This is a genomic window from Streptomyces sp. NPDC057694 (genome assembly GCF_042799415.1).
Lineage (GTDB): Bacteria > Actinomycetota > Actinomycetes > Streptomycetales > Streptomycetaceae > Streptomyces.
Genome location: NZ_JBHVIX010000013.1, coordinates 1 through 55,057, shown reverse-complemented (window position 1 = coordinate 55,057; position 55,057 = coordinate 1). Strand labels below are relative to the sequence as shown.

General features: G+C 70.6%; 55 protein-coding genes, 1 tRNA gene and 1 pseudogene (1 of these 57 cut by a window edge). 25 read left to right on the top strand and 32 right to left on the bottom strand.

What is annotated here, in order from left to right:
- On the bottom strand, nt 1-493 hold the 5' portion of the coding sequence (locus tag ACFVDP_RS25895) for a zinc-binding dehydrogenase (RefSeq protein WP_383494104.1). 512 nt of this gene lie to the left of the window's left edge; 493 of the gene's 1,005 nt are visible here — the first part of the coding sequence; it begins with the start codon at nt 491-493; its stop codon lies off the left edge, out of view.
- On the bottom strand, nt 490-1,650 hold the full coding sequence (locus tag ACFVDP_RS25890; protein ID WP_383494100.1) for a mandelate racemase/muconate lactonizing enzyme family protein: 1,161 nt from the start codon (nt 1,648-1,650) through the stop codon (nt 490-492). The genes ACFVDP_RS25895 and ACFVDP_RS25890 overlap by 4 nt, the downstream gene beginning before the upstream one ends.
- 201 nt (nt 1,651-1,851) lie before the next feature.
- Here ACFVDP_RS25890 and ACFVDP_RS25885 point away from each other — a divergent pair, with 201 nt between their 5' ends.
- Nucleotides 1,852-2,520, top strand: coding sequence for a hypothetical protein (locus ACFVDP_RS25885; RefSeq protein ID WP_383494097.1), 669 nt, complete (start codon nt 1,852-1,854; stop codon nt 2,518-2,520).
- Between the two features lie 22 nt (nt 2,521-2,542).
- On the opposite strand, the gene ACFVDP_RS25880 is transcribed toward ACFVDP_RS25885, so the two are convergent.
- A complete protein-coding gene (locus tag ACFVDP_RS25880; RefSeq protein ID WP_383494094.1) occupies nt 2,543-2,980 on the bottom strand; it encodes a MarR family winged helix-turn-helix transcriptional regulator in 438 nt (145 codons plus the stop codon).
- Between the two features lie 134 nt (nt 2,981-3,114).
- Here ACFVDP_RS25880 and ACFVDP_RS25875 point away from each other — a divergent pair, with 134 nt between their 5' ends.
- The 4 genes from ACFVDP_RS25875 (at nt 3,115) to ACFVDP_RS25860 (ending at nt 5,860) form a co-directional block, all read left to right on the top strand.
- A complete protein-coding gene (locus ACFVDP_RS25875) occupies nt 3,115-4,146 on the top strand; it encodes an NADP-dependent oxidoreductase (protein WP_383494091.1) in 1,032 nt (343 codons plus the stop codon).
- Between the two features lie 86 nt (nt 4,147-4,232).
- On the top strand, nt 4,233-4,655 hold the full coding sequence (locus ACFVDP_RS25870; protein WP_383494088.1) for an organic hydroperoxide resistance protein: 423 nt from the start codon (nt 4,233-4,235) through the stop codon (nt 4,653-4,655).
- Between the two features lie 39 nt (nt 4,656-4,694).
- The gene (locus ACFVDP_RS25865; RefSeq protein ID WP_383494085.1) at nt 4,695-5,534 is read left to right on the top strand and encodes an EI24 domain-containing protein; all 840 of its coding nucleotides are present in this window, start codon (nt 4,695-4,697) and stop codon (nt 5,532-5,534) included.
- On the top strand, nt 5,531-5,860 hold the full coding sequence (locus tag ACFVDP_RS25860; RefSeq protein ID WP_383494082.1) for a YrdB family protein: 330 nt from the start codon (nt 5,531-5,533) through the stop codon (nt 5,858-5,860). Before ACFVDP_RS25865 ends, ACFVDP_RS25860 begins: the two co-directional genes overlap by 4 nt.
- A 52-nt stretch (nt 5,861-5,912) precedes the next feature.
- Here the strand turns inward: ACFVDP_RS25860 and ACFVDP_RS25855 are convergent, their stop codons facing one another.
- Entirely contained in the window at nt 5,913-6,497 is a 585-nt protein-coding gene (locus ACFVDP_RS25855) for a TetR/AcrR family transcriptional regulator (RefSeq protein WP_383494079.1), read from the bottom strand.
- Between the two features lie 131 nt (nt 6,498-6,628).
- Here ACFVDP_RS25855 and ACFVDP_RS25850 point away from each other — a divergent pair, with 131 nt between their 5' ends.
- On the top strand, nt 6,629-9,109 hold the full coding sequence (locus ACFVDP_RS25850) for a beta-glucosidase (protein WP_383494076.1): 2,481 nt from the start codon (nt 6,629-6,631) through the stop codon (nt 9,107-9,109).
- A gap of 302 nt (nt 9,110-9,411) precedes the next feature.
- Here ACFVDP_RS25850 and ACFVDP_RS25845 read toward each other — a convergent pair whose 3' ends face one another.
- Both ACFVDP_RS25845 and ACFVDP_RS25840 read right to left on the bottom strand, forming a co-directional pair.
- Complete coding sequence (locus tag ACFVDP_RS25845; protein ID WP_383494073.1) at nt 9,412-10,422, bottom strand: aldose epimerase family protein; 1,011 nt, start codon at nt 10,420-10,422, stop codon at nt 9,412-9,414.
- Nucleotides 10,423-10,453: 31 nt separating this feature from the next.
- Nucleotides 10,454-11,374: an SGNH/GDSL hydrolase family protein gene (locus ACFVDP_RS25840; RefSeq protein WP_383494070.1), complete on the bottom strand. Its 921-nt coding sequence runs from the start codon at nt 11,372-11,374 to the stop codon at nt 10,454-10,456.
- A 289-nt stretch (nt 11,375-11,663) separates the two neighbouring features.
- Between ACFVDP_RS25840 and ACFVDP_RS25835 the strand changes: the two genes are divergently transcribed.
- Nucleotides 11,664-12,158 carry a DUF3145 domain-containing protein gene (locus ACFVDP_RS25835; RefSeq protein ID WP_383494068.1) on the top strand — a complete coding sequence of 165 codons (495 nt, stop codon included), beginning with the start codon at nt 11,664-11,666 and terminating at the stop codon, nt 12,156-12,158.
- A 197-nt stretch (nt 12,159-12,355) separates the two neighbouring features.
- Here ACFVDP_RS25835 and ACFVDP_RS25830 read toward each other — a convergent pair whose 3' ends face one another.
- The 5 genes from ACFVDP_RS25830 to ACFVDP_RS25810 form a co-directional block, all read right to left on the bottom strand.
- Complete coding sequence (locus ACFVDP_RS25830) at nt 12,356-13,627, bottom strand: beta-ketoacyl-[acyl-carrier-protein] synthase family protein (protein WP_383494065.1); 1,272 nt, start codon at nt 13,625-13,627, stop codon at nt 12,356-12,358.
- A gap of 88 nt (nt 13,628-13,715) precedes the next feature.
- Nucleotides 13,716-13,964, bottom strand: a complete 249-nt coding sequence (locus ACFVDP_RS25825) for an acyl carrier protein (protein ID WP_111662126.1) — start codon at nt 13,962-13,964, stop codon at nt 13,716-13,718.
- Nucleotides 13,965-14,037: 73 nt separating this feature from the next.
- On the bottom strand, nt 14,038-15,069 hold the full coding sequence (locus ACFVDP_RS25820; protein ID WP_383494061.1) for a ketoacyl-ACP synthase III: 1,032 nt from the start codon (nt 15,067-15,069) through the stop codon (nt 14,038-14,040).
- An 18-nt stretch (nt 15,070-15,087) separates the two neighbouring features.
- Nucleotides 15,088-16,011 (bottom strand): ACP S-malonyltransferase, encoded by a 924-nt coding sequence (locus ACFVDP_RS25815; RefSeq protein WP_383494058.1) that lies wholly within the window; start codon nt 16,009-16,011, stop codon nt 15,088-15,090.
- An 89-nt stretch (nt 16,012-16,100) separates the two neighbouring features.
- On the bottom strand, nt 16,101-17,333 hold the full coding sequence (locus tag ACFVDP_RS25810; RefSeq protein ID WP_383494055.1) for a PucR family transcriptional regulator: 1,233 nt from the start codon (nt 17,331-17,333) through the stop codon (nt 16,101-16,103).
- Between the two features lie 85 nt (nt 17,334-17,418).
- Here ACFVDP_RS25810 and ACFVDP_RS25805 point away from each other — a divergent pair, with 85 nt between their 5' ends.
- Nucleotides 17,419-18,081, top strand: a complete 663-nt coding sequence (locus tag ACFVDP_RS25805) for a pirin family protein (RefSeq protein WP_383494052.1) — start codon at nt 17,419-17,421, stop codon at nt 18,079-18,081.
- Between the two features lie 35 nt (nt 18,082-18,116).
- On the opposite strand, the gene ACFVDP_RS25800 is transcribed toward ACFVDP_RS25805, so the two are convergent.
- Both ACFVDP_RS25800 and ACFVDP_RS25795 read right to left on the bottom strand, forming a co-directional pair.
- Nucleotides 18,117-18,926 (bottom strand): serine hydrolase domain-containing protein, encoded by an 810-nt coding sequence (locus ACFVDP_RS25800; protein WP_383494049.1) that lies wholly within the window; start codon nt 18,924-18,926, stop codon nt 18,117-18,119.
- A 10-nt stretch (nt 18,927-18,936) separates the two neighbouring features.
- Nucleotides 18,937-19,413: a GNAT family N-acetyltransferase gene (locus tag ACFVDP_RS25795; protein ID WP_383494046.1), complete on the bottom strand. Its 477-nt coding sequence runs from the start codon at nt 19,411-19,413 to the stop codon at nt 18,937-18,939.
- A 96-nt stretch (nt 19,414-19,509) separates the two neighbouring features.
- On the opposite strand from ACFVDP_RS25795, the gene ACFVDP_RS25790 reads away from it, so the two are divergent.
- Complete coding sequence (locus ACFVDP_RS25790; RefSeq protein ID WP_383494043.1) at nt 19,510-19,971, top strand: MerR family transcriptional regulator; 462 nt, start codon at nt 19,510-19,512, stop codon at nt 19,969-19,971.
- Between the two features lie 176 nt (nt 19,972-20,147).
- On the opposite strand, the gene ACFVDP_RS25785 is transcribed toward ACFVDP_RS25790, so the two are convergent.
- From ACFVDP_RS25785 to ACFVDP_RS25755, 7 genes are all read right to left on the bottom strand, one after another.
- Complete coding sequence (locus ACFVDP_RS25785) at nt 20,148-21,380, bottom strand: acyltransferase (RefSeq protein WP_383494039.1); 1,233 nt, start codon at nt 21,378-21,380, stop codon at nt 20,148-20,150.
- Nucleotides 21,377-22,507: an alpha/beta hydrolase gene (locus ACFVDP_RS25780; RefSeq protein ID WP_383494036.1), complete on the bottom strand. Its 1,131-nt coding sequence runs from the start codon at nt 22,505-22,507 to the stop codon at nt 21,377-21,379. The genes ACFVDP_RS25785 and ACFVDP_RS25780 overlap by 4 nt, the downstream gene beginning before the upstream one ends.
- A 246-nt stretch (nt 22,508-22,753) precedes the next feature.
- Nucleotides 22,754-23,428, bottom strand: a complete 675-nt coding sequence (locus ACFVDP_RS25775) for a response regulator (RefSeq protein WP_383494033.1) — start codon at nt 23,426-23,428, stop codon at nt 22,754-22,756.
- 15 nt (nt 23,429-23,443) lie between these two features.
- Nucleotides 23,444-24,826 (bottom strand): sensor histidine kinase, encoded by a 1,383-nt coding sequence (locus ACFVDP_RS25770; RefSeq protein WP_383494030.1) that lies wholly within the window; start codon nt 24,824-24,826, stop codon nt 23,444-23,446.
- Nucleotides 24,827-24,927: 101 nt separating this feature from the next.
- Nucleotides 24,928-25,806 (bottom strand): DUF4429 domain-containing protein, encoded by an 879-nt coding sequence (locus tag ACFVDP_RS25765; RefSeq protein ID WP_383494027.1) that lies wholly within the window; start codon nt 25,804-25,806, stop codon nt 24,928-24,930.
- Nucleotides 25,807-25,882: 76 nt separating this feature from the next.
- Nucleotides 25,883-27,094, bottom strand: a complete 1,212-nt coding sequence (locus tag ACFVDP_RS25760) for an alpha/beta hydrolase (RefSeq protein ID WP_383494024.1) — start codon at nt 27,092-27,094, stop codon at nt 25,883-25,885.
- Nucleotides 27,095-27,279: 185 nt separating this feature from the next.
- Nucleotides 27,280-27,921, bottom strand: coding sequence for a TetR family transcriptional regulator (locus ACFVDP_RS25755; protein ID WP_383494021.1), 642 nt, complete (start codon nt 27,919-27,921; stop codon nt 27,280-27,282).
- Nucleotides 27,922-28,032: 111 nt separating this feature from the next.
- Between ACFVDP_RS25755 and ACFVDP_RS25750 the strand changes: the two genes are divergently transcribed.
- From ACFVDP_RS25750 to ACFVDP_RS25740, 3 genes are all read left to right on the top strand, one after another.
- Nucleotides 28,033-29,643, top strand: a complete 1,611-nt coding sequence (locus tag ACFVDP_RS25750; protein ID WP_383494018.1) for an MFS transporter — start codon at nt 28,033-28,035, stop codon at nt 29,641-29,643.
- Between the two features lie 193 nt (nt 29,644-29,836).
- The gene (locus ACFVDP_RS25745; protein ID WP_383494016.1) at nt 29,837-30,211 is read left to right on the top strand and encodes a peptidase inhibitor family I36 protein; all 375 of its coding nucleotides are present in this window, start codon (nt 29,837-29,839) and stop codon (nt 30,209-30,211) included.
- Nucleotides 30,212-30,286: 75 nt separating this feature from the next.
- Entirely contained in the window at nt 30,287-30,598 is a 312-nt protein-coding gene (locus ACFVDP_RS25740; protein WP_383494013.1) for a small hydrophobic protein, read from the top strand.
- A gap of 390 nt (nt 30,599-30,988) precedes the next feature.
- Here ACFVDP_RS25740 and ACFVDP_RS25735 read toward each other — a convergent pair.
- Nucleotides 30,989-31,708 (bottom strand): annotated as a pseudogene (locus ACFVDP_RS25735) (potassium channel family protein); the annotation flags it as partial.
- 93 nt (nt 31,709-31,801) lie between these two features.
- Nucleotides 31,802-34,534, bottom strand: a complete 2,733-nt coding sequence (gene aceE / locus ACFVDP_RS25730; protein ID WP_383494010.1) for a pyruvate dehydrogenase (acetyl-transferring), homodimeric type — start codon at nt 34,532-34,534, stop codon at nt 31,802-31,804.
- Nucleotides 34,535-34,965: 431 nt separating this feature from the next.
- On the opposite strand from aceE, the gene ACFVDP_RS25725 reads away from it, so the two are divergent.
- The 6 genes from ACFVDP_RS25725 to ACFVDP_RS25700 all read left to right on the top strand — a co-directional run bounded on the left by ACFVDP_RS25725 (nt 34,966) and on the right by ACFVDP_RS25700 (nt 39,603).
- On the top strand, nt 34,966-35,397 hold the full coding sequence (locus tag ACFVDP_RS25725) for a DUF3052 domain-containing protein (protein ID WP_383494007.1): 432 nt from the start codon (nt 34,966-34,968) through the stop codon (nt 35,395-35,397).
- A 211-nt stretch (nt 35,398-35,608) separates the two neighbouring features.
- Nucleotides 35,609-36,067 (top strand): peroxiredoxin, encoded by a 459-nt coding sequence (locus ACFVDP_RS25720; protein ID WP_383494004.1) that lies wholly within the window; start codon nt 35,609-35,611, stop codon nt 36,065-36,067.
- 144 nt (nt 36,068-36,211) lie between these two features.
- The gene (locus ACFVDP_RS25715) at nt 36,212-36,787 is read left to right on the top strand and encodes a TerD family protein (protein ID WP_383494001.1); all 576 of its coding nucleotides are present in this window, start codon (nt 36,212-36,214) and stop codon (nt 36,785-36,787) included.
- Nucleotides 36,788-36,902: 115 nt separating this feature from the next.
- On the top strand, nt 36,903-37,478 hold the full coding sequence (locus ACFVDP_RS25710; RefSeq protein ID WP_383493998.1) for a TerD family protein: 576 nt from the start codon (nt 36,903-36,905) through the stop codon (nt 37,476-37,478).
- 70 nt (nt 37,479-37,548) lie between these two features.
- Nucleotides 37,549-38,694 carry a DUF475 domain-containing protein gene (locus ACFVDP_RS25705; RefSeq protein WP_383493995.1) on the top strand — a complete coding sequence of 382 codons (1,146 nt, stop codon included), beginning with the start codon at nt 37,549-37,551 and terminating at the stop codon, nt 38,692-38,694.
- A 171-nt stretch (nt 38,695-38,865) separates the two neighbouring features.
- Nucleotides 38,866-39,603 carry a Tellurium resistance gene (locus tag ACFVDP_RS25700; protein WP_383493992.1) on the top strand — a complete coding sequence of 246 codons (738 nt, stop codon included), beginning with the start codon at nt 38,866-38,868 and terminating at the stop codon, nt 39,601-39,603.
- 54 nt (nt 39,604-39,657) lie between these two features.
- Here ACFVDP_RS25700 and ACFVDP_RS25695 read toward each other — a convergent pair whose 3' ends face one another.
- Nucleotides 39,658-40,482: a TerD family protein gene (locus ACFVDP_RS25695; protein ID WP_383493990.1), complete on the bottom strand. Its 825-nt coding sequence runs from the start codon at nt 40,480-40,482 to the stop codon at nt 39,658-39,660.
- Nucleotides 40,483-40,735: 253 nt separating this feature from the next.
- On the opposite strand from ACFVDP_RS25695, the gene ACFVDP_RS25690 reads away from it, so the two are divergent.
- From ACFVDP_RS25690 to ACFVDP_RS25680, 3 genes are all read left to right on the top strand, one after another.
- The gene (locus ACFVDP_RS25690) at nt 40,736-41,911 is read left to right on the top strand and encodes an HpcH/HpaI aldolase/citrate lyase family protein (protein ID WP_383493987.1); all 1,176 of its coding nucleotides are present in this window, start codon (nt 40,736-40,738) and stop codon (nt 41,909-41,911) included.
- 11 nt (nt 41,912-41,922) lie between these two features.
- Nucleotides 41,923-44,403, top strand: a complete 2,481-nt coding sequence (locus ACFVDP_RS25685) for a phosphoribosyltransferase (protein WP_383493984.1) — start codon at nt 41,923-41,925, stop codon at nt 44,401-44,403.
- Between the two features lie 80 nt (nt 44,404-44,483).
- Entirely contained in the window at nt 44,484-45,215 is a 732-nt protein-coding gene (locus ACFVDP_RS25680) for an HAD family hydrolase (RefSeq protein WP_383494560.1), read from the top strand.
- A gap of 324 nt (nt 45,216-45,539) precedes the next feature.
- Here ACFVDP_RS25680 and ACFVDP_RS25675 read toward each other — a convergent pair whose 3' ends face one another.
- The 4 genes from ACFVDP_RS25675 to ACFVDP_RS25660 form a co-directional block, all read right to left on the bottom strand.
- On the bottom strand, nt 45,540-45,761 hold the full coding sequence (locus ACFVDP_RS25675; RefSeq protein ID WP_383493981.1) for a zinc ribbon domain-containing protein: 222 nt from the start codon (nt 45,759-45,761) through the stop codon (nt 45,540-45,542).
- Nucleotides 45,762-45,783: 22 nt separating this feature from the next.
- On the bottom strand, nt 45,784-46,284 hold the full coding sequence (locus ACFVDP_RS25670) for a DUF4383 domain-containing protein (protein WP_383493978.1): 501 nt from the start codon (nt 46,282-46,284) through the stop codon (nt 45,784-45,786).
- A gap of 101 nt (nt 46,285-46,385) precedes the next feature.
- Nucleotides 46,386-47,801, bottom strand: a complete 1,416-nt coding sequence (locus tag ACFVDP_RS25665) for a hypothetical protein (protein ID WP_383493975.1) — start codon at nt 47,799-47,801, stop codon at nt 46,386-46,388.
- An 83-nt stretch (nt 47,802-47,884) separates the two neighbouring features.
- Nucleotides 47,885-48,664: a DUF4097 family beta strand repeat-containing protein gene (locus ACFVDP_RS25660; protein WP_383493972.1), complete on the bottom strand. Its 780-nt coding sequence runs from the start codon at nt 48,662-48,664 to the stop codon at nt 47,885-47,887.
- A gap of 180 nt (nt 48,665-48,844) precedes the next feature.
- Between ACFVDP_RS25660 and ACFVDP_RS25655 the strand changes: the two genes are divergently transcribed.
- Nucleotides 48,845-48,916, top strand: a tRNA-Val gene (locus ACFVDP_RS25655).
- Nucleotides 48,917-49,047: 131 nt separating this feature from the next.
- On the top strand, nt 49,048-49,296 hold the full coding sequence (locus tag ACFVDP_RS25650; protein WP_383493969.1) for a hypothetical protein: 249 nt from the start codon (nt 49,048-49,050) through the stop codon (nt 49,294-49,296).
- Nucleotides 49,297-49,304: 8 nt separating this feature from the next.
- Here ACFVDP_RS25650 and ACFVDP_RS25645 read toward each other — a convergent pair whose 3' ends face one another.
- Nucleotides 49,305-49,715 carry a hypothetical protein gene (locus tag ACFVDP_RS25645; RefSeq protein WP_383493966.1) on the bottom strand — a complete coding sequence of 137 codons (411 nt, stop codon included), beginning with the start codon at nt 49,713-49,715 and terminating at the stop codon, nt 49,305-49,307.
- A gap of 166 nt (nt 49,716-49,881) precedes the next feature.
- Nucleotides 49,882-50,265: a hypothetical protein gene (locus ACFVDP_RS25640; RefSeq protein ID WP_383493963.1), complete on the bottom strand. Its 384-nt coding sequence runs from the start codon at nt 50,263-50,265 to the stop codon at nt 49,882-49,884.
- Nucleotides 50,266-50,375: 110 nt separating this feature from the next.
- On the opposite strand from ACFVDP_RS25640, the gene ACFVDP_RS25635 reads away from it, so the two are divergent.
- On the top strand, nt 50,376-50,606 hold the full coding sequence (locus ACFVDP_RS25635) for a DUF2277 domain-containing protein (RefSeq protein ID WP_383493960.1): 231 nt from the start codon (nt 50,376-50,378) through the stop codon (nt 50,604-50,606).
- On the opposite strand, the gene ACFVDP_RS25630 is transcribed toward ACFVDP_RS25635, so the two are convergent.
- A complete protein-coding gene (locus tag ACFVDP_RS25630; protein WP_383493957.1) occupies nt 50,594-51,220 on the bottom strand; it encodes a DedA family protein in 627 nt (208 codons plus the stop codon). The genes ACFVDP_RS25635 and ACFVDP_RS25630 overlap by 13 nt on opposite strands.
- Before the next feature lie 291 nt (nt 51,221-51,511).
- Between ACFVDP_RS25630 and ACFVDP_RS25625 the strand changes: the two genes are divergently transcribed.
- Nucleotides 51,512-52,057, top strand: a complete 546-nt coding sequence (locus ACFVDP_RS25625) for a superoxide dismutase family protein (protein WP_383493954.1) — start codon at nt 51,512-51,514, stop codon at nt 52,055-52,057.
- 73 nt (nt 52,058-52,130) lie between these two features.
- Here the strand turns inward: ACFVDP_RS25625 and ACFVDP_RS25620 are convergent, their stop codons facing one another.
- Both ACFVDP_RS25620 and ACFVDP_RS25615 read right to left on the bottom strand, forming a co-directional pair.
- Nucleotides 52,131-52,580, bottom strand: coding sequence for a DoxX family protein (locus ACFVDP_RS25620; protein ID WP_383493951.1), 450 nt, complete (start codon nt 52,578-52,580; stop codon nt 52,131-52,133).
- A gap of 128 nt (nt 52,581-52,708) precedes the next feature.
- Nucleotides 52,709-54,697 (bottom strand): FAD/NAD(P)-binding protein, encoded by a 1,989-nt coding sequence (locus ACFVDP_RS25615; protein ID WP_383493948.1) that lies wholly within the window; start codon nt 54,695-54,697, stop codon nt 52,709-52,711.
- Nucleotides 54,698-55,057 lie beyond the last annotated feature (360 nt).

Below are 55,057 nucleotides of genomic sequence, written 5' to 3'. Positions count from 1 at the left end.
CGGGCCGCGCCCGTGCCTTGAGCGCGGCGGCGGCGATACAGGCGGCCGGCTCCAGCAGCGCGGCGGCCGTCAGGTCGGCCGCGTCCGGCAGGACGTGCAGCAGCCGCGCGGGCAGTACCAGCGTCGCGGCCATCGCCCCCGGCCGGGTGAAGCCCGTCTCCTCGTACCCGGCGGTGCACAGCGTCGTCTCACCGGCGTGGCAGCGCTCGCACACCTGGCAGTTGCGGAACCCCTCGCCGACGACCTTCCGCCCGACGAGCGCCTGCGGCACCCCGTCGCCGACGGCGGCCACGGTCCCGGACCACTCGTGGCCCGGGGTGAGCGGGTAACGCACGTAACCCTCGGGCCGGTTGCCCTGGTACAGCTCGCGGTCGGAGCCGCAGATCCCCACGGCGTGCACCCGGACCAGCGCCTCGCCGGGGCCGGGCACGCCGGGCTCGTGGGCGACGACGCGGTGCCGCCCCGGCGCCTCGACGACGACGGCGCTGCTCACTTCCCGCCGCCCTTCGGGTCGCGCTTCTCCCAGCCGTCGGCCCACAGGTCGAAACGGGCCTGCTGCTGCGGGAACTCGGCGGCCGCGTCCACGTCCAGCTCGACGCCGAGACCGGGCTCGTGGGACAGCTCGAAGTAGCCGTCCACGACCTTCGGGGCGCCCTTGACGACCTTCTTGATGTCGGCGTCCGCGAAGTCGTTGAAGTGCTCCAGGATCTTGAAGTTCGGCGTGGTGAAGCCGACCTGGAGGGAGGCCGCGGTGAGCACGGGACCGCCGACGTTGTGCGGCGCGACGAGCACGTAGTGCGTCTCGGCGGTCGCGGCCAGCTTGCGGGTCTCCCAGATGCCGCCGATGTGGCCGACGTCGGGCTGGATGATGTCCACGGCCTGACTCTCGAACAGCTCGCGGAACTCGATCCGGTCGTGGATCCGCTCACCGGTCGCGACCGGCATGTCCACCTTCGCGGCGACCTTCTCCAGCGCCTTGAGGTTCTCCGGCGGCACCGGCTCCTCCAGCCACGCGGGCTTGAACGGGGCGAGGTCGCGCGCGAGCCGGATCGCGGTCGCGGGGGAGAACCGCCCGTGCATCTCCAGCATCAGCTCGGCGTCCGGGCCGATCGCGTCGCGCACGGCCTCGATCAGCGAGACGGCGTACAGCGACTGCTCGTGGTCCAGCTCGAAGTGCCCGGTACCGAACGGGTCGATCTTCAGCGCCTTGTACCCGCGCTCCATCACCCCGCGCGCGGCCTTGTGGTACGCCTCCGGGGTCCGCTCGGTGGTGTACCAGCCGTTCGCGTACGCCTTGACCTTGTCGGTGACCTTGCCGCCGAGCAGCTGCCACACCGGCACGCCCAGCGCCTTGCCCTTGATGTCCCAGCAGGCCATCTCGACGACGGCGATGCCGGACATGACGATCTCGCCCGCCCGCCCGTAGTCGCCGTACTTCATCCGCTTGACCAGGTCCTCGACGGCGAACGGATCGGAGCCGAGAATGTGGTTGGCCTTCGCCTCGTTCAGGTACCCGATGAGCGCGTCGGTGTGGCCCAGCATCCGGGTCTCGCCGACGCCCGTGATCCCCTCGTCGGTGTGCACCTGGACGTAGGTGAGATTCCGCCACGGAGTACCGACTACGTGTGTGCTGATTCCCGTGATGCGCAAGGCAGTTGCCCCCTGTGCCGTTCGATATTTCGTCACTCGTTCGAAATGCTGGCGTGACAGTAAGGACGGCCCGGTGGGGGTGTCAATGGGTGTGCACCGAAACGGTTCCGGCGAGTGGTGAACGGGAACGCGCCGTTCCGCACGGAAGCTTCACAGCACCAGCATCTTCCGTCACGCTTGCGCCTCTAGCCTCACTGCATCATGGACTATTGCCACCCGTGCCACAGGCACCTCAACGGCGCCCTGGCCTGCCCCGGCTGCGGCACTCCCGCCGACGCCGTGCGCGCCTACGCCGAGACGGTCGCCGACCCGGAGTCGGCGGACGAGGACGGCACGGGGCACGAGGACGAGCCCAGCGAGCGCCGGCCCGGCCGGCGCCGTCGCGCCCGCAGGAAGTCGCCCCGCCGCAAGCTCCTGATCGCCGTGGCGGGTGTCGCGCTCGTGGCGGGCGGTGTCGGTGTGGTCGAACTCGGCACCGAGTCCCCGGCGGAGGGCCGCGCCCAGGCGGCGCCGGACATATCCGACGACGCTGCGGACACGGAGGCGGGCGGCGCGGCCTCGTCGGCGGCGGACGGCGCGTCCGCGCAGCAGACCCCGCCCGTGTCGCGCTCGTCGCCACGCGCGTCCGCCTCGTCGTCCGCGTCCCCGTCCCTGTCCGCGTCGCCGAGCGCGGCGGACGGCGCCGGAACGGCGGACGCCGGATCGGCCGACCCGGTCAACTCGACGTCCTCCACGGACAGTTCACCGGCCGACCCGCCGGCCACGTCGTCCCGCCCCACGACCTCGGCGCCGCACCCCACGGCCACCGAGACGACCGCCGAGCCGAGCCCGACGGAGACCTGTGACCGCTTCCTGTGGTGGTGCACCTGAGGGGCTGAGGACCGGGGTGGGGTCAGTCGACCCCGAGCATCCTGCGCAGCATGTCCCTGAACGCCGTACGCTCCGCGCGGGACAGGCCGGCCAGCGGCTCGCGCGCGAAGTCGAGGGAGTCCCGCAGGCCGCGCGCCACCTCGATCCCCTCCGCCGTCGGCGCGGCCACCTTCACCCGCCGGTCCCCGGGAGACGGCTGCCGCTCCACGAGACCGCGCGCCTCCAGCCGGTCCACGATCCCCGTGATGTTCGACGGCTCGCACTTCAGGCGCTGCGCGATCTGCCGCATCGGCAGCGGCTCCAGCGTCAGCAGACTCAGCACCCGCGCCTGCGCCCCGGTGAGCCGGTGCCGCGCGGCGGCCTCCTCGTACTCCTGGTGGTAGCGCGCGACGACGCCCCCGATCAGCTCGACCACTTCGATCGTGAGGGGGTCCATACGGCGGGAACGGGAGGCGGTCATGGGGTCCAGGGTACCCATTTACTTGACATAGTGAAATATTCAGCCGCATGGTTGTTTCAGGTACTGAAACAGTTGCCGACGCAGGTGCTGACACAGTTCTTGGTCGAGCCGCCCCCTAGCCGAAGGATCAGCGCATGTCCGCCGACACCCCCCAGATCCCCGCCACCGGTCGCGAATGGGTCCTGCTCAGCCGCCCGGTCGGCTGGCCGAAGCCCGAGGACTTCGAGCTGCGCGAGGTCCCGGTGACCGAGCCGGGCGCGGGCCAGGTCCTGGTCAAGAACCTCTATGTCTCCGTCGACCCGTACATGCGCGGCCGGATGTCCGCCGCGAAGTCGTACGTCGCCCCGTACGAGCTGGGCAAGGCCATGCAGGGCGGCGCGGTCGGCGTCGTCATCGCCTCGAACGACGAGGGCGTCGCGGTCGGCGACCACGTCCTGCACTTCTTCGGCTGGCGCGAGTACGCCACGTTCGACGCCAAGCAGGCCGTCAAGGTCGACCCCGAGGCCGCGCCCCTGTCCACCTACCTCGGTGTGCTCGGCATGACCGGCCTCACCGCGTACGCGGGCCTGCTGCGCACCCTCTCCTTCAAGGAGGGCGACAGCGTCTTCGTCTCCGGCGCCGCCGGTGCCGTCGGCGGCCAGGTCGGCCAGATCGCCAAGCTCAAGGGCGCCTCGCGGGTCATCGGCTCGGCGGGCTCCGACGAGAAGGTGAAGCTGCTCCTGGAGGAGTACGGCTTCGACGCGGCCTTCAACTACAAGTCGGGCGACGTCCACACACTCCTGAAGGAGGCCGCCCCCGACGGCGTCGACACCTACTTCGACAACGTGGGAGGCGACCACCTGGAGGCCGCCATCGCCCGGCTGAACCGCGACGGCCGCATCGCGATCTGCGGCGCGATCTCGGTCTACAACAACACCGAGCCGGCCCCCGGCCCGCGCAACCTCTCCCGCCTCATCCAGACCCGCGGCCGCATCGAGGGCTTCCTCGTCGGCGACCACTACGACCTCCAGCCGCAGTTCGTGCAGGAGGTCGGCGCGTGGGTCCGCTCCGGCGAGCTGAAGTACCGCGAGACGGTCGTCGAGGGCATCGAGAACAACCTGGAGGCCTTCCTCGGCCAGCTGCGCGGCGACAACACCGGAAAGATGGTCGTGAAGCTGGGCGAGTGACCCAGGTCACGCCCCAAGCTTCCATGATTCGGTAACCTCGTTCCGCCTAACGAAAAACAGTGAACGCGAGAACGAGGGAGCCGGTCATGGCCATCACGCAGTCCGACGTCGTCTACACCGCCGTAGCCACCGCCGAGAACGGTCGCGACGGCCGGGTCTCCACCGACGACGGCAAGCTCGACGTCGTCGTCAACCCGCCCAAGGAGCAGGGCGGTTCCGGCAACGGCACCAACCCCGAGCAGCTCTTCGCCGCCGGTTACAGCGCCTGCTTCCAGGGCGCCCTGGCTGTCGTCGCCCGCCAGGAGAACGCCGACATCACCGGCTCGACCGTCACCGCGAAGGTCGGCATCGGCAAGAACGACGACGGCTTCGGTCTGATCGTCGAGATCGCGGCCTCCATCCCGAACGTCGACAAGGCCGCCGCCCAGGCCCTCGTCGAGAAGGCCCACCAGGTCTGCCCGTACTCCAAGGCGACCCGCGGCAACATCACGGTCACGCTCTCGGCCTGACCGTCCACGGCCTGCGGCCCGTCCCGTACTGTTTGCGCCATGCGTGATCTCGGGGCGGGCTTCGGCTACTTGGTGAAGGGCCAGCGCTGGGTTGCCCAGCACGGCAAGCAGTACGGGTGGAGCCTGCTCCCCGGACTGATCACTCTCGTCCTGTACCTCGCGGCCCTGGTCTGTCTGGCCGTCTGGGGCGACGACTTCATCTCCTGGGCGACCCCGTTCGCCGACGACTGGTCGTCCCCGTGGCAGGGCCTGTTCCGCGGCCTCCTGACCGCGGTCCTCTTCGCCCTGGGCCTGCTGCTCGCGGTCCTCACCTTCACGGCCGTGACCCTGCTGATCGGCCAGCCGTTCTACGAGTCCCTCTCCGAAGAGGTCGACCGCACCGAGGGCGACGGCGAGGTGCCCGAGTCCGGTCTCCCGCTCTGGCGCGACCTGTGGATCTCCGCCCGCGACAGCCTCCGCATCCTGGTCCGCGCGGGCCTGTGGGGCATCCTCCTCTTCGCGCTCGGCTTCATCCCCTTCGTCGGCCAGAGCGTCATCCCGGTACTCGGCTTCTTCGTCACCGGCTTCTTCCTCACGGAGGAACTGACGGCGGTGGCACTCCAGCGCCGAGAGGTCCAACTCCGCGACCGCCTGACCCTGTTGAGGTCCCGCAAGGGCCTGGCATGGGGCTTCGGCGCCCCGCTGGCGGTCTCCTTCCTGGTCCCGTTCGTGGCGGTGTTCCTGATGCCGGGGGCGGTGGCGGGAGCGACGCTGATGGTGCGGGACCTGGAAGCTCCCTCGGGGGAAGCGCAGCCAGGGGCGCGCTCGGCCACGACGCCCCCGCAGACGGCTCCCGACGCCAACCAGGCAGACGGAACCCCGCAGGGGAGAACCTGGTGAAGACGGCCAACCTGGGCGCCCTCTTCGCCATGGAGCTGATCGCCTTGGGCGCGGTCGCCGCCTACGGCTTCACCCGCGACGTACCGACCGCCCTGTCCCTGCTGCTCGGCTTCATCGGCCTCGCCGTGATGATCACGACCTGGGCCTTCTTCGGCTCCCCGAAGGCCAAGTACAAGACGAGCGGGGCGTCCCGGGTCGTCTTCGAGGTGATCTGGTTCGGCGCGGGAGTCGCCGCCCTGGCGCTCATGGGCGCGTATGTCTGGGCGGCCGCCTTCGCGGCCCTCTGCGTGGCGAGCAAGACGCTCGCGGTGACCTGGAACCAGTAGAACCAGTAGAACCAGTAGAACCAATAATCACCGGAGCCGACGGAACCAGTGGCTACCCTTCGCCGCCCAGCAGTTCCAGGAAATCCCGGAACGCCCCCGGCATGTCCACCGACTCCGGGTCCAGCAGCCACTGGTACTGCAACCCGTCCATCACCGCGACCAGCAGCGGAGCGGCCCGCTCCGGTGTGAGCCCGCCCGGCAGCCGCTCCCCGTACTCGGCGCGCAGTACTTGCGCCATCGCCTCGCGCACCCCGGCATAGCGCTCGGTGAAGAAGTCCCGCGCCGGATGGCCGTCGGTCACGGACTCCCCGAGCAGCGCGGAGAAGGTCTGCACGATGCCGGGCCGCATCGCGTTGTACTCCACCAGCGAGCCCAGCAGATCGAGCCGCCACTGGCTGTCCGGCACCGCGTCCCACTGGTCCCGCTCCGCCAGGACGGCGACGAGCAGCGCCTCCTTCGTCGGGAAGTGGTGCAGCAGCCCCTGCTGGGTGAGCCCCACGCGCTCGGCGACGGCCGCGAGGCTCGCGCCCCGGTACCCGCGCTCGGCGATCACTTCCAGCGCGGCCCGCAGGATCTCCGCCCGCCGCTCCCCGCTCCGGGCGCTTCTGGTGCTGCTCATGCCGTCACCGTACGACATGGCCAGGGCACTCCAGGGCGACGAACAAGCCGTCAATATAACGGGGAGATAACAAAACCTACTGCTCTACAGGTAACGGGTGCAGGATGGAGGTGCCCAGACTTGATGAACCTCGACGAGGAGGTGCCGGCATGGCGCAGACGCACACGCCCACGCACAACACCGGCGGCGACGAGCAGGCCCACGCCCGCGAGGCGGCCGTAGAGGCGGCACTCGGCAAGCTCGACCTCGACAGCAAGACCCTGCTGCTCGGCGGCCGGGACATGTGGTCGCTGCCCCCCATCCCCGAGATCGGGCTGAAGTCCCTGGTGATGTCCGACGGCCCGATCGGCGTCCGCGGCACCCGATGGACCGCCGACGACCCGTCGATCGCCCTGCCGTCCCCGACCGCGCTCGCCGCCACCTGGGACCCCGCGCTCGCCCGCCGCGCCGGCGCCCTCCTCGCCCAGGAGGCCCGCCGCAAGGGCGTCCACGTCCTGCTCGCCCCGACCGTGAACCTGCACCGCTCACCGCTCGGCGGCCGCCACTTCGAGGCGTACAGCGAGGACCCGTACCTGACCGGCGCCATCGGCACCGGCTACGTACAGGGCGTGCAGTCCGGCGGCGTCGGCACCACCGTCAAGCACTTCGTCGCCAACGACGCGGAGACCGACCGCTTCACCGTGAACAACCTGGTCGGCGAGCGCGCCCTGCGCGAGCTGTACCTGGCCCCCTTCGAGGCCATCGTCGCCAATGCCCACCCGTGGGGCATCATGACCGCCTACAACCAGGTCGGCGGCACGACGATGACCGAGCACCGCTACCTCGTGAACGAGGTGCTGCGCGGCGAGTGGGGCTTCGACGGTTTCAACGTCTCCGACTGGCTCGCCGCCCGCTCCACCACCGGCGCCCTCAAGGGCGGCCTCGACGTCGCGATGCCGGGCCCGCAGACCGTCTACGGCCCGGCGCTCGCCGCGGCCGTCCGCGCGGGCGAGGTCGACGAGGCGGAGGTCGACGACGCCGTCCGCCGCGTCCTGCGCCTGGCCGCCCGCGTCGGCGTCCTCGAAGGAGCCGAGCCCGTCGTCGCGGAGCCCCCGGCCGGGATCGACGGGGAGGCCCTGGCCCGCGAGATCGCCCGCCGCGCCTTCGTCCTCGTCCGCAACACCGGTGTCCTGCCGCTGAGTTCGGACACCCGGATCGCCCTCATCGGCGCGGCGGCCCGCGACGCCCGCGTCCTCGGCGGCGGCTCCGCCACCGTCTTCCCCGCGCACATCACCTCGCCGCTCGACGGCCTGAGTGCCGCGTTCGCCTCGCTCACGTACGCCGTCGGCGCCGACCCGAGCGACGAACTCGCCCCCGCCGACAAGGGGTTCGAGCTGCGCGCGGTCTGCCGCGACGCCGACGGCACCGTCATCGGCGAGGGCTCGCTGCCCAGCGGACAGCTCCAGTGGCTCGGCGACGACCTGCCCGACGGCGTCACCCACGAAGCCCTGCACAGCATCGAGATCACCGGCACCTTCACCCCGCGCGAGAGCGGCGAGCACGCCTTCGGCACCCGGGGCCTGGGCGCGTTCACCCTCACCGTCGGCGGCACCGTCCTCTACGACGGCGTCCAGGCCGTGGGCTCCGAGTCCGACCCCTTCGAGGCGATATTCGGCGCCCCGCAGGAGCGCGGCAAGGTCACGCTCACCGAAGGCCGCCCCGTCGAGGTCTCCCTGCGCCACCCGCTCGACAAGTCCCTCGCGATGCCGCTGCCCGCCGTGCTGTTCAGCCTCGTCCACCTCGGCCCGCGCCGCGACGCGGACGCCCTGATCGCCGAGGCCGTCGAGGCGGCGCGCGACGCCGAGGCGGCCGTCGTCGTCGTGGCGACGACCGAGCGCGTCGAGTCGGAGGGCTTCGACCGCACCGACCTGCGGCTGCCCGGCCGCCAGGACGACCTCGTGCGCGCCGTCGCCGCCGTCAACCCGAACACGGTCGTGGTCGTCAACTCCGGCTCCCCGGTGGAACTCCCGTGGCGCGACGACGTGGCCGCCGTACTGCTCAGCTGGTTCCCCGGCCAGGAGGGCGGCGACGCCCTCGCCGACGTGCTCGGCGGCGCCGAGGAGCCCGGCGGCCGACTGCCCACCACCTGGGGCGCGCTCGCCGACGCCCCCGTCACCGATGTCACCCCGGCCGACGGTGAACTCGCGTACACCGAGGGCGTGTTCATCGGCTACCGCGCCTGGGACCGGTCCGGCGCCACCCCCGCCTACCCCTTCGGCCACGGCCTCGGCTACACCGACTGGAGTTACGAGTCGCTGGACGTAGAAGGCGCTGACGGCGCTGACGCCACCACCGTGACGGTCCGCGTCCGCAACACGGGGGAGCGGCCCGGCCGCGAGGTCGTCCAGCTCTACCTGGCCCCCGCGCCGTCGCATGCCGACACCGCGCGCCCGGCCCGCTGGCTGGCCGGCTTCGCGAGCGTGACCGCGGCGCCCGGCGAGACCGCGGAAGCGGTCATCGAGATCCCGCGGCGCGCCTTCGAGATCTGGGACGAGACCGCGGGCGCCTGGGCCCACCGTGCGGGCGCCTACGTCCTGACGGCCGGCCGCTCCCTCACCGACGGCCGCCTCCAGGAGACGATCGTCGCCTGACGATCCCCCCGACCAGGGGTGGCGGCACCTGACCCCGCCGCCCCTGTACACCTTCGTACGGCGGGCCGGCGCGTGTTCGTACGGTGGGCTAGGGCCTGTCTTCAAACTCCCCTCGTCGCCCGGAGGGCGGCCTCGCGGCGTCTGGTGCGTGCTCTCGGCGTGCCGGGTGCAAGGCCTCGTACTGGACGTACTTGGGCTTGTGCCCGGTGCGGCGAATGGGGTCTCCCCTGCTCGAGCGAGGTTCGAGAGCTTGGGGAAGCGTGCCAGGCGTCGCGAGGCAGAGGGGAGTTTGAAGACAGGCCCTAGCGCGTGCCGAACCCGTACACCGTCTCCGACCGGTACACCTCGCCCGGCCGCAGCACGGTGGACGGGAACTCCGGGCGGTTCGGCGAATCGGGGAAGTGCTGCGTCTCCAGCGCGATCCCGTCACCGGGCGCGAACGGCAGCGACGGGTCGAAGTGGTCGGCCGTGTAGAACTGCAGCCCCGGCTCGGTCGTCGCCACACTCAGCATCCGCCCGGACGCCGGGTCGTACACCTCGGCGACCTCCACGGCACTCTCGGAGACGCCCTTGTCGAGTACGAAGTTGTGGTCGAACCCGGGCCCGGCCTTCCGGCTCTCCCGCAGGTCGAACGGCGTACCGTCCACCGGCCGCAGCTCCCCGGTCGGGATCAGCGTGTCGTCGACGACGCTCACCCGCCCGGCGTCGATCCGCACCTCGTGCCCGCCCGCCGCGCTCCCCGCGCCGGCCCCGCCCAGATTCCAGTACGTGTGATTGGTCAGGTTCACCAGCGTCGGCGCGTCGGTGACCGCCTCGTAGGAGATCCGCAGCGAGCCGCCCGCTTCGAGCGCGTACGTCACCGAGACCTCCAGACGCCCCGGGTAGCCCTCCTCGCCGTCCGGCGACACCCGGCTGAGCCGCACCCCGTGCTCCCCGGCGGGCTCGGCAGCCCACACCCGCTTGTCGAAGCCGCGCTCGCCGCCGTGCAGCGCGTTCGGCGCGTTGTTCGGGGCCAAACGGTACTCCTGCCCGTCGAGGCTGAAGCGGCCGCCCGCGATCCGGTTCGCGTACCGCCCGACCGTCGCGCCCAAGTAGGGCGCCGGGTGGGCCAGATACCCGGCGAGGTCCGGAAAACCGAGCACGATGTCGGCGACACCGCCCTCCCGGCCGGGCACCTCCACCGACTGCAGAATGCCCCCGTACGTCAGGACGCGTACCCGCACCCCGTCCCGTTCCAGGACCCACCGGTGGACATCGATCGGGCCGCTGTCGTCGCTGCCGTCGGCCAGGGTGCCGAAGAGTTCACTGCGCATGATCGAGACCCTACGCCCGCGCCCCCGCAGCTCAGTCGACAGGTTCCTTCGCGGTCACTCCGCGATACGCGATCTCCGCGAGCCTGGCCTGCCCGGCCACGCTCGGATGGAACCAGTCCCAGTGACTCAACTGCCCCTGCCCGAACCGGTAGCCGAAGACGGCGCCGCCGTCGTACCGGCACCGCTTGTCGGCGGCGCACACGCTCTTGAGGACCTGGTTGTACTCCTCCACGCGGCTCTGCACCGCCGCACGCCGGGCGGTCGCCGCCGCGTCCACCGCGTCGGGATCGGCCAGCATCGACGAGCAGATGCCCAGCTTCCACACCTGCTTGCCCAGCGGGTTCTGCCGTCCCTCGGACCACAGCCGCTTCAGATCCGGAATGCTCATCACGTACACCTGCGACTTGGGCGCCGCACGCCGCAACTGCCGCAGGGCGTCCGTGAAGTCGGACCGGAACGCGGCCACGGAAGTCATGTCGTCCGCGCTGTTCCGGCACGCGTCATTGGCCCCGGCCATCACCGCCACCAGCTCCGGCCGCTGGGCCCCGGCCCGCGCCATCTGCCCCGGCAGATCGGCCATCCGCGCACCGGTGCGCGCGTAGTTCCAGCTGTTCTTCGCGGCGCCGCTCCTGCCGAGCAGCCGCACGGAGAGGCTGTCGACGCCCTTGTCCGTGCCCGTCGCCCACGACACCTCGGGGCAGTCGGACAGCACGCTGCACGCGTCGAAGCCCCGGGTGATCGAATCGCCCACGGCGGCAACCGAACGCGGGCTGGTGTCCCACGTCGGAGTGGGCTTCGGCGACGGCTTCGTCGCGGAGACCGAACCCTCGGAACCCGGGGAGTTGGCCCCCGATCCGTCGCAGGCGGTGAGCCCCGCGGCGCCGAGCACGACGGCGGTCACGGTGGTGAGCGCCGCCCGAACGGCGGTTGACCGGCGACTTGGCTTTCGCATCCCGTGGCCCCTCCATGACTGACCGGTGCGTCCCGCCGGGTGAAAGGTCGGCGTTTGCGTGCCCCCGGACCGACAGTACGTCACACTCCTTGCACCGCTGCGCGATAGCCTCGCCACGGGGTCCCCGGTCGACCCGGTGGGACTCCGCTGTACCGGTTCCGCTAAATTACAACACGTCAGATGTGTCCCTTTTTGTCTGGACCTACTGTCCGGGCGGAGAGGGAAGAAGGCTCGGCACGGGCGCGAGGCCGCTGGGGAAGGCGAACCTCGACCCACACTGGAGGTCCCGGTGACGACACGTGGAGTTCTGTACGTGCACTCCGCACCGCGCGCGCTGTGCCCGCACGTCGAATGGGCGGTCGCGGGCGTTCTCGGCGCGCGCGTCAGCCTCGACTGGATCCGGCAGCCCGCGGCGCCGGGCACCTGGAGATCGGAATTCTCCTGGCGGGGCGAGGCCGGCACGGCCGCCAAGCTGGCGTCCGCGCTGCGCGGCTGGCAGCTGCTGCGCTTCGAGGTGACGGCCGAGCCCTGCGCCGCCGCCGAGGGCGAGCGCTACAGCGCCACCCCCGACCTCGGCATCTTCCACGCCGTCACCGGCATCCACGGCGACATCCTCGTCCCGGAGGACCGCCTGCGGGCAGCCCTGGCCCGCTCACAGGCCGGCGAGGCCCACCTGGAATCAGAACTCGCCAAACTCCTCGGCAAGCCCTGGGACGACGAACTCGAGCCTTTCCGCTACGCAGGCGAGGGCGCTCCGGTCCGCTGGCTGCACCAGGTGGTCTAGCCCCGTAAGGGGCGCGGGGCTGTGTCGATCTGCGGCTCCGCCGCGTGGGCGCGCCCCGTCAGGGGCGCGGGGAACTGCGCGACCAGCCACGACGCACCCGCACACGCGACACAACAGCACACGCCACCCCCCTGAGGCGCAAAAAGTGGGCCCGCCCGGAAATCCCCGGGCGGGCCCACTTCCAGCTCAGCGGAGCGTCAGACGGTGCGGAACGCCAGCACCACGTTGTGCCCACCGAACCCGAACGAGTCGTTCAGCGCGGCGATGCGCCCGTCGACGGGCAGCTTCCGAGCCTCACCGCGCACGATGTCGGCGGCAGCCTCGGCCTCGGGGTCGAGGTTCTCCACGTTGATGGTCGGCGGCGCGAGCCGGTTGTACAGCGCCAGCACCGACGCCACGGTCTCGACACCACCGGCACCACCGAGCAGATGCCCGGTCATGGACTTGGTGGCGGACACCGCGAAGTGGTCGGCGTCGTCGCCGAACACCTTGCGCAGCGCCTTCAGCTCGGCCACGTCACCGGCGGGAGTCGACGTCGCGTGCGCGTTGACGTGCACGATCTCGGCCGGGTCCAGGTCGGTGTTCGCCATCAGGTTCTGCAGGGCGTGCGCGATGCCGCGGCCCTCCGGCTCCGGCTGCACGATGTCGTGGCTGTCGGCGGAGATGCCCTGGCCGACCGCCTCCGCGTAGACGCGGGCGCCGCGCGCGGCGGCGTGCTCGGCGGACTCCAGGACGATGACTCCGGCGCCCTCACCGAGGACGAAGCCGTCACGGGCGACGTCGTAGGGGCGCGAGGCACCCTGCGGGTCGTCGTTGTTCTTGGACATCGCCATCATGTTGCCGAACGCGGCGATGGGCAGCGGGTGGATGGCCGCCTCGGTGCCACCGCAGACGACGACGTCGGCGCGGCCGGTGCGGATCATCTCGATGCCGTAGCCGATGGCCTCGGCGCCCGACGCGCAGGCGGAGACCGGGGTGTGCACACCGGCACGGGCGCCCACGAGCAGGCCCACGTTGGCCGAGGGGCCGTTGGGCATCAGCATCGGGACGGTGTGCGGGGAGACGCGGCGGACGCCCTTCTCCTTCAGCACGTCGTACTGGTCGAGCAGCGTGGTCACACCGCCGATGCCGGACGCGATGACGGTGCCCAGCCGGTCGGGGTCGACGCTCTCGTCCTCGCCGGCCTTGGCGGTGAAGCCGGCGTCGGCCCACGCTTCCTTGGCGGCGATCAGCGCGAACTGCGCGGAGCGGTCGAGCTTGCGGGCCTGCGGGCGAGGAATGACCTCGCTCGGGTCCACGGCGGCCGGGGCCGCGATACGGACCGCCTGCTCGGCGGCCCACTCCTGGTCGAGGGACTTGACGCCGGAACGTCCGGCGATCAGGCCCTCCCAGGTGGATGTCGCGTCGCCACCCAGCGGTGTGGTTGCGCCGATACCGGTGACGACCACGGTGCGATTGGTCGGGCTCACAGGGATTCTTTCTCCAACGGATGCGAGGGATTCAGCGGCGCCACCGCCGGGTGGCGGAGCGACTGACCTGTCAGGTCGAGCTGGTGGCTCAGGCCTGGTGGTCGAGGATGTACTTCGTGGCGTCGCCGACGGTCTTCAGGTTCTTGACGTCGTCGTCGGGGATCTTGACGTCGAAGCGCTCTTCGGCGGCGACGACGACCTCGACCATGGACAGCGAGTCGACGTCCAGGTCGTCGGTGAAGGACTTGTCCAGCTGGACGTCCTCGGTGGGGATGCCGGCGATCTCGTTCACGATCTCCGCGAGACCGTCGACGATCTCCTTCTCGGTGGCGGCCATTGTGGCGCTCCTTCGGTGTGTTTCCAGAGGGTGTGGCGGCAGCTGTGCGGATCGGGTGAACCGCACAGGATGCCTAGGGGAGGGTAACGACCGTGGCGGCGTAAACGAGACCCGCCCCGAAGCCGATGACGAGCGCGGTGTCGCCGCTCTTCGCTTCGCCGGTCGCCAGAAGCCGCTCCATCGCGAGCGGGATCGAGGCGGCCGAGGTGTTGCCGGTGGTGCGTACGTCACGGGCGACCGTGACGTGCTCCGGCAGTTTGAGAGTCTTCACCATCGAGTCGATGATCCGCTCGTTGGCCTGGTGGGGAATGAAGACATCCAGGTCGTCCGGGCTGATTCCGGCCGCGTCCAGCGCCTGCTGGGCGACCTTCGCCATCTCGAACACGGCCCAGCGGAACACCGCTTGGCCCTCCTGCGTGATCGCAGGGAACTTGACGTTGCCCTCGGAGTCGAGAGGCAGCTGCGAGACGTCGCCGATGGCGAACTTGTCCCACGACACGGTCTGCTTGATGGTGCCGGCCTTGTCGCCCTCGGAACCCCACACGGTCGGGCCGATCGCGGGCTCCTGGGACGGGCCGACGATCACGGCACCGGCGCCGTCACCGAACAGGAAGGCCGTCGCGCGGTCCTCCAGGTCGGTCAGGTCGGAGAGCCGCTCCACGCCGATGACGAGCACGTACTCGGCGCTGCCCTCGACGATCATGCCCTTGGCGAGGGTGAGGCCGTAGCCGAAGCCCGCGCAGCCGGCGGAGATGTCGAACGCGGCGGCCTTCTGCGTGCCCAGCTTGTCCGCGATCTCGGTGGCGATGGCCGGGGTCTGCGCGAAGTGCGAGACGGTCGACACGACGACGGCGCCGATCTGCTCCGGGCCGATGCCCGCGTCGGCGATGGCCTTGCCGGACGCCTCGATGGACATCATCGCGACGGTCTCGTCGTCGCCGGCCCAGTGGCGGGTGGAGATGCCGGAGCGCGAGCGGATCCACTCGTCGGAGGAGTCGATCTTCTCGAGGATCACCTCGTTCGGCACGACCCGCGTCGGCCGGTAGCCGCCGACGCCGAGGATGCGCGCGTACGGGGCGCCCTTACTGGGCTTGATCTTCGACATGCTGCTCGGATCTCCTTCTCAGGCCGTTGCTTCGATTGCTTCGGCGATCAGGGCGCGGGCTGCGTCGAGGTCGTCGGGGGTCTTCAGGGCGAGGGTCTTGACGCCGGGCAGCGCGCGCTTGGCGATACCGGTGAGGGTGCCGCCCGGGCACACCTCGATCAGCGCGGTGGCGCCGAGCGCCTGGAACGTCTCCATGCACAGGTCCCAGCGGACCGGGTTCGCGACCTGTCCGACCAGGCGGGAGACCACCTCGGCGCCGGTGGCGACGGTCTGGCCGTCCTTGTTCGAGACGTAACGGACCGTGGGGTCGGCCGGGGAGAGTGCCTGGGCGGCCTCCTCCAGCTTCGCCACGGCCGGGGCCATGTGCCGGGTGTGGAACGCGCCAGCCACCTTCAGCGGCACCACGCGGCGCACACCCTCGGGCTTGTCGGCCTCCAGCGCGGCCAGCTCCTCAAGGGTGCCGGCGGCCACGATCTGGCCCGCGCCGTTCACGTTCGCCGGGGTCAGGCCCAGCTTCTCCAGGTGCGGGACCGTGACCTCGGGGTCGCCGCCGAGCAGCGCCGACATGCCGGTCTCGGTGATCGCGGCGGCCTCGGCCATGGCCAGACCACGCGTGCGTACGAGGCGCAGCGCGGCGGCGTCGTCGAGCACACCGGCGAACGCGGCCGCGGTGATCTCACCGACGCTGTGCCCCGCGACGGCGCCCGGCGCGACGTCGCCGAGCGCGGCGGCGGACAGCAGTCCGGCCGCGACCAGCAGCGGCTGCGCCACGGCGGTGTCGCGGATCGCGTCGGCGTCGGCCTTGGTGCCGTAGTGGGCAAGGTCGAGTCCGATGGCGTCGGACCACGCGGCGACGCGGTCTGCGGCGCCGGGGAGGTCGAGCCAGGGAGTCAGGAAGCCGGGCGTCTGGGCGCCTTGGCCGGGAGCGACGAGTACGAGCACTCTCACACTCTCTCTTGTGGACGGTGCGGGCCGCCCGTGGGGACAGGGACGAAGAACCGAAGTCGGAATTGTAGGCCCCCGACAAAAGCCTACGACTGGGGATCTCCGTCGGCCAGACGCCCCAGGATGAGCGCGATGCGCAGGGTGAACGCCGAGCGGACGTCCGACGGCGACCATCCGGTGACGTCGGTCACACGTCGGAGCCGGTAGCGGACGGTGTTCGGGTGGACGAAGAGCATCCGGGCGGCGCCCTCCAGGCTGCTCGCCTGCTCCAGATAGACACTGAGTGTCTCAAGGAGAGCCGAGCCCGCTTCCTCCAGCGGTCTGTAGATCTCCTCCACCAACTGCTCGCGGGCGGACGGGTCGCCCGCGATCGCGCGCTCCGGAAGCAGATCGTCCGCGAGGACCGGGCGCGGCGCGTCCTGCCAGGCCCCGCCCGCCTTGAGCCCGGCGGCCGCGGCCTGCGCGGACCGGGTGGCGGCGAGCAGGTCGGGGACGACGGGCCCGGCGACCACGGGCCCGGCCGCGAACGGCCCGATCAGCGACTTCGCCACGGCCAGCGGATTGTCGCTGCCGCCCGCGATGACCACGAGCCGGTCGCCGAGGACTCCGGTGAGCACCTGGAGCTTTGCGTGCCGGGAGGCCCGCCGGATCGCCTCGACGGTCAGCTCGCTGTCCCCGTCGGGGGCGGTGCCGAGCACGACACAGACATGCTCCGGCGAGTTCCAGCCGAGGGCCGCGGCGCGGCTGACGGCGCCCTCGTCGGCCTCCCCGGACAGCACGGCGTTCACGACGAGCGATTCGAGGCGCGCGTCCCAGGCGCCCCGGGCCTCCGCCGCCTGTGCGTACACCTGGGCGGTCGCGAACGCGATCTCCCGCGCGTACACGAGCAGCGCCTCCCGCAGCACGCTCTCGTCGCCGGGCGCGGCCACCTCGTCGATGGCCGACTCCATGACCTCGATCGTGGTGCGCACCATCTCCACGGTCTGGCGCAGCGTGATGGCCCGCGTCAGCTCCCGCGGCGCGGTGCCGAACACATCCGTCGAGATCGCCTGCGGCGCGTCGGGGTGCCGGAACCACTCGGTGAACGCGGCGATACCGGCCTGCGCCACCAGTCCGATCCACGACCGGTTCTCCGGTGGCATGGCCCGGTACCAGGACAGCGTCTCGTCCATGCGCGTGATCGCCTGCGCGGCCAGTGCCCCGGAGGACTTCTCCAGACGCTTCAGGGTCGCCGAGTGCGGGTGAGGGACCGCGTGGACGTCCGGGCGGCGGTCCGCGGGGTCGTTCGCTGAGGGCTGCGCTGATTCCGATTGGGGCACGGGGACAAGACTGCCTTATCGGAACGGCTCAGCGGAGTGGAGGGTCCGACCTGAGCGGGGCCGAGGCCCGGAAAGGAGGGCTACCGTGGCTCACGTGATTGATGTACGTCGCTCCGGCGACCGTTACGCAGGGGGCGAACCCGGGGCCGGGATCACCTCCCGCCACGCGTTCTCCTTCGGCCCGCACTACGACCCGGACAATCTGCGCTTCGGCGCGATCCTCGCCTGCAACGAGGAACGTCTGGCCCCCGGCGCCGGCTTCGACGAACACCCCCACAGCCACACCGAGATCGTCACCTGGGTCGTCACCGGCGAGCTCACCCACCAGGACTCCACCGGCCAGGTGTCGATCGTGCGCCCCGGCGACGTCCAGCGGCTCAGCTCCGGCGGCGGCGTCCGTCACGTCGAGCGCAACGACGGCACCGAGCCCCTCGCCTTCCTCCAGATGTGGCTGGCCCCCCGCGATCCCGGCGGCGAGCCCGCCTACGAGGTGGTGCACGGCATCGCCGACTCCACCCCGTACGACGTTCCCGAGGCGGGCGCCATGCTCCACGTGCGGCGCCTGGGCGAGGGCGAACGGGCCGAACTGCCGGCCGCGCCGCACGTCTACCTGCACGTGGTGCAGGGCGAACTGCGCCTCGGCGAGGCCGAACTGGCCCCGGGCGACGCGGCCCGCATCACCGACGAGACCGGCCTGGAGGTCCTGGCCGCCTCCGACACCCAACTGCTGATCTGGGAGATGAGCTGAGCTGAAACAGGCCGGGCCGGGCCGGACCGCCTCCGTCAGAGCTCCGCGCGCACCGCGTCGGTGAACTGCGGCCACACCTCGGCCGCCCACGGCCCGAACGCCCGGTCCGTCAGCGCCACACAGGCCGCCCCGGCATCCGGGTCCACCCACAGGAACGTCCCCGACTGCCCGAAGTGGCCGAACGTCCGCGGCGACGACGAACTCCCCGTCCAGTGCGGCGACTTGTGGTCCCGGATCTCGAAGCCGAGCCCCCAGTCGTTCGGATTCTGATGCCCGTACCCCGGCAGTACCCCCTTCGTCCCCGGATACTGCACCGTCATCGCCTCGGCCACGGTGCGCGGGTCGAGCAGCCGCGGCGCCTGCACCTCCGCGGCGAACCGCACCAGGTCGTCCACCGTCGACACCCCGTCCCTGGCGGGCGAGCCGTCCAGCGTCGTCGCCGTCATCCCCAGCGGTTCCAGCACGGCCTGCCGCGCGTACTCCGCGAACGGGATGTCCGTCGCCTTCGCGATGTGATCCCCGAGCACCTCGAAACCCGCGTTCGAGTACAGCCGGCGCGTCCCCGGCTCCGAGGTCACCTTGTGCTCGTCGAAGGCCAGCCCACTGGTGTGCGCCAGCAGGTGCCGCACCGTCGAGCCCTCCGGCCCGGCCGGCTCGTCGAGCTCGACCGCCCCCTCCTCGTACGCGACGAGCGCCGCGTAGGCCGCCAACGGCTTGGTGACCGAGGCCAGCGGGAAACGGTGGGCCGTGGGCCCGTGCGTCCCCAGCAGGGCGCCGTCCGCACGGACGACGGCTGCGGCGGCGGTCGGGACCGGCCAGTTCTCGATCAACGCGAGGCTCTGCATGCCTCCGAGCCTAATTCCTCCCCAGCGTCACTCTCATCGAGGGCGCCGCGGTGCGGGCGAAGCCGAGGGAGGCGTAGAGCGGCTCGCCGTCCGCCGTCGCCAGCAGATCGACCCTGCGCACATCACGCTCCTCGTACCAGGCCAGCAGCGCTTCCATGCACGCGCGCGAGTAGCCCTGCCGACGGTGGCCCGGGTCGGTGCACACGTTGAAGATGTGCGCGGAGACACCGGACGGGTTGCCCGGACCGCCCAAACCGCGCTGGGTCATCCCGGCCGCACACGCCGCGAGCCGCCCCGAGCCGCCCGGATCGTCGACGACGAACGCCGTCAACTCGCTGCCTTCATAGCCCAGTTGGGATCGCAACGTCTCCAGCGCCGGCTGCTGCCAGTCCACGTCGTCGCTCGGTCGCATCGAGTCGAGCATGATCTTGCGGAGGCGGACCAGTTCCTCGGCGTCCTCGGGGACCGCACGGCGGGCAGGCGTCATGATCGAAAAGGTAGCGAGGGCGCCGTCCCGCTGTCCTCCGGATTTCTCCCCGATCTGCTTGCCTGGAGTGCACTCCAAGGTTCTAGCGTGGGGCCCATGACGGTGATGGAGACCACGCCCGCACCCACCCAAGCCGGGGTCGACGCCTGCCGGGCGGCCCCTGTAGCCCATCCACGTCCGAACGGTCAGGACCGCTACACCATCAGCGAGGTCTCGGCCATCACCGGACTGACCGCGCACACCCTGCGCTGGTACGAGCGGATCGGCCTGCTGCCCGACGTCGACCGCTCGCACACCGGTCAGCGTCGCTACACCAACCCCGATCTGGACTGGCTCGCCTTCGTCAACAAGCTCCGGCTCACCGGAATGCCGGTCGCCGACATGGTCCGCTACGCCGAGCTCGTGCGCCTGGGGGACCACACCTTCGACGAGCGCAGAGAACTCCTCGAATCGACCCGCCGCGACGTCCTGCACCGCATGGCCGAACTCCAGGACACCATGGCCGTGCTGGACCACAAGATCAATTTCTATGCGGGTGCCGGAGCGGCCCAGAAGTAGTACGGCTGGGGCCAGTGGCGGTATGGCTGGGTCCTGAAGCCGTGAGCCTCGGTCGAGAAGCTGTGAGGCCCGATCGAGAAGCAGTGAGCCTGGGTCGAGAACCAGTGAGCCTGGGTCGAGAAGCAGTGCGGGCGGGGAAGGGCGGGACGGCCTGGGCTCGGTGAACGCCGGGCTCGTCATGCCAGCCCCAGAGCGAACACCGCGAAGCCCGCGGCCAGCAGCCCGGCCAGCGCCCGTCGCCCTCGGCGCGCCGGCTTCCACGGCGATTCGAAGCCCCGCGCGTAGCGACCTGTCAGAGCGAGGAGTGCCGCGAACAGCGGCAGCCACGCGAGGCGGGCCGCTATCCAGCCGAGCGTGTCGGGCGGCGCGGTGAGCCCCGGTACCGCGCCGCCGAGAGACGCCGTCGGGATCGCCGCCATGAGCATCGCCGTCTGGTGCCAGCACAGGATCGTCATCGCCGACAGGTTGATCACCACGACCGGCGCCCACAGCGCGGGCCTCCGAAGCAGTCGGCCGATGCGGTCCCGCAGCAGGATGGCGGCGCCGCTCTGCGCGGCCCCCAGAGCGAGCACGAGAAGCGACGGCGGATGCGAGTTCGTCCGTGCCTCGCCCGGGACACCGACCATCGACGTCGGATAGTGGAAGGCCAGAAGCAACAGCGCGAACAGGGCCGTCCCACCGATCAACAGGAACCAGGCGCCGCGCCGCGCAAGCTTCTTCTCGCCCCAGCTGACGCCCAGTTGATAGGCGAACAACCAGCCCGGGAGCAGATTCAGCAGGCTCAGCCAGGACGGCATGGCGGACGCCGAGGGCCCGTACCGCAGGAAGTCGACGAGGGCGACCGAGCCGAGCAGAGGCGCCGCCGACCACGCCCCGAACCGCCGCGCGGCCCGGATGCACCAGGGAGTGAGCGCGGTGATCACCGCATAGACCCCGACGAACCACAGCGGCTGTATCACCAGGGTGGAACCGGTCCGCAGGGTCTGCCAGGGCACCCCGAGGGCATGGAGCACCGGAATCAACGCGGCCCAGATCGCAGTCACCCCCAGCACCGGGCGGCCCAGCCGGGCGAGTCTGCCGCGCAGCCACTCGGCCTTCGCCGTGCCGCGCTCCCGCGCACGGCGATAGGAGAGCGCCGACGCATAGCCGCCCACGAGGAAGAAGATGCCGAGCATCTGAAGCACCCAGCTCAGAGGAGCGAAGAAGCCGAAGGCGGACAGCGGGCTGGCGTTGTGCAGTGCGCCCCCGGAGCCGAGGGTGAAGCCGCCGAGAAGCCAGTGGCCGGTCGGGACGGCGAGCAGTGCCATGGCCCGCAGCCCGTCCACTGCCCGGTCACGATGGGCCGGGGTCTTGGCGTCGATCGCTGCGACGGTCCGGGACGCGTAGGTCCGCAACGAGGTGAGTGTCATGACGAATCTCCTGTGGCGATGTCGGTGAAGGCACGCAGCGAGTCGGTGCCGGGCGCGAAATAGCCGGTGTGGCCCTCGGCCTTCTCGGCGGCTATGCGTCGGGCGCCGAACGAGGAAGATGTCGGGTCCGTGCCGTGCCCGAGGCCGAACAGCTCGACGTTCGGCACCTTCGCGATCCAGTCGCTGTCGTCGCGCGCGGCCCACACCCGGGCCCGGGCGCGCAGCTCGGCCACGCTGTCCGCGCGCACTCCCGGGGAGGCGAACACCACCAGGTCCGACGCGGGAAGCCGGTGTGCGGCGAGCCCGCACACCACCGAGCCGTAGCTGTGGCAGAAGACGGCCGGCTCCGGTGCGCCGACGGCGGTGAGACCCTGCACGAAGCGGGCCAGCCGTGGGGCCCCGGCCTCGGCGAGCCGCCCCGTGGCGGCGTCGGGACCCAGCCCCACGGGTGTGGTGTAGCCGACCCACGCCACCACCGCGGTCCGTGCGTCCGTCGCCCGGTACAGGGCGCGGGCCATTCCGGCGGGAGTCCCGTACGGGTCCGTGGCCCGGTCGAACGAGCCCAGATCGATGTCCGAACCGGGAACGATCACCGACACGTGCCGGGCCCCGCGCAGGTCGCCGAACACCTCGGCGATCTGTCCCCGGCCGCGGGGGTCGAAGGCGAGGATGTGGCGCTCCGGCGCGAGCAGTTCGCCGCAGCGCTCGGCGCGGGCACGGGCGCTCGACCGCTCCTGCTCGGTGCGCGTCGCGTCCTTCGCGACGCCGAGGGCTCGTGCGCGCTCGGCCCGCAGTGCGCGTGCGTTGGCCTCGTACCGCAGGCCGATCGGCGCGCCGTCAAGATTGCCGACGACCGAGGGATGCCGGACGACCAGCTCATGCTGCTCGGAGACACTCAACCCGGCGAAGAAGGAAGCGACTTGAGCGGGCCTTGCTGTCGCCGGATCGGGCAGCGCGTCGTGCAGCGAGTGGTCGGCGCGCCAGGACGCGGTGCCCGGCGGCGGACCGGTGAGCGGACGCTGCTCGTGCGCCGATGCCCACCCCGCGGTACCGGTGATCACCGTCGTCGTGAGCGCGGCGGCGACCAGAGTGCGCCTGCCGCGTCGCTTCCAAGAGCTGAGGACCATCGTCCGTCTCCCCCTCGTTCGTTGGCCTGACGAGGGGAAGGTATGGATTCGGCCGAGCGCGACACGTCACACCACGGAGCCAACTTGCGGGTGATACCTGGGTATCCATGAGGGATACCGCAGTAGGGGGTGGCAGGTGCGCACGTCGCTCAACAGGCAAGACACAGTGATACCGGTTGAGTTGGTGAGCGCGGACCGGGCTCCGGCCGGGCGCTTGTCCCGGGCGAGGTGCTACCCGGGTAGGGGTTACTGCTCCCCGGGCGTGACGAGCCCCGACTCGTAAGCGAAGATCACGGCTTGGGCCCGGTCGCGCAGCCCCAACTTGGCCAGCACGCGCCCGATGTGGGTCTTCACGGTCTGCTCCGCAAGGACCAGCTTCTGGGCGATCTCCTGGTTGGACAGGCCGCGCGCGATCAGCTCCAGGACCTCGAGCTCGCGCGGAGTCAGCGACTTGAGCTGCGGCGAACGATCCCTGCGTACGGGCCTGGTCCTCGTGAAGTCCTCGATGAGCCGCTTGGTGACGGTCGGCGCGAGCAGTGCCTCGCCCGCCGCCACCACACGCACCGCGGCGATCAGATCGGTGGGCGGTGCGTCCTTCAGCAGAAAGCCGGAGGCGCCCGCCTGCAGCGCCGCGTAGACGTAGTCGTCCACGTCGAACGTCGTGAGCATCAGAACCTTGGGCCGGTGCACCACACCGCGCGGCGGGTCCAGCAACTCCTGGGTGGCGGCGAGCCCGTCCATCTCCGGCATCCGGACGTCCATGAGGACCACGTCGGGGTGGGTGGAGCGGCTGACCTCGACACCCTTCCGGCCGTCGGGGGCCTCACCGACGACGTCGATGTCGCTCTGCGCCGACAGCAGGGCGGCGAAGCCCGCTCGCACCATGGACTGGTCGTCGACGATGATCACGCGGATGGTCATGCGGGCCGAATTCCTTTACACCGTCGGTGAGCCGGGCGCGGTCAGCGGGAGCCGGGCCGCGACGCGAAAGCCTCCGTCGGGCAGCGGGCCCACGTCCAACGTGCCGCCGACCAACCGTACGCGCTCGCTCATCCCCACGAGCCCGTGTCCCGTACCGCTCGATTCGAGCGGGGCCACCGGCTCCCGTGCAGGTCCATTGACCACGAGCACCAGCAGGGCGTCGGCATCGAGCCCGATCGAGATCTGCGCCCGCGCACCGGGCGCGTGCCGCACCACGTTCGCCAACGCCTCCTGGACGATGCGGTAGGCGGAAAGGTCCACCGCCGGTGACACGTCGGCCAGTTCACGGACCAGGGCCAGCTCGGGATACGACAGCTCGGTCGGCACACCGCCGCGTATCGTCGCCTCCACCAGCTGCCGCAGATGCGCGAGGCCCGGCTGAGGCGTCAGATCTCCTTGCGACTCCTCGCTGCGCAACACCGCCAGCAGGCGCCGCATCTCGGTCAGCGACTCGCGGGCACCGGCGGCGATCGAAGCGAACTCCTCGCGCACGTCCCCGGTCAGACCCGGCAGACGGTACGGCGCGGAGTCCGCCTGAACGGTGATCACCGACATGTGGTGGGCGACGACATCGTGCAACTCCCGCGCGATCCTCGCCCGCTCCTCCAGCAGCGTGCGGCGGGTCCGCTCGGCCTCGCTGATCGTCTCCTGCTCGACGAGTCTGCGCTGCGCCTCTCCGCGCTCGCGCATCAGCGCGCCCAGCAGCAGCACTCCGCCGCTCAGGACGATGAGCAGCACCCCCGTGTCCTGACTGGTGCTGTCCCTAAAGAGTCCGACGACGATGCTGGCGGCGACGGTGACCAGCCAGATGCCGATGAGAGCGCGTCGGCTCTGCCGCAGGGCCAGGGCGATGCACAGCGCCAGATACCCCACGACGACCATCGGGGTCCAGGGCGACGGATGGTGCGCGTCACCCTGGAACAGCGGGATCGTCCCCAGCACATCGGCGACGATCATGATGTACCAGGCGGTCAGGGGCCGGGTGACCGCGAGCAGCAGCGGCGCCGCCTGGGCGACCGCGATCGCGCCGGCGAGGCCGCCGCTCACCCCGTAGTCGTTCGACAGCACCTGGGTGGTGACCGGGATCAGGACCGCGACGAAGCCGAGCGCGATCACATACGGCAGCAGGCGTACCCAGCGCTGGGGCGCCCGAGCCAGAAACGGCTCCGTCCGATCGCCCTCGACGGCGGAAGCGAGGCTCGCCCCGACCGACGCCAGCCCACCGCCCACGTCGCGCAGACGGTGCCGCAGCGAGTCGGCCGCACGCTCGGGCCCCGTCCGCTCCGGGTCGTCCGGCGGGCGGGGGCTCTGGTCGGGGGAGTCCGGTGCAGTGCTCATGGCCTGTTCAGCGTAGGCAACGGAGCCGCCGCGTGACGTCATACCGAGGTGCTCACCGCACCCCCTACCCAGGTATCACGAACATTCCGAGGGCCCGGCCGTCACAGCTCCGCGAGCAGCTCGGCCTTCTTCGTCGTGAACTCCGCGTCCGTGACCAGGCCCGCCTGATGCAGCTCGCCGAGGTGCCGTATCCGGTCGGCGATGTCCGCCGGGTCCCGGCGCGCGGGAACCGTCGTCCGGACGGCGGGCTCCCCCGTGGGGGACGGGGCCGAGCCGGACGCGCGTACGGCCGCGAGCACGGACGCGGCGAACGGCAGCGACTCGTGGACCGGTCCATAGCCGAGCCCGAAGACGACCGCGGCCGGATCCTGGTCGGCCTGCCCCGGTTGTTCCCCGGCGATGTCACGGTGCAGGAGCCGCAGGTGCCCCTCGAACAGCTCGGGCGAGCGCCATTCGACGCCGCTCAGATCGCCGACGGGGAAGGTCTTGTCGCCGGCCTTCCACTTCGCGGACGACGCTCCCGTCCAGAACCACCGGAAGGAGACCGACGAGCCGTCGAAGGAGGCCTTTCCGTCGTACGCCTTGAACTGGAGCGGAGCCTCGGGCGGCGCCACCAGGCAGCCGTCGCTCCGCACGTCCTCCTCGGCGACGAGCTGCCCACGCAACTCGTCCGCGTAGTACTCCGCGAGCGTCTCCCGCTCCGCAGGGAGCACGAGGCGGTAGGGATCGCTGCTCTCCTTCAGCTGCCCGGCCGCGGCGTCCATCAACGGATCGGCGCCCGGTCTAGGAACGGCGTGCAGCACTACGGTCCCGCGTTTCCCCGGAGTCAGGGTCACCGCCGCGATCGCTTCCAGAGGGATGCGGCGCTCGCCCAGCGCCTGAAGGAGCTTCGGCGTGCGGATCCCCCGTTCGAAGCGGATGCGCACGGAGTCGGTCTCGAACTCCCAGGCGGCATGAAATCCGGCCAGTACGTCACCCATGCGGCTCATCGTATGCGGCACGCCCGCCTCCGTCGCCTGTTGCGTCGGACCACTGTTTCGCCGTTCTCTACGCGCGTCAGGCCGAGATGTCTCCGGAAAATCCCTCGCGGCAGTCCTGGTCCGTGTGGGCACAGAGCACCGATCGGTACGAGCCAGTTCCGATCTCGGCGAAGTTGCTGAGGCTTTCGGTGCCGGGTTCGAAGTAACCGGCGTGACCCTTGGCGTCTCCCGCGGAGACGACCCGGGCCCCGAAGCCCGACGAGACCGGATCCGCGCCGTGACCCAGGCCGCCCACCTCCATGTAGGGCACGTCCTGGATCCAGTCGTCCTTGTCGCGCATGGCCCACACGCGCGCGTGTGTGTGCAGGCCCGAAGCGCTCTGGGCCCGCATCCCCGGACTGCCCGCCACCGTGATGTCACTCACCCGCGACGGCAGGGCGTGCGCCGCGACACCGCAGACCACGGAGCCGTAGCTGTGGCAGTACAGGGCCACCGGCGAGCCGCCGGGGAGTCCACGCAGCATGGCGTTGAGCCGGACCGCGCCGTCGTCCGCGCGCATCGCCGTGGCGGCGTCCACCCCCAGGCCGGCGGGGGCCGTGTAGTCGGCCCACGCGATCACCGCGGTGCGGGTGCGAGGGCTCTTCTCGCGTTCGGCGGCGTACAGAGAGCGAGCCATGCCCACCGGAGCGGAGTACTTGCGGGACGTGCGCTGGAACGTCAGCACATTCGTGTCGACACCCGGCACCACGACCGAGACCCGCTGCGCCCGGTCGAGGTCGCCGAACACCTCGGCCACCCGGCCGGAACCCATGGGGTCGAAGGCGAGGATCTTGCGATCCGGATCGGCCAGGAGCGCGAAACGCTGCATCCTTTGTTTCGCGTCGGAATGACCCGCGGAGGAAAGCCGCTTGTCGTGCATGCGCTGATGCTCGACCTTGCGCTCCTCGTTCAGAGCGATGTGATTCGCGCGGTAACGCAGCGCTACGGGTGCGCCGTTCATGTTGCCGACCGCGAGCGGATACCGGACGGCGAGGCGACCGCGTTGGTGTGGGGTCAGGGAAGCGAAGAAGTGCCTGAGACGGGTGGGGGAGCCGTCGTGCGAGGGCAGCGCGTGCCCGTCTATCCGGCCGCGGTCCCAGGCGTTGAGAGCGGATTGGAGCGGCGTGTTGACGCCCTGCTGGTGACGCACCGCGGTCCAGCCGGTGGTCGCCAGCATGACGAACACGACGGCCAGCGCAAGCAGTGCGCGCCAGACGTTGAGTTGGGGGGATGAGTCGAAGGAAGTCACTGCGGGACACCCTAGGAGAAGCGCGAGGAGCCCCGTACCACGGGTGAGGTAGATCACGTTTTGTGGGGTGTATTTGGGTAAAAGCGGACGTAGTTGAGGTCAGGCCCTCACTCTGCGTAGGGGGTCGGGGCTCCTTGTGCGCGCGGGAGTGCGACCGGCGTCACTCCGACGCCTTTATGCGCCGTTCACGCGCGATCGCGCCGCCAGTGCTCACCGATCGACGGGGTCAGATGATCGAGATACGTCTCGGTGACGGCGCGGATGGCGTCGACGCTGGTGTCCTCGCCGGCGCCCCACAGGCGTCCGGCCAGACGCATCACGCCACTGAACGCGGCCACGGCCACGCGCGGGCGCGGGTCGCTGTCCACGTCCACGCCCTCACGTTCGGCGATGACGTGCGCGATCTCCTCCTCCAGCTCGATGGAGCGGCGCAGGTGCTCGGCCAGCAGGGAGGGCGTCGACTCGATCAACTGATATATACGCATGTGGAGTTCGACCGGAATGACCTCTTCCACGGAGCGGCTCAGCGCGTCCCACGTGCCGAGGACCGTGTGGCGCAGCGCCTCGAACGGGCTTTCCTCAATGGGGCGTTCACGCAACGCGGCGACGAAGCGGCTCTCCACCATGTCCTGCACGGCGAAGGCGACCTCTTCCTTGTTCGCGAAGTAGCGGAAGAAGGTGCGCTGGGAGACCTCGCAGGCCTCGACGATCTCGTCGACCGTGGTCCGGTCGAAGCCCTGCGTCGTGAAGAGCTCAAGTGCGGAGCGCAGCAAGGCTGTTCGTGTGCGCTGCTTCTTGAGTTCACGCAGGTTGAGTCGGGCGGCCATGTTCCTCTTTCCAGCCGTTCGTGCCGCTCGGCGGCAGTGTGAGCGAGGCGACAGTTACCGAATGGTGAAATGCTTTGTCAACTGTCAGGAGCTGTCACTAGCCTCGAACGTATGACTAGTCAGATCACTGTCGACAAGGCGGACCGGGTTCCGGAGCCCGACCCCGCCCCGGCATCGGCCAAGGGACTTCGCGGCCATCCCTGGTTGACCCTTTTCTCTGTCGCGATCGGCGTAATGATGGTCGCCCTCGACGGCACCATCGTCGCCATCGCCAACCCGGCCATTCAGAAGGACCTCGGCGCGAGCTTCGCCGACGTCCAATGGATCACCAACGGCTACTTCCTCGCCCTCGCGGTCACGCTGATCACCGCGGGCAAGCTCGGCGACCGGTTCGGCCACCGGCAGACCTTCCTCATAGGCGTGGTCGGCTTCGCCGCCGCCTCCGGAGCCATCGGTCTGTCCGACAGCATCGCGCTCGTCATCACCTTCCGCGTCTTCCAGGGCCTCTTCGGGGCGCTGCTGATGCCCGCCGCGCTCGGCCTGCTGCGCGCCACGTTCCCGGCCGAGAAGCTGAACATGGCGATCGGCATCTGGGGCATGGTGATCGGCGCCTCGACCGCGGGCGGTCCGATCCTCGGCGGCCTGCTCGTCCAGCACGTCAGCTGGCAGTCGGTCTTCTTCATCAACGTTCCCGTCGGCGTCATCGCCCTCGTCCTCGGCCTCGTCATCCTGCTCGACCACCGCGCCGAGAACGCGCCGCGCTCCTTCGACGTCCCCGGCATCGCACTGCTGTCCGGCGCGATGTTCTGCCTTGTCTGGGCCCTCATCAAGGCGCCGAGCTGGGGCTGGGGCGACGGCATGACATGGACGTTCATCGGCGCGGCGGTGCTGTGCTTCGTGCTCTTCGCGTTCTGGGAGACCCGGGTCGCCGAGCCGCTCATCCCGCTGGGGCTGTTCCGCTCCGTGCCGCTGTCGGCCGGTGTGGTCCTGATGGTGCTCATGGCCATCGCGTTCATGGGCGGCCTGTTCTTCGTCACCTTCTACCTGCAGAACGTGCATGGCATGAGCCCGGTCGACAGCGGCCTCCACCTGCTGCCGCTGACCGGCATGATGATCGTCGCCTCTCCGCTGGCGGGCGCGATGATCACGAAGGTCGGTCCGCGTATTCCGCTCGCGGGCGGCATGGCCTGCACCGCGCTCGCGATGTACGGGATGTCCACGCTCGAGGCGGGAACCGGCAGCGGCATCATGTCCGTCTGGTTCGGGCTGCTCGGCCTCGGACTCGCCCCCGTGATGGTGGGGGCCACCGAGGTCATCGTCGGCAACGCCCCGATGGAGCTCTCCGGCGTCGCCGGCGGACTCCAGCAGGCCGCGATGCAGATCGGCGGCAGCCTCGGCACCGCCGTGCTCGGTGCTGTGATGGCGTCGAAGGTCGACAGCGACCTCGCGGGCAACTGGGCCGACGCCAAGCTTCCGCCGCTCACACCGGCGCAGCTGGACCAGGCCTCGGAAGCCGTTCAGGTCGGCGTCGCTCCCGTTCCGGACCACACCCCGGCCGGTATCGCGGCGAAGATCACGGACGTCGCCCACGACACGTTCATCTCCGGCATGAGCCTGGCCTGCCTGGTCGCCGCGGGTGTCGGGGTCGTCGCCATCTTCGTCGCGCTGCTGACCAAGCGGGGCGACAACCCGGAGGCGGCGTCGGGCGCCGCGCACATCTAGCGCCTTTCGGGCGCGAACGAGGGTGGGAAACCGCCCGTGTGGGGGAAGCCCTCGGGAACTTTCCGAGGGCTTTCGCTTATCCGGGTGACGTCGCTCGACAGCCCTTCCCGGAACCGGATCTTCCGGGCCAGAGTGTCAGGCAAGCGATCAGTCGCGAACGCAACTGGTCGATATGACACGGGGGTTGATGCACATGCGTACGTCCATGATGGTCAGGCTCGCCACGACCGCGTTCGCGGCGGTGGTGCTCACACCAGGCTTCGCCACCGCGGCCGCACCACCGACGCTGGGCGACTGCGGGCCGGGGGAGCTGTGCCTGTGGTCGAAGACCGGTTTCAAGGGAGCTCGGCACACCTACGAACTGGCCGGGACGGACATCGAGAGCTGCGTCGTGCTGCCGGAGGGGGCCAGCGCGGCGTCCCTCGCCAACCGCACCCGCCGCCCCGTCACCACCTATCAGTCCGCGGAGTGCGCAGAGACCGGGGAGTTCCAGACCTATCCCGGCAGCGGGACCTGGGAGCCCGAAACTCCTTACCGGGTAAGGGCGTTCAAGATCTGGGAGAGATAGTGGAGCGCCGTGCGCGGTAGGCGGCGGCAAGTGGGGTACCCGGAGTACCGCCCGAGTCCACGAACCCAAGGAGTGATGATGGCGGGCTTCGGACACACCACGCGCAAGCACCCCCGTTCACGTGACCACATGGGACCACGGAGCGGGCCGGACCGCGCGACGCTCGGAATCATAGGGGTCATCTGCGCGGTCGTCGGGTTCTTGGCCCTGGGGATCGTGTTCGGGCCGGTCGCCGTTGTCTGCGGTTGGCTGGCCATGGGACGCCGCTGGACCGGCACCCAGTCGATACCGGCCCTGGTCGCGGTCGTACTCGGTGCGATCGACACTCTCCTCGCGATCATCTGGCTGATCTCGTCGGCCGGTCTCGCCGCGGGAGGAATGTTCTGAGCACGAGCGGCCGACCGCTCCGAGCGGTCAACTCCAGGCGGCCCCGGGCACGTTCCCGGGGCTGCCGTTGACCGCACCCGCGCCGGCCTCCTAGCCCGATTCCGCACCGGCACCGGCACCGGCATGTGGAACGCCTGGCTCGCCGGCGTCGGCAACCACGCACGAACAGCAACGGACTGACGCCTCGGACCGACCTGGTCCCGCCGTCGATCCCGTCGCCAACCCTGTCGCCGATCCAGCCGCCGATCCCGGCGTCTCTGGTCGGCCGGGTACATCTGACGGTCCCGGCACCTCTGACTCGCCGAGTACCTCCTGCGGCTCCAACTTCTCCGCGCCGAAGGCTACTTCTGGCGATCCGGATGGCCCCGGCCCGACGGGCACCCCGGCCTGCCCCGACAGCACAGCCACCTGCGCCCGCAGCCCCCGCACCTCCTGCGCCAGCGCCTCGATGGCCTCCGTCTGACGTCGCTCCTCCGCGTCGTCCTTCTCGAACCGGGAGATGAACCACGCCGCGATATTGGCGGTGACCACACCCAGCAGCGCGATACCGGACAGCATCAGACCCACCGCGAGCGCCCGGCCCATGCCGGTCGTGGGCGCGTGATCGCCGTAGCCGACCGTCGTCATGGTGGTGAACGACCACCACACGGCGTCACCCAGCGTCTTGATGTTGCCGTTCGGCGAGTCCCGCTCCACGGAGAGGACCGCCAGTGAGCCGAACATCAGCAGGCCCACCACGGCTCCGACGACATACGTCGTGAGCTTTATCTGCTCTGCCATCCGGGCGCGACGGCCCAGCAGGAGCAGCGTCGACACCACCCGCAGCAGCCGCAGGGGCTGCGCCAGCGGGAGCACCACGGCGAGGAGGCCGAGGAGGTGCGAACGAACGAAGTGCGGCCGGTCCGCGCACAGGCCGAGCCGCACGAGGTAGTCGAAGGCGAAAGCGCCCCACACCGTCCACTCCACGAGCGTGCAGAGATGGTTCACCGATTGTGGGGCGTCCGGACGCACGATGGGGACCGCGTAGCCGACGGCGAAGACCAGGGCCAGGGCGAACAGCGGACGCTGTGTGTGCCGTTCCCAGCGGATCTGTGCCGGTTGCTCCTTCATGCGCGCATCGTAGGAAAAGCCGGAGGGCGGCGGGACCAGAGTTCCCACCGCCCTCGGAAGAGGCGCCCGCGGAGGCGGTCGCCCGGCGAGCCGTTACGCGTCGCCGCCGGCCGCGCCCGGGTCGGCGGAGGCGACGTCGAGCAGCTGGTAGCGGTCGATCGCCTGCTTCAGGACCGAGCGGTCGACCTTGCCCTCACGGGCGAGCTCCGTGAGCACCGCGACCACGATCGACGGGGCGTCGATGTGGAAGAAGCGGCGTGCGGCGCCCCGGGTGTCCGCGAAGCCGAAGCCGTCCGCACCGAGCGACTGGTAGGTGCCCGGCACCCAGCGGGAGATCTGGTCCGGCACCGAGCGCATCCAGTCGGAGACCGCGACGAACGGACCCTCCGCGCCGGACAGCTTCTGCGTGACGTAGGGCGTGCGCTGCTCCTCGTCGGGGTGCAGCAGATTGTGGCGCTCTACTTCCACTGCCTCGCGGCGCAGTTCGTTCCACGAGGTCGCGGACCACACATCGGCGCGCACGTTCCACTCCTGCGCCAGGATCTGCTGGGCCTCGAGGGCCCAGGGGACACTGACGCCCGAGGCCATGATCTGCGCCGGGATGGTGCCGGAGGTTCCGGTGCTGATGCGGTGGATTCCCTTGAGGATGCCGTCGACGTCGACGTCGGCAGGCTCAGCGGGGTGCTGGATCGGCTCGTTGTAGACGGTGAGGTAGTAGAAGACGTTCTCACTGTCCGGGCCGTACATCCGGCGCAGACCGTCCTTGACGATGTGCGCGATCTCGTAGGCGTAGGCCGGGTCGTAGGCGACGCAGCCGGGGTTGGTCGAGGCCAGCAGCTGGGAGTGGCCATCGGCGTGCTGGAGGCCCTCACCGGTCAGCGTCGTGCGGCCGGCGGTCGCGCCGAGGACGAAGCCGCGCGCCAGCTGGTCGGCCATCTGCCAGAACTGGTCGCCGGTGCGCTGGAAACCGAACATCGAGTAGAAGACATAGACCGGGATCAGCGGTTCGCCGTGGGTCGCGTAGGCGGAGCCCGCCGCGATCAGCGAGGCGGTGCAGCCGGCCTCGGAGATGCCGTCGTGCAGCATCTGGCCCGTCGGCGACTCCTTGTAGGCGAGCAGGAGGTCACGGTCGACGGACTCGTACTGCTGGCCGAGCGGGTTGTAGATCTTCGCGCTCGGGAAGAAAGAGTCCATGCCGAAGGTGCGGTACTCGTCGGGCGCGATCAGCACGAAGCGCTTGCCGATCTCCTTGTCCCGCATGAGGTCCTTGAGGAGCCGGACGAACGCCATGGTCGTGGCGATCGACTGCTGACCCGAGCCCTTCTTCACGCTCGCATAGGTCTTGTCCTCCGGGAGCTGAAGCGGCTTCGCGCGCACGACACGGGTCGGGACGTAGCCGCCCAGCGCCTTGCGGCGGTCGTGCATGTACTGGATCTCCTCGGACTCGCGGCCCGGGTGGTAGTACGGCGGGGCGCCGCCTTCGAGCTGCGCGTCGGTGATCGGGATGTGCAGCCGGTCCCGGAAGCCCTTCAGGTCGTCGACCGTGAGCTTCTTCATCTGGTGCGTGGCGTTGCGGCCCTCGAAGTTCGGGCCGAGGGTCCAGCCCTTGACCGTCTGCGCGAGGATCACCGTCGGCTGGCCCTTGTGCTCCTTGGCCGCCGTGAACGCCGCGAAGATCTTCTTGTGGTCGTGACCGCCGCGGCCCAGGTGCAGGATCTGGTCGTCGGTCATGTTCTCGACCATGGCGCGCAGGCGGTGGTCGTCGCCGAAGAAGTGCTGCCGGATGTAGGAGCCGGGCTCGGTGGCGTACGTCTGGAACTGGCCGTCGGGCGTGGTGTTCAGCCTGTTCACCAGGACGCCGTCGCGGTCTTGCGCGAGCAGCGGGTCCCAGCTGCGGTCCCAGACCAGCTTGATGACGTTCCAGCCGGCGCCGCGGAACTGGGACTCCAGCTCCTGAATGATCTTGCCGTTGCCGCGCACCGGGCCGTCGAGGCGCTGCAGGTTGCAGTTGACGACGAAGGTGAGATTGTCGAGGCCCTCGCGGGCGGCGATGGAGAGCTGGCCGAGGGACTCGGGCTCGTCCATCTCGCCGTCACCGAGGAAGGCCCACACCTGCGACTTGGAGGTGTCGGCGATGCCGCGGGCCTCCATGTAGCGGTTCATCCGGGCCTGGAAGATGGCGCCGAGCGGGCCGAGCCCCATGGAGACGGTGGGGAACTCCCAGAAGTCCGGCATCAGCCGCGGGTGCGGATACGAGGACAGGCCGTCGGGGGCCTTCGACTTCTCCTGGCGGAAGGCGTCCAGCTGGTTCTCGGAGAGCCGGTCCAGGAGGTACGCGCGGGCGTAGATGCCCGGCGAGGCGTGCCCCTGGAAGAAGATCTGGTCGCCGCCGTCGCCCTCGTCCTTGCCGCGGAAGAAGTGGTTGAAGCCCACGTCGTACAGCGACGCCGAGGAGGCGAAGGTCGCGATGTGGCCGCCGACACCGATGCCGGGGCGCTGGGCGCGGGACACCATCACCGCGGCGTTCCACCGCGTCGCGTTGAGGACCTTGCGCTCGATCTCCTCGTTGCCGGGGAAGAAGGGCTCGTCCTTGGTGGCGATCGTGTTGATGTAGTCCGTGCTGCGCATCTCGGGCACGGCCACGCGCTTCTCGCGGGCGCGCTCGATCAGCCTGAGCATCAGATAGCGTGCCCGCTCGCGTCCACGTTCGTCGACCGCCGCGTCGAGGGAGTCGAGCCACTCCTGAGTCTCTTCGGGATCGAAGTCCGGGACCTGGCTGGGGAGACCGCCAATGATGATCGGGTTGCGATCGGATCCGGAAGCCACGCTGTTCCCTCACTGTCGGTGATGCCGCTGATTCACTGTCGGGTACGCCGTTGTCCATCGTGTACCGCGGAATCGGAATCGTCATCTCTACCGCGAGGTAATCCGGATTCCGTTCGATACCCCGTGAGCGCGTGCGCACAATTCGCAACGATACGCTCATGTCGTTCACGTGTTCCGGGGGGCCGTTCGGCCCTGATCCCCCTCAGTGGTCGGGCAGGCCGGGCAAACCCGGCAGAATGCAGTGGCATACATCACTGACCAGGGGGGATCCTTGACTGGAGTTGCGGTGACACAGCCGGGAACGTCACCGTTTCGGCGGTCTCGGCGGCCGGGTACTTGCGCGATCCGTCGCGCACGTGTGGACTACGGCCAACGCTTCGCGTGCGCGCGAAGCTGAAGACAACTTCGTAAACATGATCAGGAGGCAATCCGTGAGCGCGACCGCGGACCACGCGGAGACGAACCTTGCCGTGAGGCTTGGTTTCCAGCCCGACCAGGTGGTCCAGGAGATCGGCTACGACGACGACGTCGATCAGGAGCTCCGCGAGGTCATTGAAGGGACCATCGGCTCCGAGCTAGTCGACGAGGACTACGACGACGTGGCTGACGCCGTGGTGCTCTGGTTCCGTGAGGACGACGGGGACCTTACTGATGCGTTGGTGGATGCCATCGCGTACATGGAAGAGGGCGGGTCCATCCTGCTTCTGACGCCGAAGACCGGGCGTGACGGGTACGTCGAGCCGAGTGAGATCGGTGAGGCCGCCACCACCGCCGGGCTTTCCGCGAGCAAGAGCATCAGCGCGGGCAAGGACTGGACCGGCAGCCGTCTTGCCACGCCGAAGGCAGCCGCCAAGAAGCGGTAAGCGTCCCGGCGGAACGGGAAATTAGGAGAATGAGGCCCTGGCGGGCGCGCTTCGGTGCGTCCGCGAGGGCCTCAGGCACGCCTGGACGGCTCCGGCGGGCCCCGGTCGACCCCCGGCCGGCATCGGCGGCGCCGCGGGCGGCAGTGGAGCACTCAGGGGTGGGAACTAGGCTGAAGCCACCTGAACAGCCCCATCGAAGGGAAGCTTCACCATGGCGATCGAGGTCGGCACCAAGGCTCCGGAATTCGAGCTGAAGAACCAGCACGGCGAGAGCATCAAGCTCTCGGACTTCCGGGGCGAGAAGAACGTGGTGCTGCTGTTCTACCCGTTCGCTTTCACCGGCGTGTGCACCGGCGAGCTGTGCGCCCTGCGCGACGAGCTGCCGAAGTTCGTCAACGACGACGTGCAGCTGCTCGCCGTCTCGAACGACTCCCCGTTCACGCTGCGGGTCTTCGCCGAGCAGGAGGGCCTCGAGTACCCGCTGCTGAGCGACTTCTGGCCGCACGGCGAGGCCTCGCGCGCCTACGGCGTCTTCGACGAGGAGAAGGGCTGCGCGGTGCGTGGCACCTTCATCATCGACAAGGAGGGCATCGTGCGCTGGACCGTCGTCAACGGCCTGCCCGACGCCCGTGACCTGAACGAGTACGTCAAGGCGATCGACAGCCTCTAGGCGCACCCTGTAAAGAAGCCTTGCAGGGCGACACCCTGTAGGAAGCCTCGCGGGCTGCGGGAACCCGTTACTAGGATCCATACGTTGATCCGATGCCAGACGTACTACGGGGCTCCCCGCCCCCAAAGACCACAGGGAGGACTCGTGGGAGTCAGCCTCAGCAAGGGCGGCAACGTATCGCTGAGCAAGGAGGCCCCGGGCCTCACGGCGGTCGTCGTGGGCCTGGGTTGGGATGTTCGCACCACCACCGGTGCGGACTTCGACCTCGATGCCAGCGCGATTCTGACGAACGCCGAGGGCAAGGTCCGCAATGACCAGGACTTCGTGTTCTTCAACAACCTGAAGAGCGCGGACGGCTCGGTCGAGCACACCGGCGACAACACCACCGGTGAGGGCGAGGGCGACGACGAGCAGGTCAAGGTCGACCTCGCGACGGTCCCGGCGGACGTGGACAAGATCGTTTTCCCGGTCTCGATCTACGACGCCGAGAACCGCCAGCAGTCCTTCGGCCAAGTGCGCAACGCGTTCATCCGCGTCGTGAACCAGGCGGGCGGCGCCGAGATCGCCCGCTACGACCTCTCCGAGGACGCCTCCACCGAGACCGCGATGGTCTTCGGTGAGCTGTACAGGAACGGGGCGGAGTGGAAGTTCCGCGCCGTCGGCCAGGGCTACGCCTCAGGCCTGCGCGGTATCGCCCAGGACTTCGGCGTCAACGTCTGAGTCCCGGCGCACCACCACGCTCATCCGTCCGGCGCCGCACTCCCGCAGTGCGGCGCCGGACGCGCTGGACCACAGCAATGCCGCAATGCTTTACACCTCGGGGAGGACCACCGATATGGGCGTCACGCTTGCCAAGGGAGGCAATGTCTCCCTCTCCAAGGCCGCACCGAACCTGACACAGGTCCTGGTCGGACTCGGCTGGGACGCACGCTCCACCACCGGAGCCGACTTCGACCTGGACGCCAGCGCGCTGCTGTGCAGCGGCGGCCGGGTGATGGGCGACGAGTGGTTCATCTTCTACAACCAGCTCACGAGCCCCGACGGCTCGGTCGAGCACACCGGGGACAACCTCACGGGTGAGGGCGAGGGCGACGACGAGTCGATCATCGTGGACCTCGCCAAGGTCCCGGAAACCTGCGACAAGATCATCTTCCCCGTCTCGATCCACGACGCGGACAACAGAGGACAGACCTTCGGCCAGGTCAGCAACGCGTTCATTCGCGTCGTCAACCAGGCGGACGGCCAGGAGCTCGCCCGCTACGACCTCTCCGAGGACGCTTCGTCCGAGACCGCGATGATCTTCGGTGAGCTGTACCGATACGGGGGCGAGTGGAAGTTCCGTGCAGTCGGTCAGGGGTACGCGTCCGGGCTCCGCGGCATCGCTCTAGACTTCGGAGTCAATGTTTCGTAAAGCCGTGCGCGGAGCGGGGGAGCCCCGTACTACCAGCACGGGGAAACCCGTACACACGATGGGGTAGGCAGTGGTTCTGAAAACCTTCGGCTGGTCGTTCGCGATCACCGTGCTCGGTTTGATCGCGGCGGTGTTCTACGACGGCTGGACGGCTTTCGGGGTTGTCGCGATCCTCGCGATCCTCGAGATCTCGCTGTCGTTCGACAACGCGGTGGTCAACGCCGGAATCCTGAAGAAGATGAGTGCCTTCTGGCAGAAGATCTTCCTCACGGTCGGCGTGCTGATCGCGGTCTTCGGCATGCGGCTCGTCTTCCCGGTCGTGATCGTTGCGATCAGCGCCAAGATGGGTCCGGTCGAGGCCGTCGACCTGGCCTTCAACCAGCCTGACCGCTACCAGCAGTTGGTGACGGACGCGCACCCGTCCATCGCCTCCTTCGGTGGCATGTTCCTGCTGATGATCTTCCTCGACTTCATCTTCGAGGAGCGGGACATCCAGTGGCTGCGCTGGATCGAGCGGCCGCTCGCCAAGCTCGGCAAGGTCGACATGCTCTCGGTCTGCATCGCGCTGATCGTGCTCCTCGTCTCCTCCATGACGTTCGCGATCCACGCCCACCAGCACGGCGGCGTGCACGTCGACAAGCAGTCCACGGTGCTCATCTCCGGTGTCGCCGGTCTGATCACTTACCTGGTGGTCGGCGGCCTCTCCAGCTTCTTCGAGAACCGTCTCGAGGAGGACGAGGAGCGCGAGCACGAGGCCGAGGAGAAGGCCGCCCGTGAGGGCAAGCCCAAGTCCGCGGTGGTGCTGGCCGGCCAGGCCGCGTTCTTCATGTTCCTCTACCTGGAGGTCCTCGACGCGTCGTTCTCCTTCGACGGCGTGATCGGCGCCTTCGCCATCACCAACGACATCGTGCTGATGGCGCTCGGCCTCGGTATCGGTGCCATGTACGTCCGTTCGCTCACGGTCTACCTGGTCCGCCAGGGCACCTTGGACGACTACGTGTACCTGGAGCACGGCGCGCACTACGCGATCGGCGCGCTCGCCGTGATCCTGCTGGTCACCATCCGCTACGAGATCAACGAGGTCATCACCGGCCTCGTCGGCGTCGTCCTGATCGCCTGGTCGTTCTGGTCGTCCGTGCGGCGCAACAAGCGGCTGGCGGCCGAGGAGGGCAACACGGGGAACCCGGACAAGGCCGAGGTGCCGTCCGGGGTGTGAGCCACCGAGGCCCCGGGGTTTGACCCGGGGGCCAGCCCTGGAACCCTGTCAGCGGGGCGGTCGTACGAGGACGAGTCCTCGAAACGGCCGCCCCGCAGGCGTGTACAGGCGGTCGCGGATAGGTACGGGTAAGTACAGGCGGGGCACGGCACGTACAGGCATGGGGGCGGTATGTCCTTCTGGGACAAGCTATGGCGGAGCAACTCCGCGCAGTCCGACTTCGATTCGGGCAACGCGGCGACCAACAGCATCGAACTCACCAAGCGGCACCCGGTCGTCTCGCTCTCCAAACAGGGCGCGGCCACGGGCAATCTGCGGGTCAATCTGTCCTGGCGGATGCGCACCTCGGACATCGGCGGGCCGGAGAAGAACAGCCTGCTGCGGCATCCGTTCAGCATGTTCAAGCCCGACGTCGTGCAGGCGCACACCCAGTCGATGGTCAATGTCGACCTGGACCTTGGCTGCCTGTACGAGCTGATGAGCGGTGAGAAGGGCGTCGTACAGCCCCTGGGCAACTTCTTCGGCTCGCTCAACGCGCCGCCGTACGTGAAGCTCAGCGGCGACGACCGGTTCGGCTCGGCGTCCGGCGAGACCCTCTACGTCAACCTCGATCACCGCGAGTCCATCAAGCGGCTGCTGCTGTTCGTCTACATCTACGACCAGACGCCGGCCTTCGACCGGACCCACGCCCACGTGACGCTGTACCCGAGCAACGGCCCGCGGATCGAGATCAGCCTCGACGAGCGGCACCCGCAGGCCCGCTCCTGCGCCGTCGTCACCATCGAGAACGTCAAGGGCGATCTCGTGGTGCGGCGCGAGGTCAAGTTCGTGTACGGCTTCCAGGCCGAGCTGGACCGCCTCTACGGGTGGGGCCTGCAGTGGGGGCGCGGCTACAAGTCGAAGGTCTAGGACCTGGACCTGGACCTGGAACTGGACCTGGGGCGGGTGCCGGCCGGGCCCCGGTCACCGTCCGATGAACTGCGGCCCCTGCGGCGGGAGTCGGAAGGACGGGTCCGGGTACGCCGGAGCCGCCACCGGCTGCGGATAGCCGTACGCCGGCTGGTGCTGCGGGGCCGGCTGCGTCGTGGGCTGCTGCGGGTAGCCGTACGCCGGAGGGCGCTGGGGCGGCGGCAGCGGGAACGACGAGGGTTCGGTGGGCCGCGTCTGCTGCGGGGCCGGGGCCGGCACGGTGACCGGTGTGGGCGTCGGCGGAGCGGGCTCGGCCGCCTGCTGGGCGGACGCGGCGGTCTCGTCGACCGAGATGCCGAAGTCGCCGGCCAGGCCCTCCAGCCCGTTCGAGTACCCCTCGCCGACCGCGCGCAGCCGCCAGCCGTCACCGCGCCGGTACAGCTCGCCGCAGATCAGCGCGGTCTCGGCGCCGGTCTCGGGCTTGATGTCGAAGAGCGCGATCGGCTCGCCGCCGTCGGCCGCCGCGTCGTAGACGGACATCCGCAGCGACGGTACGTGCTTGAACTCGACGTCCTCCGCGGAGGCCACCAGCAGGATGCTGCCGATCTCCGCGGGAATGCCGCCGAGGTCCGCCTGAACGGTGTCGGTGAGCCCTTCGGCCACCCGCTTCTTGCCGAGCCGCCAGACCTTGCCGGAGGGATGCCGGGGCTGGTTGTAGAAGACGAAGTCCTCGTCGGAGCGGACCCGTCCGTCGGAACCGAGCAGCAGAGCGGAGGCGTCCACGTTCGGCACGCCCTGCCCTGGGGTCCAGCGGAGCACGGCGCGCACCGCCGTGGCGTCGAGCGGGACATTCGCCCCCTTGAGCATCGCGTGCGTCATGCCGTCATCCTGCCTTCCCCGCCCCGGCCAGGACAACGCGGGGTGCCGGTGCCGATGGCCGTATCGAGGGCCGAAAGACATCCCTGGACATGCACGGGTTACCAGAATTTCATTGCAGGCGGGAACCCTTGACATGCCTTTGTACGTACTATTACCGGCCACCTCTTTCGCTTCGCGTCGAGGAGCACCGGGCGGCTCGCAAGCCGTGACGGGTCGAGTCAGGGTCGTATCAGGGCCGTATCGGGGGAGTCTCATGCGTCATTTCGGGCACATCGCCCCGCAGGTGCGGAAGCGTCTGTTCCATCGGGAGCCGCAGCTCTTCAGCGCGGACTCGCCGCCCCGCATGCTCGCGGCAGCGCTGGGCGCCACGCTCTACAGCCCGGCCACCCGGCCGCGGCTCGCGGACGACGTGCTCAAGCAGGCCGATCGCGGCGTCGTCTCCATGGTGCTGTGCCTGGAGGACTCGATCGACGACGCCGAAGTGGGCGGCGCCGAGGACAATCTGGTCCGCCAGTTCACCGACCTCCTGGCGAGAAGCGGGCAGGACGGCGCCGAGCCGCCGCTGCTTTTCATTCGCGTCCGCACTCCCGAGCAGATCACCGACCTCGCCCGCCGCCTCGGTCCGGCCGTGGCACTGCTGTCCGGATTCGTGCTGCCGAAGTTCACGGAGGAGCGGGGTGTTCCGTTCCTGGAGGCGCTGACCGCCGCCGAGGCGGCCACCGGGCGGCGACTTTTCGCCATGCCGGTCCTCGAATCCCCCGAGCTGCTGCACCTGGAGACTCGCACCGAGACCCTCGCCGGGATCTCCCGCACCGTCGACAAGTACCGCGACCGCGTCCTCGCGCTCCGGCTCGGCGTCACCGACTTCTGCTCGGCGTACGGGCTGCGCCGCCCGGCCGACCTGACGGCGTACGACGTGCAGATCGTGGCCTCCGTCATCGCCGACGTGGTCAACCGCCTCGGGCGGGCCGACGGCACCGGCTTCACGGTCACCGGACCGGTCTGGGAGTACTTCCGCCACCAGGAGCGGATGTTCAAGCCGCAGCTGCGCCGCAGCCCCTTCCTGGAGGAGGACGCGGAGCCGTTGCGCGCGGCGCTCATCGAGCACGACCTGGACGGCCTGCTGCGCGAGATCGCCCTCGACCGGGCCAATGGGCTGCTCGGCAAGACCTGCATCCACCCCTCGCACGTGCTGCCCGTCCACGCCTTGTCCGTGGTCAGCCATGAGGAGTACAGCGACGCGCGGGACATCCTGAGCCCCGAGCGGGACGGCGGCGGGGTCCTCAGGTCGGCGTACACGAACAAGATGAACGAGGTGAAGCCGCACCGCGCCTGGGCCGAGCGCACGCTGCAGCGCGCGGAGGCGTTCGGCGTGGCCCAGGAGGACGTCGGCTTCGTGGAGCTGCTGACCGCGGGGCTGCCCGCGTGACGGCCGAGGCGATGAACCACAGGGACGCAAGGGACGCGAAAGACGTAAGAGACGCGAGGGGTGCGGTGGACGCGGTGTGGTCGGGGACATGGGTGGCCGAGCGGCTCGGCGTCGAGCTGGCCGGTGACCCGGAGCTGACCGGGCTGCTCGGCCTCGCGCTGCGCCGCAACCCCAAGCGCGCCCACCTGCTCGTGTCGAACGTGCTGGGCAAGCATGTGCCGCAGCGCCCGTCCGTGGTCTGGCGCACCGGCCACGACCTGGGCGTACGCGTCCGGGAACTGCTCGGTGACGAGGCGGCGCGGCGCTCCGTCGTGCTCGGCTACGCGGAGACCGCGACGGGCCTCGGCCACTCGGTCGCCGACGGCCTCGCCCTCGCCCCGTACCTGCACTCCACGCGCCGCCCCGTCGAAGGGGTGCCTCGCGCGGGCGGCTTCGAGGAGTCCCACTCGCACGCCACCTCGCATCTGCTGCTGCCGGAGAACCCGCGGCTGCTGGCCGGTGACGGCCCGCTGGTCCTCGTGGACGACGAGTTCTCGACGGGCAACACCGTCCTCAACACCATCCGCGTCCTGCACGAGCTGCACGCGCGTGAGCGGTACGTGATCGTCGCGCTGGTCGACATGCGCTCGCCCGACGACCAGGGCCGACTCGAAGCGTTCGCGCGCGAGATCGGCGCACGGGTGGACCTGATCGTGTCCGCGCGCGGCTCCGTGCGGCTGCCCGACGGCGTCCTGGCGAAGGGGCAGGCGCTGGTCGCCGAGCACGAGAGCCGCGCGGCGGGGCTGCCGCGGCCCCGCCGCGCGCGCGGTGAGATCGTCCGGGTCGCCGGGCTCGGCTGGCCCGAGGGGGTGCCGGACGGCGGGCGGCACGGCTTCCGGCCCGAGCACCGCGAGCGGCTGGAGGCGGCGCTCCCCGCGATGGCCGAGCGGCTGGCCCCGCACCTTCGGGGCCGCGGCCGCGTACTCGTACTGGGCAACGAGGAGCTGATGTACGCCCCGCTGCGGCTCGGCACCGCCCTCGAAGCGGCCGGCGCCGACGTCGCGTACTCGACCACGACCCGCTCGCCCGTCCTCGCCGTCGACGACCCCGGCTACGCGATCCGCACCCGCCTCGTCTTCCCCGCGCACGACGCCCCGGCCGACGGGCCCGGCGAGCGCTACGCGTACAACGTGGCGGGCGGCGGTTTCGACACCGTCGTCGTCGTGCTCGACTCGGCGGGGGACTCCGCCGAACTTGCGGCGCCCGGAGGCCTGTTGGAGCGCGTCGCCGAGCACACCGCGCGCGTGGTCGTCGTGGTCGTGCCCTCGTACACCCCTGAAAGGTCCGTCATGTCGCTGCCCGAGCCGCTGCGCGGCCCCGCCTTCTCCTCGTACGCGCCCGACGAGGTCGGCTGGCTGCTCCAGGACCTGTCCGACGTACGGCTCGAAGCACCCGTCGAGGAGCGCGAGGAGGCCATCCAGAGCGGCGGCGCGCACTACGCGGAGTCGCTCCCGGTCGAGTACCAGCCCAGCGAGCAGTACCAGGAGCTGTTCCACGCGGCGCTCGCCACGTCGGCCGGCCGGATCGCGCGGGCGGTGGGCGTGGTGACGGAGACGGTCCTCGCGGAGCGCTCGCCGCGCCGACCGGTCCTGGTCTCGCTCGCGCGGGCCGGTACGCCGGTGGGCGTGCTGATGCGGCGCTGGGCGCTCGCCCGGCACGGCGTGGAGCTGCCGCACTACGCCGTGTCGATCGTGCGCGGCCGCGGCATCGACGCGACGGCGCTGCGCTGGCTGGCCGCCCACCACGACCCGGCGGACATCGTGTTCGTCGACGGCTGGACGGGCAAGGGCGCCATCACGCGTGAACTGGCCGCCGCGATCGAGGAGTTCGAGGCGGGTGGCGGGCCGCGCGGCTTCGACCCGGAGATCGCCGTGCTCGCCGACCCCGGTTCGTGCGTGCGGACGTACGGGACCCGCGAGGACTTCCTCATCCCCTCGGCCTGCCTCAACTCGACGGTGTCCGGGCTGATATCGCGCACCGTGCTGCGGGCCGACCTGGTCGGACCGGACGACTTCCACGGCGCCAAGTTCTACCGGGAGCTGGCCGGTTCGGACGTGTCGGTGCGGTTCCTGGACGCGATCCAGGAGCGGTTCGACGAGGTCGCCGACGCGGTGGACGCCGACGTCAAGGAACTCCTCGGCGCCGACCGCACGCCGACCTGGGAGGGCTGGGCCGCCGTCGAGCGGATCAGCGAGGAGTACGGCATCCACGATGTGAACCTGGTGAAGCCCGGAGTCGGTGAGACCACCCGGGTGCTGCTGCGGCGCGTGCCGTGGAAGATCCTGGCGCGGGCCGACGCGGGCGCCGACCTGGACCATGTGCGCCTGCTCGCGGAGCAGCGCGGGGTGCCGGTGGAAGTGGTGGACGAACTGCCGTACACCTGCGTGGGGTTGATCCACCCGCGGTTCACGCGGGGCGCCACCGGGGCCGACGGCAAGGCGGTCGCCCAGTGAGCGAGCGTTCCGCGGTGACCGTCGTCGCCAGCGATCTCGACCGTACGTTGATCTACTCCGCGGGCGCGCTCGGGCTCACGATGCCCGACGCCGAGGCGCCGCGGCTGCTGTGCGTCGAGGTGTACGAGGGGAAGCCGCTGTCGTACGTCACCGAGCGCGCCGCCGAACTCCTTGTGGAGCTGGGCCGCCGTGCCGTGTTCGTGCCGACCACGACGCGCACGCGCGAGCAGTACGCGCGGGTGCGGCTGCCCGGGCCCGCGCCGACGTACGCGATCTGTGCGAACGGGGGGCATCTGCTGGTCGACGGGGTGTCCGATCCTGATTGGGCGCGGGGCGTCGAGGAGCGGCTGGCCGCCGAGTGCGCGCCGCTGGGTGAGGTGCGGGAGCGGATGGTCGCCGCCGCGGATCCGGCGTGGCTGCTGAAGGAGCGGGTCGCCGAGGATCTGTTCGCGTACCTCGTGGTCGACCGGGAGCGGATGCCCGCCGGGTGGGTCAAGGAGCTCGGGGAGTGGGCCGAGGGGCTCGGGTGGGGCGTGTCGCTCCAGGGGCGGAAGGTGTACGCCGTGCCGAAGCCGTTGACCAAGGGGGCCGCGGCTCGGGAGGTCGCCCGGCGGGTCGGGGCCGGGCAGGTGCTCGGGGCCGGGGACTCGTTGCTGGACGCCGATCTTTTGCTGGCCGTGGATCGGGGGTGGCGGCCGGGGCACGGGGAGTTGGCCGATGCCGGGTGGTCGGCTGACGGGGTCACTGTGCTGGGGGAGCGGGGGGTTGTTGCGGGGGAGGCTGTGCTGCGGGGGTTTCTCGGGGCGCTGTGACGGCTGGGCCGGGGCCCTGTTGGGTTGTCGTTCGGGTGCGGGCCGGTGGCCGCTTCTCGCGCAGTTCCCCGCGCCCCTTATCGGGTTGTTGTTTGTCTGCGGGCCGGTGGGGGCTGGTCGCGCAGTTCCCCGCGCCCCTGGAGATGCGCACTTCGTGCGCGATCTCCATCGGCGAGGCTGCGCGGAGCGCATGCCTCAGGGGCGCGGGGAACTGCGCGAGAAGAGGCCACCGGGCCGCACTCGGCAGTGAACCCAGGGGCGCGGGGAACTGCGCGACCAGCCACGACGAGAGCCGCACCTGGAAACCGGGCATCCCACCGGAGGTCAGCCGCAGCAGCCGCCCCCGCAGCAACCCCCTCCGCCGGACGACGGCGCCGGCGCCTGCGCCGAGGACGACGCGGTGCCGGCCACCGAGACCGTCGAGAGGAGTTTGACCGTGTCGGGGTGGCCCGCCGGGCAGGTGGCCGGGGACGCGGACTCGGCCATGGGCCGGGAGAGTTCGAACGTGTCTCCGCAAGAGCGGCAGCGGTATTCGTAGCGAGGCATGCGCCAAGCCTAGCCAGCGCCGTCAGGGGGCGTGGCGGGCCTTCCAGTACGGGTTGTCGTGCGGAAGCTTGCCGCTGACCCGCCCGTACATCCCGAAGGTCATCAGCAGCAGTCCGACGACGAAGCTGAACAGGACGTTCGGCATGTGGAAGGCGAGGAAGTTGAAGCGGGTGTCCAGCAGCGCCAGGTTCACGAAGCCGCTGAGGATGAACAGGATGCCGAGCGTCATGTTGAGCGTCGAGGCGATGGCGGCGCCGGCCAGCATGCCCGCGAAGAGCAGGATGCCCACGCCCACGGACAGGGCGCTGAGCGCGCCGTTGGTGTTCAGGCCCGCGACCTTGTCGCCGTGGGTGTCGAAGAAGCCGATCTTGTCGATGAACCCGAGGATGCCGAAGACCAGCAGCAGCAGGCCCATCAGGCCCGCGCCGACGCGGTACACCATGCTCAGCCGGTGATCGACGGGCAGATGCTCGTCGAGCGTGACATGGCGCCAGGATCCCGGGCGGAGTGCGTGCGTGGCCATGAGAGCCTCGCCTCCTCGCTCCTAGCCCCCCTTGGAGTAGGCCGAGCGGCTGTACATGTACCAGGGTCCGCCCGGCGGGCGCCGAGCGTCAACCGGTGCCGTCAGGCGCCGCCGCGCTCCTCGCGGATCTGCGAGACGACGTGGGCGACGGTCTGCCGCACGGCCTCCGTCTCGGTGAGGAAGTGCCAGTAGTCGGGGTGGCGGCCCTCCAGGCCGTCGACGGCGCGGTCGAGCCGGCCCACCGAGTCGTCGAGCGGGCGGGCGTGGCGCGGATCGGGGGTGGCGCGCCCGGTCATCGCCAGCCGCTGGGCGTCCCGGATCGCGAACCGGGTGCGGTCGATCTCCTGCTGCGGGTCCTTCGCCACCGCGTTCAGCCGCTGGAGGCGGTCGGAGGCGGCGGAGACCGACTCGTCGGTGCTGTTCAGCAGGGCGCGGACGGTCGACAGGAGCGCCGTCGCATCGGGCCAGCGCTGCTCGTCGCGGGCCGTGCGGGCCTCGGCGAGCTTGGTCTCGGCCTGCCGCACGTTGTCCCCCGCGAGATCCGGGACACGCTGAAGGTCCTGCCAGCACGCGGCGGAGAACCGGCGCCGCAGCTCGCTCAGGACCGGCTCGACCTGGCCCGCGCGCGTGGTCAGGGCCTGCGCCCGGGTCCGCAGCGACACGAGGCGGTGGTCGATCTCCGCGGCCTTCTCCGGGAGGCGCTCGGCCTCCACGCGAATCGATTCGGCGTCCCGGGCGACGCGCTCCGCGCGCTCCAGGGTCTCGGGGACGCCGTGCTGGCCCGCGCCCTGGTTCAGCCGGGTCAGCTCCGGGCCGAGGCGGGCGAGCCGGGTGGCGAGGTCGTCGGCCTTGAGCCCGGCCTGCCGTACGCCGTCCAGCGCGGCCGTCGCGCCGAGCAGCGCCTGCCGGGCCCGCTCCACCGAGGGGGCGAGGCGGGCGAGCTGGGTCTCCGCCTTGCCGAGCAGCGGGCCGAGCCCTTGCGCGAACCGGTCCAGGTCCTGCTTGGTGCGGGTCAACTGGTCCTTGGCCGCCGTCAGTTCACCCCGGGCGCGAGTCGCCGTGCCCGCGTCGAGGTCGTCCCGGTCCAGGTCGTGGGCGTCGACGGCGGTGATGTACTGCGCGCTGGCCTCGTCGATCCGGGTACCGAGCTGCTGGAAGTCTCCGACGGCCTTGCGGGCGGCGGGGGAGTCGTCGACCGCCGTGATCGTCTCTATCGAGATGCGCAGGTCGCGCTGGGCGGTGTCCAGCTCGTAGAAGGCGGCTGCCGCGTCGTCCTTGGCCTCCTGGGCCTGGGCGCGCTGGGTCTCGGCGCGGCCCCCGAACCACTTGCGGGTGCCGCCGGCGCTGAACGCTCCGCTGAGTGCCGCGACGAGGACCGGTACGGGAAGCAGGGTGAGGACGAGGAGATCACGGAGGGGTCCGGCCGGTCGCGCCCCGCGGCGCGATCGCTGGACACGACGCCGCGGAACAGCGGCGCCCCCCGCCTTGCCGGGGCGCTCGGTCGTCGCCGTCGTCACTAACTCTCCCGCGCTGCCTGTGCCGTCATCAGCCCTGCCCGGTATTCATTGTCCCACCGGTTAATGACGAACACACGGGTCGGTTAGTTCGCGGTTCGCAGTGTGACTTTTCCGTCCTGGGTGCGGGCCGAGACCTGGTGCCGGCTGCTTGGGTCGGTGGGGACGGAGACGTGGACCCCGCCGTCGTCGGTGTGCGTCGCGACCTTGTACGTCGTTGTGCCGGGCAGCGTGAGGGTCACGGAGCCGTCTTCGCTGCGGGCCGTGACGCGGTCGGGCACCGTGCGCAGGGCGACGTCGATCGAGCCGTCCTGGCTTTCGGCCGAGACCCGCGGGGTGTCGACGCCGGAGGCGTGCAGCGAGCCGTCCTCGCTGCGCATGCGCAGCGGCCCCGAGGAGTCCGCGACCCGCACCGAGCCGTCCTCGGTGCTGATGTCCAGGCCGTCGTGGAAGCCGCGCGCCCGGACGCTGCCGTCGCCGTTGTCGACGACCAGGGCCACTCCGCGCGGCACCTCGATGCGGTGGCGGGCGGAGCAGTCCGTCAGGATGCCGTTGCAGTGCATCCGCAGGGTCAGCCGGTCCTGCGCTGCGTCCCACCGCCAGGTCGCCTTCGGCGAGGAACCGGCCACCGTGTTCCCCTGGAACCAGCGGGTCACCTTCACCTGGTCGCCGTCACCGGGGACCAGTTCCAGCGTCGAGTCGTCCGAGTCCACCGTCAGGGTCCTGCCATGCAGGGCGAAGGAACGGTGGTCCGGGTGCCGGTCGTCGGAGGCGTCGGCCCCGCACGCGGTCACGGTCGCGGCGAGCGCCGCCACGGCTGCTGCGGCGGCCAGTACGCGGACGGTGCGACGTGACTGGACGGTCATGATGAACTCCCCCTGTGGCGAACGGCGTCCCCTGAACGTAGGACCGCGCCCCCACCGCCCACGATCCGGACCACCACCGGATCACGGGTGGGGTTAACCCCCGCAGTTCAGGCGTTTGCGGTGCAGGGCCATCGGCAAGGTAGGCTGTCGGCTCATCCTGGTCACAGCACCAGGAATCTCGGGTGCGTAGCTCAGGGGTAGAGCGCCTGCCTTACAAGCAGGATGTCGGCGGTTCGAAACCGTCCGCGCCCACCGCGGTTCAGTAGCAGGTCAGAGGCTCTCCGGCGATCACGCCGGGGAGCCTTTTCTGTGTGCGAGGTCTGTGTGCGAGGTCTGTGTGCGAGGTCTGTGTGCGAGGTCTGTGTGCGGGGCACTCGCCCGCCATGCGACGACAATTGATGACCCCGGAAGGCAGTGCGACGGTCCGGTCCGTCGACCGGTTTCTCGTGTGGGTCTGTCCGGTACTGGCCGTCGTCGGGGTCGTCCTGGGGGTTCTGTCGCTCGTCACGGGGGATCCGGTGCGGGCCGTCTGGCAGTTCCTGCTTGCGGTCCTGATGGTGGTCGTCGCGCGCGGCGCCCGCGCTCGGATGCGGCGGGACGGGATGGAGGGTCGGAGGTCCAAGGGGCGCTGACCCTCGTGTCAGGCGGCGCCGACCCGTGCCGATGCCGTCCGGCACTGCTGGGTGTGGGTCAGGCCGTGGGAGATGAAGGCGTCCGTGCAGCACGCGTTCTGGAGTTCGGCGTCCGGGTCGTGGGGGCGGAGGCAGCCGGGGCCGTGGACCTCGCCGGTGGAGAGGGTCCACAGGGGGCAGCAGGGGAGGCCGTCGTCGATCAGTTCGCCTTCGGCGAGGCGCCGGGCCCTGTCGTGGGCGGCGAGGATGCGGTGGTGGTCCGCGCGGGACCGCTGGGCGCAGTAGGCGAGCAGCGCCGTGACGTAGGCGAGGCCGACGGCCCACCACACGCCGCCCGTGGCGGCCAGCCAGGTCGCGGTGGCCGCGGTGAGTACGGCGGCGGCGGTGAGGGCGCGTGCGGTGCGGATGGCGGGCGTCATCCACACCGCTTTCCCGGGCGGCCCCGCAACATGCCGCGCGCGTGAGGCGCGCCGCTGCGGGCACTCGTAGGGCATGAAGATTCTGATCATCCTGATCGTCATCGCCGCCGTCGCCTGGTACTTCACCTCGCGCCGGAACCGCTGACCGCCGCCGTCCCCGGAGTTCTCAGGCCTCGCCGCTCCCGGTGTCGGGCGGCGCAGGGTCATGTACGTGCTTCAGGCGGGCCCGCGCCTGCACCGCGTCGGTGCCGGTGAGGGCGGACCAGTGGCGGTGGCAGGTCACGAAGACGGCCAGCTCCAGCTCGCGGCGGCGGAGCTTCTCGACCGCTGCCTGCTCGTCCTCGCTCCAGCCGGGCGACGCCGGGCGCTCCAGCCTGCGCCAGCCCTGGGTGTCGCTGATCGCGTCGACCGGCTCGACCGACCAGGGGAGCCGCTTGAGCAGGGCTATCAGCTCGGCCCGCACCTGGTGCAGTTCCTCCTGCCCGGCGAGGAGGTCGTCCGGGAAGCCCAGGGCGCGGGTGGAGTCGTCGGTGTCATCGTTCGCTGCCACCCGGCAATGGTACGTCTGTTCGAATTTGTGGGGCGAGCTACTTCCGGCAGTTCGTCGAGGAGTTCACGCGAACGTGTGGCCGAGTGGCCGGATCGCGGCAGACTGGATGCATGTGCCGCAGCATCAAGACCCTCCGCCCGCCCGCGCTCCCCGAAGAGGCCACCGAGGACGACATCCGGGCCGCAGCCTTGCAGTACGTACGGAAGGTGTCCGGGTTCCGGGCGCCGGCCGCGCACAACCGCGAGGTGTTCGAACGGGCCGTGGACGACATCGCCAGGGCCACCGCCGAGCTGCTCGACGGTCTTGAAGTGAGGGGTTCCGCGAAGGCTCAGGCTTCCTGAGGGACCGGGCGGCGCATCACGAACGCCGCCACCGTGCCCGCGCCGATCAGGGCGAGCACGGACACGCCCGTGGACAGCCAGCTCGCGCCGAGCCACTGCGCGCCGAAGTAGCCGAGCGCCACGCTGTACGCGGCCCAGGCCACGCCCGCCAGCGCCGACCAGGGCAGAAACTCGCGGACCCTGCGGTGCGCCGTGCCCGCGGCGAAGGAGACGATCGAGCGGCCCGCGGGCGCGAACCGGGCGATGATCACGAGGAGTCCGCCGCTGGAGCGGGCGAGCGCCCCGCCGAGACGTTCCTGCGCGGTCGTGAGGCGGCGGGAACGGGCGATGGCGCGGTCCAGACGCTCGCCGCCGCGCCAGGCCAGCCGGTAGGCGACGAGGTCGCCGAGGACCGAGGACGTCGCGGCGCAGAGGGTGAGGGCCAGCAGCTCGGGGGTGCTGCTCGGCAGCTGTCCCGTGGCGGCGCCCGCCGTACCGGCCGCGGCCGCCGTGGCCGCGGTGACCACGAGAAAACCGCTGGGCAGCACGGGCAGGAAGACGTCGAAGAGCACGGAGAGCGCCACGATCACGTAGATCCATGGGCTGTCGGCCAGCGACCCCACACTCTCCAGCACTGCGCGCCAACTTCCTGTACGAGCCGTTCTCCGGCCGTTCCCTCCACGCGGGAGCACACAGGAGCGGCTACATGTCAGCTGTACAGCGTACGCGTCAGGTGTGGCGGAAGTGGTGAAAGGGGCACAGATGTTCCCCATCTCACGTCCGGCCCTCATATCTGTGACCGGTTCACCCGTGTGCCGCGCCCGGCGCGGTGTGATGCGCTCGGTTCCCGTACCAACGAGCTACGAACGAACGTCGAACGAGCTACGAACGGGCTGAACGAGCAAGGACGAAGAGGAGGAGCGGTGATGGTGGCAGGAATGGTGACCGGCGCCCTCGCGGCGGCCGTGCTCGCGGTGGGCGGCGGGGGCGGGACCGGGAGCTCCGCGGACAGCTACTGGGTGATGGCGCAGGGCAGGTTCGCCCCGCCGACGGCGATGGTGCCCTCGCCCGCGATCACGTACGACACGAAGCTGGTGCCCGCGGGGTCGTCGATCAAGGTCCAGCAGTACGGCGACGACGCCGGCATGACCGTGGATCTGCGGGTCACCGGCCTGGTTCCCGGCCACACGTACGGCGCGCACGTGCATCAGAACCCGTGCGGCGCCGATCCGAAGGCCGCGGGCGGGCACTACCAGCACGTGGTGGACCCGAAGCAGGCCAACGCCAGGAACGAGGTGTGGCTCGACTTCACCGCCGACGCCTCGGGTGCCGGTTCGGCGGTCGCGCGCAAGACGTGGGGGCTGCGGTCCGGCGGGGCCGCGTCCGTCGTGCTGCACGACATGCCGGGCATGAAGGGGGCGAGGGTCGGCTGCGTCACGGTGGGATTCGCGCCGTCCCCGCAGAACTCGTAGCCCTCGCAGGTCGGTCCGGGGCGTGATGCGGCGCCCGCCCTCCCGAAGGAGCGCGGGCGCCGGTGTGTGCGGGTCAGGCCGCCACGGTCTCGCGCTCCGGGGCGCTCTGCGCGACCTGCGCGCCGCGGCGGGAGAACAGCCGGTCGAGGCCGAGGGCGCCGGAGCCGGTGAAGACGAGCAGCAGCATCGTCCAGCAGAACAGCGCGGAGGCCTCGCCGCCGTTCTGCAGCGGCCACAGGGCCGAGGGCTGGTGCACGTCGAAGTAGGCGTAGGCCATCGAGCCCGACGCCACGAAGGCGGCGACACGGGTGCCGAGGCCGAGCAGCACCAGGCCGCCGCCGACGAGCTGGATGACGGCCGCGTACCAGCTCGGCCAGGTGCCGGCGGCCACGGTGCCGCCGCCCTGCGAGCCGCCGAGTACGCCGAAGAGCGCGGCGGCGCCGTGGCAGGCGAAGAGCAGACCGATGACTATGCGGAACAGGCCGAGGGCGTAGGGCTGGGCGGTGTTGAGACGTCGGGTCATGGGGGGACTCCTTCGGTCGGTTGTCGGTTCCCGGCCGAGCTTGGGGACGTGACCGGGTTCACCGATGTGGTCGGCGCCGCCGTTGCCGCCGTTGCCACCGATGTGGGAGTGGTTCAGATTAGGGGTGCCTAACTTGTGCTTGCAACTTCAACATTCGGCCATGATCGGCCTCGGGTGATCTCGGGAGGGAGCCCCGTTTCGGCTCTTTCAGTGCTTTCGGCGGAGCGCAGAGCGGCCCGGGCCACCGCGTCGGCGTCCGAGAGCGTCACCGAGTCGACGCCGGGGCGGGCCCCCGCCGCCGTCACCCAGTGCACCCCTTCGGTGGGCACGCCGAAGGCGAACCGACGTGCGTGTGAACGTCCCTGACGGTTGATCAGGCGGTAGGGGCGCGGGGTGACGTCGAGGCCGCCGGTCTCGTGCTCGTCGACGGTGTGCGGGCGGGCCTGGCCGGTTTTCAGCAGGCGGGCGATGAGGTCGTCGGCGGTGCGGCGCACGTCCGGTTCGGGGAGGCGGGCCTCGATGAGTGTGGTGGCCGTCACTGCCGAGCCCGGTACGTCGGGGGAGTGGGCGACGAACCGGCCGCCCCGGGTGGCGACTTCGAGACGCGGGCCGACGACGCTCAGTACGCCCGCCTCGATCAGGGCCGTCATCTCCTCGATGCGGCGGCGCGGCGGGCCGATGGACAGGAACGCGTTGAGCGGGGTGTACCAGCGGTCCAGGTGGTCGCGGCGGGAGGCGCCGGACAGGCCGCCGTGGTCGACCACGAGCCGCAGTTCGTTGCGCAGGTCGCGCAGGACGTCGAGGGCGGCCTTCACGGGCCCGTCGACATTGCCGAGCGCCGCGTGGGCGGCGTCCTCGCGCAGTCGCTCCAGCAGCCAGCCGTGCCAGTCGGCGGTGGAGGCGTGGGTGCGGCCGGAGTGCGGGCGCGAGACCCGGTCCCAGGACCAGCGGTCGGCCTCGGGTATCGCGAACTCCCGCAGGACGTCGGCCTCTTGAGCTCCTCCGGGGGAGGGTCTGAGGGTGGCGAGGTAGCGGTCGCGGAACTCCGGTGCGGGGCGGCCGGCGGCCTTCAGCAGCGCCTCGTAGTAGACCGTCTCGACCTCCTTGGCGACCAGCGGCCATATGTCGGCGAGGAAGTCGGGGGCGTCACCGGATTCGGCGCGCTTGCGGAAACGGGCGATCGACTCTTCGGTGAGGACCAGCGGCCGGTGGCGTCCGTACGCACCCTTCGCGTTGTCGCCGCGCGCCTGGTACGGGATGCCGCGGCGCGAACCGGCGTACAGGCGCGGCTCGGCGCCCGACGGGAGGTAGCGCAGGCCGCCCTCGGGTGTGCGGGTGTAGCGGCCGCCGCGGCCCTGCGTGAACAGCGCCATGTGGTCGAAGAAGTTGAGGCCGAGGCCGCGCAGCAGGACCGTTTCGCCGGGGTGTACGTCGCTCAGGTCGACGTCGGCCGGGTTGGCGGGCGGTATGTGGCGCAGGCCGTGCCGGCGCGCGTACTCGGTGAGGGTGCTCTCGCCCGTGGTGGGGGCGACCGGGAGGTGGCCCTGGGTGAGGACGACGGCGTGCAGGCCGGTGATCTCGCTGCCGTCGGCGAGGGTGAGGGTCTGGTGGCCGTCGGGGGAGCCGGGGGAGTCGGGGGCGTCGTCGAGGCGGACGGCGCGGGTGGGGTGGACGGTGACCTCGACGAGGGGCGGGGCCGTGGCGACCGTCTCCGCGAACACCCAGCGCAGGTAGCGGCCGTAGCGGGCGCGGGTCGGGTAGTCGTCGGGGCCGAGCGGCTCGTTCCCGGTGTCGTGGCGTGCCGCCCACTCGTACAGGCTCGGGCCCGGGCGGATCGGGCCCGAGCAGTCGACGCTCGGGTCCGTGAACAGGGTCACCTGGGAGGCGACCGTGTTCATCAGCAGCTCCGGTGCCTGGTCCGTGCGCCAGACCGCGCCCGCGCCCGGGGGTGCCGGGTCGATCACGTGGACCGTGAGCCGGGTGCCGGGCTTCAGCAGCTCTTGCGCCGAGGCCGTGAGTCGTTCCAGGACGCTGGTGCCGCGGGGGCCCGCACCGACGATCGCGAGGCTGAGCTCGGGTGCCGATTCGGCGGACTGCTCGGAGTGAGTGCGGGGCAAAACGGGACTCCCGGGGCATGTGGGGCTGCTGGAAGTGGCTGGTCCGCATCATCATGCCGTTTTGGTGGGGCGGGTGGGGCTGGTGGGGCCGGTTGTGCCCTTGGGTTGGTGGGCGGGTGCCGGTCGGTGGTCGCGTCTTGCGCAGTTCCCCGCGCCCCTGAAAAGCGAGCTGCGCTCGCCTTTGTTCTCGGGTGCGGCTTTCGTCGTGGCTGGTCGCGCAGTTCCCCGCGCCCCTTATCGGGTTGTCGGTCGTGTGCGGGGCGGTGGCCGCTTCTCGCGCAGTTCCCCGCGCCCCTGGAGATGCGCACTTCGTGCGCTGTCTCCATCAGGGCGCGCCACCCACCCAAGGCGGAGGTGCGC

What these genes read in the sequence shown, in the direction of transcription:
- ACFVDP_RS25885 (WP_383494097.1), top strand. Translation starts at nt 1,852, where the DNA reads ATGGACTATTGCCACCCGTGCCACAGGCACCTCAACGGCGCCCTGGCC.
- ACFVDP_RS25880 (WP_383494094.1), bottom strand. Translation starts at nt 2,980, where the DNA reads ATGACCGCCTCCCGTTCCCGCCGTATGGACCCCCTCACGATCGAAGTG.
- ACFVDP_RS25875 (WP_383494091.1), top strand. Translation starts at nt 3,115, where the DNA reads ATGTCCGCCGACACCCCCCAGATCCCCGCCACCGGTCGCGAATGGGTC.
- ACFVDP_RS25870 (WP_383494088.1), top strand. Translation starts at nt 4,233, where the DNA reads ATGGCCATCACGCAGTCCGACGTCGTCTACACCGCCGTAGCCACCGCC.
- ACFVDP_RS25865 (WP_383494085.1), top strand. Translation starts at nt 4,695, where the DNA reads ATGCGTGATCTCGGGGCGGGCTTCGGCTACTTGGTGAAGGGCCAGCGC.
- ACFVDP_RS25855 (WP_383494079.1), bottom strand. Translation starts at nt 6,497, where the DNA reads ATGTCGTACGGTGACGGCATGAGCAGCACCAGAAGCGCCCGGAGCGGG.
- ACFVDP_RS25850 (WP_383494076.1), top strand. Translation starts at nt 6,629, where the DNA reads ATGGCGCAGACGCACACGCCCACGCACAACACCGGCGGCGACGAGCAG.
- ACFVDP_RS25845 (WP_383494073.1), bottom strand. Translation starts at nt 10,422, where the DNA reads ATGCGCAGTGAACTCTTCGGCACCCTGGCCGACGGCAGCGACGACAGC.
- ACFVDP_RS25840 (WP_383494070.1), bottom strand. Translation starts at nt 11,374, where the DNA reads ATGCGAAAGCCAAGTCGCCGGTCAACCGCCGTTCGGGCGGCGCTCACC.
- ACFVDP_RS25825 (WP_111662126.1), bottom strand. Translation starts at nt 13,964, where the DNA reads ATGGCCGCCACCGAGAAGGAGATCGTCGACGGTCTCGCGGAGATCGTG.
- ACFVDP_RS25820 (WP_383494061.1), bottom strand. Translation starts at nt 15,069, where the DNA reads ATGTCGAAGATCAAGCCCAGTAAGGGCGCCCCGTACGCGCGCATCCTC.
- ACFVDP_RS25800 (WP_383494049.1), bottom strand. Translation starts at nt 18,926, where the DNA reads ATGCAGAGCCTCGCGTTGATCGAGAACTGGCCGGTCCCGACCGCCGCC.
- ACFVDP_RS25795 (WP_383494046.1), bottom strand. Translation starts at nt 19,413, where the DNA reads ATGACGCCTGCCCGCCGTGCGGTCCCCGAGGACGCCGAGGAACTGGTC.
- ACFVDP_RS25790 (WP_383494043.1), top strand. Translation starts at nt 19,510, where the DNA reads ATGACGGTGATGGAGACCACGCCCGCACCCACCCAAGCCGGGGTCGAC.
- ACFVDP_RS25785 (WP_383494039.1), bottom strand. Translation starts at nt 21,380, where the DNA reads ATGACACTCACCTCGTTGCGGACCTACGCGTCCCGGACCGTCGCAGCG.
- ACFVDP_RS25780 (WP_383494036.1), bottom strand. Translation starts at nt 22,507, where the DNA reads ATGGTCCTCAGCTCTTGGAAGCGACGCGGCAGGCGCACTCTGGTCGCC.
- ACFVDP_RS25775 (WP_383494033.1), bottom strand. Translation starts at nt 23,428, where the DNA reads ATGACCATCCGCGTGATCATCGTCGACGACCAGTCCATGGTGCGAGCG.
- ACFVDP_RS25770 (WP_383494030.1), bottom strand. Translation starts at nt 24,826, where the DNA reads ATGAGCACTGCACCGGACTCCCCCGACCAGAGCCCCCGCCCGCCGGAC.
- ACFVDP_RS25765 (WP_383494027.1), bottom strand. Translation starts at nt 25,806, where the DNA reads ATGGGTGACGTACTGGCCGGATTTCATGCCGCCTGGGAGTTCGAGACC.
- ACFVDP_RS25755 (WP_383494021.1), bottom strand. Translation starts at nt 27,921, where the DNA reads ATGGCCGCCCGACTCAACCTGCGTGAACTCAAGAAGCAGCGCACACGA.
- ACFVDP_RS25750 (WP_383494018.1), top strand. Translation starts at nt 28,033, where the DNA reads ATGACTAGTCAGATCACTGTCGACAAGGCGGACCGGGTTCCGGAGCCC.
- ACFVDP_RS25745 (WP_383494016.1), top strand. Translation starts at nt 29,837, where the DNA reads ATGCGTACGTCCATGATGGTCAGGCTCGCCACGACCGCGTTCGCGGCG.
- ACFVDP_RS25740 (WP_383494013.1), top strand. Translation starts at nt 30,287, where the DNA reads ATGATGGCGGGCTTCGGACACACCACGCGCAAGCACCCCCGTTCACGT.
- ACFVDP_RS25720 (WP_383494004.1), top strand. Translation starts at nt 35,609, where the DNA reads ATGGCGATCGAGGTCGGCACCAAGGCTCCGGAATTCGAGCTGAAGAAC.
- ACFVDP_RS25710 (WP_383493998.1), top strand. Translation starts at nt 36,903, where the DNA reads ATGGGCGTCACGCTTGCCAAGGGAGGCAATGTCTCCCTCTCCAAGGCC.
- ACFVDP_RS25700 (WP_383493992.1), top strand. Translation starts at nt 38,866, where the DNA reads ATGTCCTTCTGGGACAAGCTATGGCGGAGCAACTCCGCGCAGTCCGAC.
- ACFVDP_RS25695 (WP_383493990.1), bottom strand. Translation starts at nt 40,482, where the DNA reads ATGACGCACGCGATGCTCAAGGGGGCGAATGTCCCGCTCGACGCCACG.
- ACFVDP_RS25690 (WP_383493987.1), top strand. Translation starts at nt 40,736, where the DNA reads ATGCGTCATTTCGGGCACATCGCCCCGCAGGTGCGGAAGCGTCTGTTC.
- ACFVDP_RS25685 (WP_383493984.1), top strand. Translation starts at nt 41,923, where the DNA reads ATGAACCACAGGGACGCAAGGGACGCGAAAGACGTAAGAGACGCGAGG.
- ACFVDP_RS25680 (WP_383494560.1), top strand. Translation starts at nt 44,484, where the DNA reads ATGCCCGACGCCGAGGCGCCGCGGCTGCTGTGCGTCGAGGTGTACGAG.
- ACFVDP_RS25675 (WP_383493981.1), bottom strand. Translation starts at nt 45,761, where the DNA reads ATGCCTCGCTACGAATACCGCTGCCGCTCTTGCGGAGACACGTTCGAA.
- ACFVDP_RS25670 (WP_383493978.1), bottom strand. Translation starts at nt 46,284, where the DNA reads ATGGCCACGCACGCACTCCGCCCGGGATCCTGGCGCCATGTCACGCTC.
- ACFVDP_RS25660 (WP_383493972.1), bottom strand. Translation starts at nt 48,664, where the DNA reads ATGACCGTCCAGTCACGTCGCACCGTCCGCGTACTGGCCGCCGCAGCA.
- ACFVDP_RS25650 (WP_383493969.1), top strand. Translation starts at nt 49,048, where the DNA reads ATGCGACGACAATTGATGACCCCGGAAGGCAGTGCGACGGTCCGGTCC.
- ACFVDP_RS25645 (WP_383493966.1), bottom strand. Translation starts at nt 49,715, where the DNA reads ATGACGCCCGCCATCCGCACCGCACGCGCCCTCACCGCCGCCGCCGTA.
- ACFVDP_RS25635 (WP_383493960.1), top strand. Translation starts at nt 50,376, where the DNA reads ATGTGCCGCAGCATCAAGACCCTCCGCCCGCCCGCGCTCCCCGAAGAG.
- ACFVDP_RS25625 (WP_383493954.1), top strand. Translation starts at nt 51,512, where the DNA reads ATGGTGGCAGGAATGGTGACCGGCGCCCTCGCGGCGGCCGTGCTCGCG.
- ACFVDP_RS25620 (WP_383493951.1), bottom strand. Translation starts at nt 52,580, where the DNA reads ATGACCCGACGTCTCAACACCGCCCAGCCCTACGCCCTCGGCCTGTTC.